The following is a 57,671-nucleotide window of genomic DNA, read 5'->3' on the forward strand; positions in this document are numbered from 1 at the left end:
AGGTTTTTATATGGATAATAAAAAGGGATCAGGCAATAAGCGAAATCCTAAACTGATTAGATTCTTAATCTACTATAGCTGTATTACACTAGTAACTATGTTTATATTTAATATTTTTCTAAATCCCCTTAGAACAAACAAGATTAGTTATAGTGAATTTGAGGAGATGGGTAGACAGCAAAAAATTCATGAAGTTCAAATTTCCAGTGAGAAGATTTACTTGACCGTTAAAGAAGAAGGAAAAAAAGAGACCATCTATGTAACAGAGAAAATCGAAGATCCGGATCTAATTAAAAAATTGAATCAATGGGGAGTTAAAACATATGGTGGTGTTCCAGAGACAAGAAGCCCCTTAGCAGAGTTTTTTGTATCGTGGGTACTTCCAATTATGTTCTTCATGTTTATAGGTAGATTGTTAACTGGTAGAATGCAGAAAAGTATGGGAGGCATGGGAAAGAGCACAGCTAAAGAATATAATATTGAAAATAATACCGGGATAACTTTTGGAGACGTTGCAGGCCAAGAAGAAGCGAAAAATTCACTACAGGAAATCGTAGATTATTTACATAACCCTAGAAAATACAAAGAAATTGGAGCAAAACTTCCAAAGGGAGAATTGCTAGTTGGACCTCCGGGAACGGGGAAAACTTTATTAGCTAAGGCCGTTGCAGGAGAAGCTAAGGTTCCATTCTTCTCAATTTCAGGGTCAGAATTTGTACAGATGTTTGTAGGTATGGGCGCAGCAAGGGTTAGAGATTTATTCAATCAAGCCAAGAAAAAAGCTCCCTGCATAATATTTATTGATGAGATTGATGCTATTGGAAAATCGAGGGATACAAGAATATCCGGTGGAAATGATGAAAGGGAACAAACCTTAAATCAGTTACTGACAGAGATGGATGGATTTGATTCTTCAGAGAATCCAGTTATAGTTTTAGCAGCAACCAATAGACCAGAGGTTTTAGATAAGGCTCTTTTAAGACCAGGAAGATTTGATAGAAGGGTTATAGTGAGCAAGCCAGACCTTATGGGAAGAAAGCGAATACTAGAAGTTCATATTAAAAATGTTAAGCTTGCAGAGGATGTTAATTTAGATTCGATAGCTAGAATTACCTCGGGATCATCGGGAGCAGATCTTGCAAATATCGTTAATGAAGCGGCATTAAGAGCTGTGAGAAATGGTAGAAAAGAGGTAACTCAAAGGGATTTAGAAGAGGCTATGGAAGTCGTTTTTGCTGGAGAAGCCAAAAAAGATAGGATAATGTCTCAAAAAGAAAGAGAACTTGTGGCTTATCATGAAGCAGGACATGCCCTTGCAGGAGCACTGCAGAAGAATACTGACCCTGTAGCTAAAATAACGATAGTTCCAACAACTATGGGTGCTTTAGGATATACGCTACAGCTTCCAGCTGAAGAAAAATACTTGGTTTCAAAAGAGGAAATAGAAGAAAGAATAGTTGTTATGCTTGCTGGTAGAGCCGCAGAAGAAGTTAAGTTTGACCAAATTACCACAGGAGCTTCTAATGATATTGAAAAGGCAACTCAGCTTGCGAGAAATATGGTAACAATCTATGGAATGAGTGATAAATTTGATATGATGGGATTAGAAACTGCATCTAATAGGTATATAGATGGTTCACCAATGAAAAATTATGGTACTGAAACCGGTAAGGAAATTGATGAAGAAGTACTATCGATAATCAAGAATTCTCACAAAAAAGCGAAGAAGCTTTTAGTTGATAATATGGCACTTTTAGAAAGAGTATCTGAGTTGCTTCTTGAAAAGGAAACTATCTCAGGCGAAGAGTTCTATAGGATTGTTAATGAAAATAGCTAAACACGGATTTTGTCCAAGGGGGAATATCAATTGATATATGACAAAAGCACAATCTATATTTTAGGGACCTCAAAGATAGGGAAAAGTGACCCTATTTCGGCGATGTATGATATCTTTTTCGTTGGAATTATTGTAGACAGAAATAACGGAAAAATAATTGATTCGACCTGTAATATGGTGAGAGATGTTACTACTGACTTTATTAGATCTATCCTTATTGGATACAATCTCATAGATGATATAGATGAAATTGTTGATGAGATAAAGGACAGATTTTATGGAATGGCTCAAAAGGCAGTGATTGCTGCAGTAAAGGATGCTAGAAATAAGTTTGATATGATTAGTAATAATTGAATTATTAACAGTAAAGTAGTATAATAGGTATATAAAATTAGATATTTAAAACTTAACACTATGTTTTGTTTGCTAGTATATGGATGACCTCTATATATAATTGTAGATAAGACCCAGTTAACTTTATGTTATGCTGGGTTTTTTTGTATTTTTGTATAGTTAATATTGTTGAAAATACTTACAACAATAATTTTAGATGATATAAGGAGTTGAGAGAAAATGAAGATAAAATATATTAGGGAAATTGAGAATATAATAAGAAAAAACTTAGATCAGAGGGGACTTGATAGGGCAAGACTAGTAAATGAGCTTGAAAAAGCTGCAATAGACCTTCTAAAGGGAACTACGGTTTTTATTGTAACGGGATTTGTTGTTAAAGACAGTCTTACAGGTGAAACCGATGGACCAATCGGAGCAATATCCTTAGCAGGTGCCTTAGAAATACTAGGGAAGAAAGTAGTGCTTATAACAGACAGATATACAGAAGGTATCTTATATAGCTGTTGTTCAGTAAAAGGCGTTAAAGCCCCAATCGAAGTTGTTTCTATAGAAAACACTGAAGAATCATGCTATGAGCTGCTAGAAAAATATAAACCATCACATGTAGTCGCTGTAGAAAGACCAGGAAGATCGAAGGATGGGCATTGTTATTCCATGAGAGGAGAAGATCTTAGTGACTTAGTTCCAAATACTGATTTGCTATTTGAAAGAGCTAAGGAGTTAGGAATGACAACCTTAGCTGTTGGAGATGGTGGTAATGAAGTTGGAATGGGCAAAGTTGCATCCTTTGTGGTCAATTTTGTAAACAATGGAGAGAAAATATGTGCTGATATCAGTACTGACTATTTAATACTAGCAGGAGTATCAAACTGGGGTGGTCATGCCTTATCAGCAGCACTCTCTATATTTACTAATACCATGTTGCTACATGACAATAAGACAGAGACACTTTTGCTAAAGAGTATGATAGATGCTGGGTCCGTAGATGGATGCACGAAAAAGACTACATTAACAGTAGACGGTTTAAGTCTGGAAGACAATTTATATATACTTGAAAGAATACGAAATACAGTAGAAGCCGCAATAGGTATTGAATCAAAGAATATAATAGCTTAAGAATGTACAGCAAAAATAGAATTAAACCTAGATTAGTCATAGAAGGTTTGAAAGGACGCAGCAAAGCTTTAAAAATTCTATGAATAACCTAGGTCTAACTAACTCTTTTAAAATAGTTAATTAATGAATGCTTTTTAATTCAAAACTTAAAAAACTAGTGAATTTGATAATTGGAATAGCTAATGTGACTATAAGACAATATTTCAAAAATCATACTACTAGTTAGATTTATATTTAAATCATTAGCATATGCCTTTAGTAACAGTCTTTTTGTTGTTAAAGGTAAATTTTCCCTATTAAGCTTGTTAACATAGTCTAGTATTGAGATTAATCTGTTTTGAAAAAGATCTAAAGTCATTAAAACTTCCCCCTTAAACTTAAATATATATGGTTCAGATTTTTCTTTGAATTTTGGCTTTGATATGAAAAATCTGGATTCATATATAGAATTCGCTTATTAATGAAAATTTAAGGTGCCATTATATATTGTAATATATGGTACGAAACCAATATTATGGTCTGAACTGACAATAAGCTGAAAGTTGAGCATATATAATGGTAATTATAATTAACTATTCCAAATAGTTTTTTAGTAGGCGTATTAATTTTGGGAAAAATATATAATACAAATGATACTAATATATTTGATATTTAGTGAAAAAAAATGTATAATTATATGGAATCGGTAACACATGATTGTTAAAATGGATTAATATAACTATTTTAGTTGAAGCCTTTCTAAGGCTTAGGGGGAAAACAAAATGGCTGTTACAATAAATGATATTGCAAAGGCTGCAGGAGTGTCTCGTACTACTGTTTCAAGAGTTTTAAATGATTCAGGCTATGTAAAGGAAGAAACAAGAGAGAAAATAGAAAAAGCAATAAAAGAGCTTAATTATACTCCAAGTGCTATAGCAAGGAGTTTATCAACAAATAAAACTAATACTATTGGTGTTATAGTGCCTGAGATTAATAACCCCTTTTTTGGAGAAATAATAAAGGGTATTAGTCAAGTGGCAGATGAACATAATTTAAACATTATTCTTTGTAATACTGATGATAGTAGAGAAAAAGAATTGAAGGCTTTAAAGCTCCTTAAGGGGCAAAGAATATTAGGGATAATTATTACTCCAACGTACCCTGAAGACAAATTTAATAGTGAATATTTAAATACCCTTGAAAATTTAGGTATTCCTGTTGTTTTGATAGATGGGCATGTTAAGTATTTTAACTTCAGTGGAGTTTTTATTGATCATATAAAGGGTTCATTTGATGGAACCACTGCATTAATAGAAGCAGGACATAGAAAAATAGCAATAATTACCGGAGATATGAATTCAAGACCGGCAAGGGATAGACTAGAGGGATATAAAAAGGCATTAGTTATGAATAATATTTCCGTCGATGAAAGATATATTTCTTATGGTGATTATAAGCATGAAAAAGCCTATGAAATAACTAAGGAATTACTTCGAATGGAGGATAGACCTACTGCTATTTTCGTTATGAGTAATATGATGATTCTGGGATGTATGAAGGCTTTGTATGAAGAAAACATTAGTGTACCAGAAGAAATGGCTATTATGGGCTTTGATAAAATTGATGCATTGAATATAGTTGGTATGAATATAAGTTTTATAAATGGGCCTACCATTGAAATGGGGAGAACCGGTATGGAACTTCTTATAGACAATTTAGAGAATAAATCAGATAGAAAAGAACTAAGAAGAATAACTCTTTTACCAGAACTTGTTTTAAAAGGATCAGAAAAGTATAAAAAATAAAAACCTAGGGGTATATAACCAACCCCTTGGATTCAATCTAAAATGTGGATATCATTATTCACATTTTAACACTTAATTTATATGGAACCGTTTACACATGTATGAAAAATTTTATATTTATAAATATTAATAATTAAAAGGAGAGGATAGAAATGAAGATACAAGAATATATCGATCACACTTTATTAAAGCCAGCATCAACTGAGGAGCAAGTAAAGAAAATTTGTGGTGAAGCTAAGGAATATGGATTTGCTTCAGTATGCGTTAATGCTTACTATACTGCATTAGTAAGAAAGGAACTAGAAGGTAGCAATGTAAAAACATGTGTGGTAGTAGGTTTCCCATTAGGAGCTACACTAAAGGAAGTAAAGGCATTTGAAACTAAGCAGGCAATTGAAAACGGTGCTCAGGAAATAGACATGGTAATTAACATTGGTGCACTAAAAGACAAAAAGTATGATGTTGTTAAAGAAGATATTAAGGCAGTAGTTGAGGCTGCTAAGGGAAAAGCTCTAGTAAAGGTTATACTAGAAACTTGTCTTTTAACTGATGAAGAAAAGGTAAAGGCTTGTGAGCTTTGTAAGGAAGCTGGAGCAGACTTTGTAAAGACTTCAACTGGATTTTCAACTGGTGGAGCAACTGTAGAAGATATCAAATTAATGAGAGAAACTGTAGGACCTGATATGGGTGTTAAGGCTTCTGGTGGAGTAAGAACTAAGGAAGATGCCGATGCAGTTATTGCAGCAGGTGCAAGTAGAATAGGAGCTAGTGCTTCTATAGCAATCGTAGAAGGAACTAAGGATACTAATGGTGGGTATTAATAAGATATAGTGTTAAAAACATAGTGTATATAAGATAAGCTGTTCCACATATATTCTAATTATAGAAACTACAGTAAATTTATAATTACAAAAATAAAGACAAATAGGAGGATCGTATGGACAAAAAATTACTTATCAGAAAGGCTCTAGAAGCTAAAGAAAAGGCCTATGCTCCATATTCGAAGTTTAATGTTGGAGCTGCGCTATTAACAAGCACTGGAAAAATATATACAGGTTGTAATATTGAGTGTGCATCATACACTCCGACTATTTGTGCAGAAAGAACGGCAATAGCAAAGGCAGTTTCTGAAGGCGAAAGAGAGATTGTGGCTATAGCAGTAACAGGTGATTCTCAGTGGACTTACCCATGTGGAGTTTGTAGGCAAGTGATAAGGGAATTTGGCAAGGATGTAATTGTTATTGTTGTTAATTCCGAAGACGAATATAGAGAATACACTCTTGAAGAATTGTTGCCCCATAGTTTTGGGCCAGAGGATTTAAAATAACTTAATTGCATGAGGTGAGAAGAATGAGAATGTACGATATAATCATGAAAAAGAGAAACGGAGAGGAACTCACAACTGAAGAAATAAATTTCTTCGTTGAAGAATATACCAATGGGAGTATTCCTGATTATCAAGTTTCTGCATTTATGATGGCAATTTACTTTCAAAAAATGAATAAAAGAGAAACGGCAGAACTTACTAAAGCAATGGTAGAAAGTGGAGAAATAATTGACTTATCTGCCATTGAAGGTATCAAGGTTGATAAGCATAGTACCGGTGGTGTTGGCGATACTACCACATTGATACTTGGACCAATAGTAGCTGCTGCTGGGGCTCCTGTTGCTAAAATGTCAGGAAGAGGTTTAGGCCATACAGGAGGAACAATAGATAAGCTAGAATCATTCAAAGGTTTTTCTGTAGATATGTCTATAGAAAAGTTTATTGAAAATGTAAATGAAACTAAAATTGCAATCGGTGGTCAAACGGCTAACCTAGCTCCAGCCGATAAAAAGCTTTATGCACTTCGTGATGTAACAGCTACAGTTGACAATATATCATTGATAGCTGGTAGCATCATGAGTAAAAAAATTGCTTCTGGAGCCGATGCCATAGTACTTGATGTAAAGACTGGAAGCGGAGCCTTCATGAAGGACGAAGACAGCTCCTTTGAACTTGCACAGGAAATGGTTGATATAGGAACTAACGTAGGAAGAAATACAATTGGTGTAATTACTGATATGGATCAGCCTTTAGGATATGCAATCGGAAATGCACTAGAAGTTATAGAAGCAATAGATACATTAAAGGGTGAAGGTCCTGCTGATCTTACTGAGCTTTGTTTAACTCTAGGTTCACATATGCTTGTTCTAGGTGAAAAGGCTGAAAATGCTAAAGAAGCTAGAAAAATGTTAGAAGACATAATTGCATCTGGAAAGGGTCTTGAAAAGTTAAAAGAACTTGTAAAGGCTCAAGGCGGAGATCCTGCTTATGTTGATGATGTATCTCTATTTGGTAAGGCAAGTATCATTGAGCCTGTTACGGTTTCAAAGGCTGGATTTGTAAAGGGAATAAAGGCAGACGATATGGGAAGAGCTGCCCTTGTACTTGGTGCAGGCCGTGAAACTAAAGAGAGCGAAATAGATTTAACAGTTGGAATAGTTCTTCATAAAAAAATCGGAGATTTTGTAAAGGCTGGAGAATCAATAGCGACTATATATGCAAATGATGCTGAAAAGCAAAAAACAGCTACTGAGATGATCTTAGAAGCCTATGAAATAACTGAAGAAGAAATTAAGCCAAGACAATTAATTAAAGGTATTGTTACAAAGGATGGAATAGAAAGATTCTAAAAATAAAAAACCTTAATCTACAGCCATGTAGATTAAGGTTTTTTATATTATATATTGGAAAAATTAAGAATCATATAGACTTAATATCTAAAAAGATTTTAATCTTTTTTTGTAAAAAATCTTAGAGATGCATTGATAGTGTCAGTCTCTAACTCTAAAATGATATAGGAAAACCATCGTTCCCTTCTTTTGCTAGTTGGCGATCCAGGGTTTAACATTAGAACATTACCCTTTGTTTTGATTATTGGCTGATGGCTGTGGCCAAATACAATGATATCTACATCGTCCTTTTCGAAGGCATCGTAGGCCCTATCAATGGTAGTTTTCTTAGTCCCATGTCCATGAAATACACCTATTCTGTAATTTGCAACTTCGATAATTTCCTTTTCAGCAACTAACCCTCGTACTTCCTCAACATCAACATTTCCCCATACCCCTAAAAACCTTCTGAAATCTTTTAAAGTATTGACCGCAGCAGCGGTTTTATAATCTCCAGCATGGATAATCATATCTATATTATTTAAATGCTGTTCTAAAAAATTATTTAATTTATTAAGGTTTTTACCTATATGTGTATCAGCAATAATTCCTATTTTCATCTTTATCACCTACATTATTTTATAGAATATATCTACAATAACTTTAATTTAATCCAAATTATTCACGAAAAGAGTGATACGTTTTTTTAGTCTATCCATGTAATAATTATCTATTCTATCTATACGATAATTCTCCTTTCTCAATCATTTATTTTTCTATAGTTCTCCTGTGAAGTAATAAACACTTTCCTTTAACTATTCATACAATAGAGTAGAAAGGACATTAGAAGATGGAGGTGATATCAAGAAGGATTATATAAAAGAGTTGTGTGAAAAAGTAAAAACTTTGTTCTAAATATATCTATCCCGGATTATTTATGAAAAGTTTGAAAGGATGCAAGTAGTTTTGATTTTTTCATGAATAATCCGGGGCTATATAAAGTATGGGCTTTTTTATGTATTTTAGAAGCTCATCAAATTACGCGAGGTGATATCAATGTCAGAAAAATGTACAAAGCAAATTTTCCAATGTGGTGAAATATTTGATCCTACACTTCCTAATCAATTAACTAGGCAAGAACCACCTATAAAACTAGCTACCCTTCATGTACAGAAGCAAAATAATGTAAAAACAAACGTTGAAGTGAATCTCTCATGTACCGTTGATACAATTTTTTGTGAACCAGAAACATTAGTAAGGCTAATATTCAGATTATTAAGAGTAAACAATAGAACAACAGAAATATTAGAAACATGGGAGTGGAGCACAAGTATAATAGCTGTAATATCTGAAGATGCTGCTGAAAGTAGTGGTTTTTCTTTAAGTACAGAAAATCGTGAACCCTTAGTTATTAATTTCTGTGATGAACTAGATCCTTATAAAAAAGGATGTTTTACTTATATTTTTCAATTAATAGAAGTGACCACATTACCTGGTTCTTATTATGATATAAGCGATAAGAGATTTGTGTCAACAACATTGGAACTTTAGAAAAGACCTTTAGTTATACAAATCGTACACTCAATGAAAACTCAAACTAAGATAATTTATAAACTTTCTAAGGAGGTACAAATTATAATGAAACAAGAAGTTGCTTTTATTAAATGTGGTAAGGTCTTTAACCCAAAATTACCCGATGAGTTAAATCCCATTCAGAAGCCGATTGAACTAGCCTCTGTTACAATTGATACAAGTCTTCTTAAGTCACCAATTGTTAATTTAACCTATACCAGTTTTACTGAAAGAATACAAACAGTAGTTGAGATAGGGGTAAACCCTTTACTAACATTAGTATATAGATTAGTTCGAAAGAATATAAAGACAGGTAAGATCAAAATATTAGATCAATGGATATTTCAGAGAGAGCTTCAATCGGGAACGCCACAAAAAGCAGAAATCAATGAACCTGTTGTATACAAGTTTTGTGACGAATTAAATCATCCTGATGGGGAAATATTTAATTATACAGTACAATTAATAAGGATAGTCACTGTAAATACGACCTTTGAAATAGTTAACCAAGGCATTACTGCCAAAGTTTATACAGGACGTCGCTTGGATGAGAATTCAAGTGATTTGCCAATTCTAAAATGCGGGAAGACATTTAATCCAGATTTAAATAGATGCATTACTAAAAATGATAGGCCAGTAAAGCTAGCTGAAGTAAAGATAGATCCAAATGATATTAAGAACCCATGTGTAGATATTACCTACTCCTCTTTTATCACGATTGATTTTTTTGGAATAGATGTGCTTACTAGGCTATTAAGAATCAAGTATAGATTAACAAGACAATGTAATAACTTTGATACCAAAAAAGTTTTAAATGAATGGGATTTTCTACTTGACTTGAGTTTTGAAGATGGATTGGAGTTCTTTAGATTTTTTGATAATTCTCCTACTGTTTTAGCACAATGTGATTGTGAGATTCCGTTAAATGATTCTGGTTGTATCTATACTATAGAAATAGTAGAATTAGAGATGTCTCAAGGTGTAGTTTTTGAAATACCATATAAGAGTATAACAGCTACTGCATTGAAAGAAAATAATACAAGACCTTGTCAATAAGAGTTTCTACCTGGCACTCTACCTTTAATAAAATGAAGGTGGAGTGCTTTATTATTTTTTCTATATAGAACGTATTTATAATCTAAATTTTGATTTCTGTAGTTTTATTACTAATTGGTAATTTTCTAGTAAGAGTAAGAATACCCTTTGTTATAGGGGCTTTTTTTATGCTTAAGTTTTGAAGATTCAATTAAGAATAAAAAAGTATTCCTACTAACTTAACGTAAACAAGGGGGCAAAGGGTTTGATTGAAAAAGCTATTATGACAAAGATAATTTTATCAATCATGGTTTTTACAAGTGTAGTCTCTCCAAAGGAGGGAGAAGTAAATCTTAATAGAAATTTAAAGAATGATCAAGTTTATCAGTTAATATTGGAGAATGATGAGTTTAAGAGCTTTAATGAGCTTGTGGACAAAGGTATTGCTAAGGAATTAGAAAAAGCAAGAGAGTCTAGAATAGAAAGGATACAGATAGCTTCAGTAGGAGATATAATGTGTCACTCACCGCAATATAGATCCGTATATAAAGATGAAAAATATGATTTCACATCTTGGTTTATAGATGTGAAACAATATATAGAAGGTGCTGATATAGCGATAGCAAATTTAGAAACTACATTTTCAGGCCCAGAAAAAAAATATAGTGGGTATCCACAATTTAATACGCCTAAGGCATTAGGAACAGCTTTAAAAGAAGCAGGCTTTGATATTATTACTACAGCCAATAATCACTCCTTAGATAGAAGAAATCATGGCATAGTTGCAACCTTAAATGAACTGGATAAACTACAACTAAGACATACCGGCACATACCGAAACGATAAAGAGCAGGAAGATATTCTGATTGAAGATGTGAAGGGCATTAAAATAGCGATTATGAACTACACATACGGTACCAATGGCATATCAATTCCAAAGGAAAATCCAAGTGCTGTCAATATAATAAATAGGGAAAAAATGCTTAGTGATATAAATAAAGCAATGGAACAAGAGGCAGATTTAATAATTTTTAGTCTTCATTTTGGACAAGAATACCAGAGAAAGCAGAATAAAAATCAAGAGGATCTAGTGGATTTTCTCTTTGAAAATGGAGTAGATATAGTTCTTGGAAGCCATCCACATGTTATACAACCAGTGGATTTTAAAGAGGTTAAAAGAGTAAATGGGGAAAACAAAAACTGTTTTGTGATTTATTCACAGGGTAATTTTATATCAAATCAAAGGAAAAGATACACCGATAGTGGTCTAATTACTATCCTAAATATTGAAAAGAACTTTGAAACAAAGGAAACCAATATCGAAGACTATTCGTTTGTACCTACCTGGGTAGACCGATCATACTACAAAAATAGATTGGATTATAGAATCCTTCCCGTAGAAAAGGGGATTTCTAATTACGAAGAAAGGCTAGATGGATTAATAAGCGAAGAGGACTATAGAAGACTTAATCAAGTCTTAGAAGAGACAAAGGAGCAAATAAAATAAGTGAAGTCTTAATGACCTTTTGAGTAGCATATTCTCAGAAGGTTTTTCTATTGCTAAAATAAACTATAATGATAACTTGAGAAGATAACTATGAAACTCTATTATATAATTAATAATTAAGAGGTACAAAAATTATATTATCAATCTGTCAATACATAGCACTATAAGACAGGAAGGAAATCTTCCTTAATGGTATTCTTTTATTAGAAAGGATGTTGGAGAATGAACTGGATTGCCAATATGAATAATGCCCTAGACTTCATAGAAGAAAATATTGAAAATGATATAAGCTCAGAAGATATTGCAAAGGTAGCGTATGCGTCTAAATTTCATTTTATTAGAACCTTTTATATGATTACTGGAATGACATTAAAAGAGTATATCAGGCAAAGAAGGCTTTCTCTTGCTGCAAAGGATATAATGTTAACTGATATGAAGGTTATTGATATTGCATTTAAGTATAGTTATGAAACTCCAGAGGCTTTCTCAAAGGCATTTAAAAAGCTTCACGGAATTTCTCCATCGACAGCACGGAAAAAAGGGAAAAGTCTCAAGGCAATTCCACCCTTATCCTTTCAAATAACTGTTAAGGGAGAGAATAGAATGAATTATAGGATAGTTGAGAAAGAAGGTTTTAAGATAGCTGGATTATCTAGAAGGATAACAACAAAAAATAGTGAAAACTTTAAGATAATACCAAAGTTTTGGCAGGAAGTAAATGAGAGTGGTGTATGTGGAAAACTATTCGAAGAATCTGGAAGCCTTGGAGTTATGGGAGTGTGCACTAATTATGATAGAGAACAAGAAGAATTCGATTATTTGATAGCAATTGAAGGTAGTAAAATCGAAGCAATAGACGACTACGTAGTAGCCGATGTGCCGAGCTGCACTTGGGCTATATTTGAAAGTATAGGGCCGATGCCCGATGCAATACAAAACGTTTGGCATAAAATATTTGCCGAGTGGTTTCCAGCAACAAAATATGAACATGCGGAGGCTCCAGAGCTAGAGGTTTATTTACCAGGAGATATCAATGCAGAAGATTATAAATGCGAGGTATGGATACCTATAATTAAAAAATAAATTGAAATTAATCAGGGTTTAATAAGCGAAAATCCACAATTTTAAGAAAATTCCACTAAGTCTGTGGATTTTTTCTTTTTTTTGAGAAGTTATCCACAAAAGCGATTAATAAATGAAAATGAATAGTAAAATTCCGTTTAAAAGAAAAGAATCTTTATAGCCCTTACATCATAGAATTATTATGGGAATAAATAGGATTATTTAATAGGGAGGACGCAAATGAATAAAAACTATTTGATGTACGGGCTAGGGGTTTTATTAATATGTCTATTAATGTACGGGTCTTGCGATTCCATAAAGGCCGATGATGTTGATTCTAAGAACATAAGCAATGGTGTAGAAGAAAAAGTCCATGAGGTTAGTACTGCAGAGGATGAAATCAACAATGAATCGGAAAGTCAAGATGAGAATAGTGAGAGAGAAGACATAGTAAATATTGAAGATAACGCTGCAGAAATAGAGGAGCCTAGGAAAAATATTAATGGGGAAGATGTGCTTGAGGAAGATGAAGCAATTGAGGAACAAGTTGTTGAAGAAGTTATGAAGGAAGATGGAAAATATGACATTGTAGAAGTATTCAATACAAAAAGCTCTTCTGATTTTCCTATAAATATCAAATATGAAAAATATCCCATAGATTTTAGCTATGTAGTGGTATCGGGTAAAAGTGCAAATATAAGAAAAGAGCCAACATTAGAGTCTATGGTTTTGAAAAAATCTAGAAGAAATGAAAAAATTAACTTAGGAAAAGCCGTTAAGGGTCAGTATATAGAGAAATTTGACAGTGATATATGGTATAAGGTCTATTGGGAAGACAAAGGTGAAATAGTACATGGATATATGATTGACAAGCTGGGAGAAGCAAGAAGCTTTAGAGTAAATGAAGTAGAGAGATTACTAGATAAATTAAAAGCAACGACCGATAAGAATCAAACTGCCTATATTTCCAACTATAAAAATAGAAGCGGTTCAGCTCCTTTATGCAAAGGAAAATCGGTAGATGATTATGGGACAAGGCGATATCAATCTGCTCCTGCATACATGACTCCAGATTATAAGTCTGTATTTAGATATATTCCGGATGGAACAATATTAAGTGTATTAGAAGAACGTGATAACTTTTTAAAGGTAAGTGGTTTAAACTTTGAAGGAAACTACTGGGTACCTAAGAAGTATGTATCCTTCAAGAATTCTATAGAAGAATTGAAAAAAGTTGTTGTGGTTGATAGGAAAAATCAAAATGAAACCGTTTTTGAATATAGTGACGGTAAGTGGAACCTAGTTTCCTACGGTTTAGCTACAACGGGAAAGAAAGGTAGATATAGATTAAAAACTCCTTTAGGTTATTATATGGCAATAGAAAAGAAACCTAGTTTTTTATATTATGGCGATGGAACGAAAAAAATCGCTGGATATGCTCCCTATGCGGTGCGGTTTACTGGAGGGATGTACATTCACGGCATACCTACAAATTTTAGATATGTGGACGGCAAAAGAATAAAGCCCCGTGCCAGTGAAACTTCAAGCACAATAGGTACGACTCCTTTATCCCATGGATGTGTGAGAAATAATACAAGTCATGCAAAATTCTTATATGAATGGCTGGGTGTAGGAGAAAGTGCTGTAATAGTAATTGACGAATTACCATCCGAAGAGTTTAATGGCCTTAAAGATAGAAATACAATATCAAACATATCTGCAAGAAAATGGTAAACAACATTTACACAGGCTTTTGAGAAATTCAAATTTATTGGGTTTTACTTAAATCAAGAACCTTTACGTATGTCTGTATACGCTGTGGGATCTTGCTTTCAGTGCAACTTGAATTTCAATTTTCTCAAAAGCCTGTTATCTTGTTGACTTAGTCAAAATCTGTGTAAAGAACATTTACAGGTGGAATTTTAATGGTAAAAAAACAAGTGACACAATATTGGAAAAATCGACAAAATTCTTCATAAAATATACAATTGCGTAAAAAAATAACTAATTATGTAAAAAAATATTGAAAGCGGCATTATTATGTAGTAATATATTTCTATATTATCTATTAATGGAATAATTAGCCAAAGTATTATTATAATAGATAAAATGGAAACTTCCTAAACAAGGAGGACATTATATGGCTAAACTACATTTAATAATCGCAGATATGGATGAGGCCTATGTTGAAAGTATAGCAAACTACATAACTAATAACCACTCCCAGAGATTTCAGGTTACATGCTTTACAAAGCAGGACTTTCTGTTTGACTACTTTTCTAAAAATAAGAAAAAGATTGATATTCTTCTTTTGTGCCCTGAATGGTATACTGATTCATTTCCAGATGAAATGGTTAATACACCAATAATATTGTCACGGGGAATATTTGATATGGAAATTAATGATTGGGATGTAATTAATAAATATCAAAAAGGAGATAGGCTAGTAAGCAATATAATAGATTGTTTTGCTGAAAGAAATCCAAATAAATACTGTATTGTAGATGGAGAAAAAGGGACTAAGGTTGTTGCTATTTATTCTCCTATAGGAGGCTGCGGAAAAACTAGTATTGCTATAGGCCTTGGTATCAAAGCTGCTGAGGGTGGGAAAACAGTATTTTATCTAAATTTAGAGGATATTCAATCTACACCATACTATTTTAATTGTGAAACAAGGCAGAACTTTTCAAATATGTTGTATTACATAAAAGAAAATAAAAAGAATATTACAATGAAAATTGAAGGAATCAGAAATACTGATTTTCAGTATAATATCCACTATTTTTCGCCTCCAGATAATATTATGGATTTGAATGAGACAAGTCCTGATGAAATTAAATCATTACTTTATGAGCTGAAGATATCCAATAATTATGATCTGATTGTTGTTGATATGTCATCGGATATAGATGAGAGGAACCTTTCTACATTAAAGTCTAGTGATCAGATTATATTGGTTAACCCCCATGACAGCTTAGCAATGATGAGGGTAGATTGTTTTATGAAGGAATTAGACATATTTTCAAAAAGAAATAAGGTAGATTTATTAGAAAAGATAACTATCGCGCTGAACAAGTATGGAGCAAACAATACGCCACGAGTAAAGACATTAAAGCTTAATGGAAAATCCAAAGAAGTAAAAATACCAATGGTACATGAGCCTATTACTGTTCACAACAGTAATTATAGCAAAGAATTAAAGAGTAAATATAGAGAAGGTATTGATAATTTATTAAGACAGGTAGAGGAAAATATTAAGGATAAAATGTAAAAGCTATATTGTTGAATTAAAATAGGGAATAAGGAGCAGGTCCATGGATGCACATATAAGAGATAAATTTATAAAAGATATAAAAATGATTGTTAGTGAGAATATTGATTTCAAAACTGATCCAACCGATGAAGACATTGAGAATACAATTACAGATGCCGTTTTTGAAAAGTCTAAAGAATATTATATGACTGTAACTGAGAAACAAGAAATAATAAGAATCATATTTAATTCAATGCGACGCTTAGATATATTACAACCCCTAATTGAGGATAAATCCATTACTGAAATTATGATAAATGGTCCTAAGAATATTTTCATTGAAAGAAAGGGTAGGGTTATAAAGCTTGATGCTGCCTTTGAAGATGAAAAAAAGCTGGAAAATATCATACAATCTATTGTTGCAAAGGTGAATAGGACAATAAATGAATCCTCACCAACTGCAGATGCCAGACTACCAGATGGATCAAGGGTTAACGCAGTTTTGCCACCAATAGCCCTTAACGGACCTATTTTGACAATAAGAAAATTTCCAGAAAAACCTATGACTATAGATGATTTAATTAGATATGAATCATTAAACGATGAAGCAGCAGAGATTCTACGACGTATGATAGTAGCAAAGTACAATGTTTTTATCTGTGGAGGAACAGGATCAGGGAAAACTACATTTTTAAATGCACTATCAAACTTTATTCCATCAGATGAGAGGATTATAACTATAGAGGATTCTGCAGAACTACAGATAGTAAATGTTCCTAATATTGTAAAGATGGAAACTAGAGATGCTAACACCGAAGGGAAGGGAGAAATAACTGTAAAGGATTTAATAAAGGCTTCTCTGAGGATGAGGCCCGATAGAATAGTAGTTGGAGAGGTTCGTGGAGCAGAAGCCTTGGACATGCTTCAAGCTATGAATACAGGTCACGACGGATCCCTTTCCACGGGACATGCCAATTCCACCAATGATATGCTTAGAAGGCTGGAAACAATGGTTTTAAGTGGTGCTTCAATACCATTAGATGCCATTAGACATCAAATTGCATCTGCCATTGATATCATAATACATTTAGGTAGATTAAGGGATAGATCAAGGAGAGTTCTAGAAATATCTGAGGTATTAGAATATAAAGATGGTGAAGTACAGGTTAATCCACTTTTCAAATTTGAAGAAGATGGAGAGACAGAGGATAAGAAAATAATTGGGGCATTAAGAAGAACCAATAACAAAATGCAAAACACTCTAAAGTTTAAGATGGCAGGTATTTTTTTAGAAGTATGAGGTGAGAGAAATGTTAGTAGCTTTAATAGTAGTTATGGCACCCTTGTTAGCTCTGGGTATATTTTTTCTTATTGAGAAAAATAGAAAAGCTCAAGTAAGCAAAGAAAAGCATGCCAAAGGTAAGGAAGTAGAATATAGGAATGACGGTCCTATTGATTACGATATTTATATTATGACTATAAAAGAGAGGATATTCTATATAGTGATTGCTGCCACAGCCATCTATATAGTTGGATTCATCTTTTATAGAAGTTACATCATTTCGGCTTTACTAACACCCTTAGCAATATTATATCCAAAGCTTAGAACTAGAGAAATTATCAGAAAAAGAAAGAATGAACTCAACCTCCAATTTAAAGAGGCTTTATATGCACTATCATCATCTCTATCGGCAGGTAAGTCAATAGAGATGGCTTTTAAAGATTGTTTAAAGGACCTGATTATACTTTATCCTGTGCCAGATACATATATAATTAGAGAATTTCAGTACATCATTATAAAACTTGATATGAATGAAACCGTAGAAGATGCCCTTATGGATTTTGCTAGTAGAGCCCATATGGAGGATGTAAGCAACTTTGTAGATGTTTTTGCCACAAGTAAAAGAACCGGTGGAAATATTGTAGAGATTATAAAAAATACTTCGAAGGTAATCGCCGATAAAATACATATTAAAAATGATATTGAAACTATGCTTGCAGAGAAAAAATTTGAACAGAAGCTCTTAAATATCATTCCAATAGGACTTATTTTAATCTTATCATCGAATGCTTCTGATTATATGGAGCCTGTTTTTAATACAACATTTGGACGAGCTATGATGACAGTTTCCATAATCCTTTTAGGAACAGCCTATGTGATATCAAAAAAGATAATGGATATTGAGGTGTAAATATGATATTTGCTTTTATAGTTCCTTTGCTGATATTTCTAGCTTTATATCTATTATCAAAGGGAAAATACGACGATTTTATTGAGCCATTAGATAAAAAGGAATATCCATTAAAGAGTTTTATACCAATGGGGCTCTACTTAATGGAGGCTGTAGATTATAAATACAACACAAAGTATGATAGAAGACTTTATGCCAGTATATCTCAATTGTATGGGATAAAGAACGCGAAATACTATATAGAAATTCACTGGGGAAATAAAATAGGATACTCATTAGTAGGCCTATTGGTAATAGGACTATTTGGTGCAGGAATAGGGGAATTTAGCTCTGGCTTTATCTTCATGAGTATAGCAATACTTGGAGCTGTTATATATGGCCCAGATAGAGATTTGCATGAAAAAATAAAGAAGAAATATAGAATGATACGAATAGACTTCCCAGATTTTTTAAACAAGCTCACACTCTTAATTGATGCTGGGATGACTGTTGAAAGGGCATGGGAGAAAATTGTTACCACTAATAAAAGCGATAGACCCCTATATGATGACCTTGAAAGGGTTTGGCTTGACATGAAGGGTGGAAAATCACAGTCCGAGGCATACGAAGACTTCGCAAGAAGATGTAGAACACCAGAGATATCTAAGTTTGTTTCAATAGTTCTTCAAAATCTTAGAAAGGGTAATGCTGAGCTTGTAATGATACTCAGAGTTCAAGGAAGTGACTGTTGGGAGATGCGTAAAAATGAAGCAAAAAAGCTAGGGGAAGAAGCCAGTTCAAAGCTGCTTTTTCCAATGATGGTTATGTTTGTTGCAATTTTGATTATTGTGTTAACACCGGCGATTTTACAGTTGAGGGGATTGTAGAAGGACATATGCTTGAAAGGGGGTGAAGTAAATGATGAAAATACTAAGAGACTTTTTGAAGGAAGAGGATGGTCTTGGGACAGTTGAGATAGTTTTGCTTATTGCTGTATTAGTAGGTTTGGCATTACTTTTCAAAACAAACATAGTAAATTTTGTTAAAAATATATTTAAAAAAATAGATGGAAATGAGATTAATCCAAGCGATGTAGATGAGACAATAATCAAAGAAAATTAAGAGAGCAAAGAATTGTTTTATGAGTATTACTAGATAGATAAGAAGAAGCATATAACATTGTTTATATGCTTCTCTTTAAAGGATTGGAGCTGTATGAAGAAAATATATAAATGCTTAAGAAATAACTCAGGAAGTCTAACCGTTGAAGCCTCACTAATATTTCCAATAATAATTTTAGCAATCGTAACAGTTGTATATATATGTATTTTACTATATCAACATGCCTATCTCAATTCTATTGCAAACAATGTTGCTGAAAGAGGTGCAGCATGTTGGAGCAATATATCTAAAATGAATGAAAACTCTGATATTCATAGGTTAGAAACTGGTGAACTGCAAAGGTCGGAAGAATTGCTAGATACTGATCTATATTGGAGAATTTTTAGAACTAAGGAAAAGGATAAAATTGAAATTTTAAAAAGATATGCTTTAGATAAACTGAAGAAAAACAACATTTTAGAAGGAGAAATATCTGAAATAAGTGATAATGATATAGAAAATAACAAGGATAATATAGATATTTGGCTCAAGGATTATATTGTATATAAGGAACTAAATGTAGTAATCAGCAATTCATATAAGATTCCATTAGGAGATAATTTAAAAATTTTTGGTTTAGGTGATACCTATAATATAAGTGTCCATTCTAAAGCTGTAATAAACGATCCAATGGAATTTATTCGAAACACAGATTTTATAACGGATACATTAAGTGAATTTGAAAAGACAGAAAAGGTTTTAGATAGATTTAAGGAAACAATGGAGAAAATTAATGAAAACATTGAAAAGTTTTTTGAAAAAATAGGGGGGAATACGAATTGAGAAGAAGGGGGCAGGATGGTGCAATAACTGTTTTTCTAAGTATCATATTACTGATTATGATTACCTTAGCTGGAGTAATAGTAGATGCAGCTAGAATAAATATTGCAGGTCCTCAAATAGAAAGAGCTGTAGAAACCTCAGTTCGTTCTTCCCTTGCTGGATATTACACGCCCTTAAAGGAACAATATGGGCTGTTTGCTTTGAATGAAAATGACGAGGAAGAGCTTAAGGAGACAATAGTAGAGTATATAAATAAGAATTTGATGATTAATGAAGAAAGTTTAGAGGAAGAAGAATACCTGGACTTATACGATTATGAAATAGAGAGTATATCGGTAGAACCGATTTTTAACTTAACAGAAAATCCAGTTACAAGACAGCAGGTTCTAGAATATATGAAATACAGAGCACCTAAAGGATTTGTAGAGGATTTTATTAATAAATTAGAGATGTTTAAAAAGGCTGGGGCAACATCGGCTGTATATGAAGAAAAAATTAGTTTGGAAAAGGGGCTAAAAAAGGTAGAAAATATACAGAGAGATATATACAAAAAAATATATGGAGAGTATGAAACCTATGAACCCTACAAATTTTTGTTTTGGACATTTAAAAAGGACGATGTGGACTATTTTGTAAGGGGCTTGGATAAAGGTAAGTATACTACAAAAATAAGTGATTATGTAGGATTGATAGAGCATTACAAAGACTTGAAAGAGCAATTAAAAAATACGACTGATCCAGAGAAGAAAGAGAGAATAGAAAAAAGAATTAGTGGTACTATGAAAGACATGAGAGAGGAGTATAATGAACTAATTAGTGAGATTGGAGGATATTCTAAAGTTAATGAAGAAGCAAGAGCAAGAATTGATGATCTTGTTAATAATAGTGATTCCGTAAAAACAGACTTAGAAGGATTCAAAGGGAGATTAGAAGAAAATAAAGAAAATATTATGAGCGAAGCCTATGATCAGCTTAGTGCTGAAGTAGAAAGTCATGGGAACCTTCTTGGCATTGTGAAGGAAGGTAAGGACGGAGACAAAATAAATGGCTTTGGAAAGATAATAAGGGAGTTAGAAGATAATAAAAAAGACCTAGATGATGCAGTAGATCTACTCAAGAAGATTAGCCCAAGTAAAGCTCAGAGTTTGGCTGAAATTAATTTGGGTGCAGATAAGATTGATGAGGTTGAAGATATTAAAGAAGATATTTGCAAAAAATTGAAGGAATATAATAGTGAAGTTCAATACGATTATAAGATTGAGAAGGAAGGCGAAGAAGACGATAAGAAATACGATGTTCGTGAAAAAAGTGAAAATAATGCTAACGAAAAAATTAAGCCTAATGTCATTTTGAATTTTTTCAAAGAATCTAAGAAGATAGATAATAAGGATTATAATTCACTTCCTTCTACAGTAAAGCTACAAAAAGATAAGGAAAATAGAGAGAGTAGTCTTGGGTTTCTTTGGAGAAAGAATACTGGTGAAGAAATTGAAAAAGTGGAGTTTTACAAGCAAGAAGATTTCGGATTTAGTGAATCAGCACTATCTTTTCTTGGAGATATAACGAAGAACTTAAACCCTAAAAACATTAGAGACGAAATCTATATCAATGAGTACATTATGGGAATGTTTAAGAATTATGTAACAGAAGTTGATGAAGACGAAAAGTATAATCTGAGGCATAAAGAAAAATCTAGCCAAGTATCATTCTTCGAAAGATCTGAAGTGGAATATATTTTGAACGGAAGCAGGAGTGAGAAGACGAACCAAACTCTGATGGACTCTAAAATATTAGTAACTAGGTTTGCTTTAAATTCAATACATGTATTTTTATGCCAAGAAAAAAATCAAATTGCTGGAACAACAGCCACAGTCGTTGCAGGAGTATTTACAGGTGGAGCAGGGATTCCAATTATTAAGACCCTTATACTATTAGGGTGGTCTATGGCTGAAGCAACCTATGATTTGGAAGAATTAAAGGACGGTAGAGAGGTAGCACTATATAAAACTGAAGATGACTGGGCTACAGATTTGAAGGGTGGAGCGAAAGAGTCATCTAAGGTAAATTTAAACAAAGATGATAGTGACAAGACCTCTTCCCAGAAAAAAAATCTTATGGATACATCATATCAAGATTATTTAAGATTTTTCCTATTAATTCAGGATGATGATCTGACTATGACAAGACTACAGGATCTAATTCAGCTTAATATGCGAAATTCTACGGGAAATGAAGAGTTAAGGCTAGATGAACTTAATACATATGTTAGGATAGAGGCTGTGGTATCAATTAAATATCTGTTCTTAACCCAAAGCTTTATTCCTGAGGAATTTAAAACCAAAGACAATAGACACAAATTTAAGGTAGAAATATATCAGGGCTATTAGAGGGGATACTATGAAATCTTTTATTAATAAAGGTCAAAGAGGTTCTTTGACGGTAGAGGCTGCAATAGTCTTACCTATATTCATTTGTGCAGTATTAACCATTGGATTTTTCACAAAAATTGTATATACCCATGAAATAATCCAACATGCTATTACAGAGGCCGTAAATGAGATGGCCTCATCAAGCTATCTTTACTATACAAGTGGTGTTCAGAATATAGATAATACTATTGATAGTGAGCTTGAAGAAAAGAAGCAAAAATCCCAGGAACATTTGGATAGTATAACCGATTGCTATAATGAGTTAAATGATTCTGTAGGTCAGTTAAAGAGTGATTCAAAGAATGTATATGAAGGTGTAGGAAGAGGAGATGTTAAAGGGATATCGGAATCAATAAGTGGGATAAGCTCCGATGGGCAGAATATCAAAGAAAATGTAGGGGAAATTCAATCAGTGATTGAGGATATTGCAGAGGATCCAAAGGGAGAAATGATAAGTATAGCGGCCCTGATAGCTAAGATAGGATATGACAAGGGAAAGACTGCAATAGGGAATCAATTGATAGGATACTATGTAAAAAAGCATGGGTTAACTGATGAGAGGCTGAAAAGTCTGGATATAGATAAATTAGATTTTAGTAAATCCTCTTATTTTAAAAGTAATGAAGATATAGATGTAGTAGTTAAATATAATGTGGACATTCCACTACCCATAAAATTTACTAGTAACATTCCAATAGTTCAAAGAGCCACTGCTAGGGCATGGATGGGAGGGGATGATGGTTATTCTGGAGAAGGTGAGGATGAAAATGATGGTGAAGAGGAAGATAATGATGAAAATGTTTACGTTACCTTACTAAGTTTGGATAGAGATTCAAGTGAATCTGAAAAAAGATATCATATTAATGCATCATGCGATGCATTAAATAATCCAGCAGACGCTTTGTATTTAGATGATGCAAAAAGTAAGGGTTTAAAACAATGCAATTGGTTTATACCTGGAGAAGGTAAGGCGAATTATTTAGTCTATAAAACAAGAGGAAACACGAAGGTTTACCATCATATGACTTGTAAACATATAGATATAAAAGTTGTAACAAAGAGTAAAAAAGAGGCACTTGAAGAGGGGTATACCCTATGCCAAATATGTAAAAAGAAAAGTCAGTAGAGGAGTAATAGAATGATATATCTACTTATATTTATAGAGGCAATTATAGTATCTATTATTGTAAAAATGTATTTATATCCTATAAAAAGTGAAGAAAGTATTTCGAAGTGGTTTTCATATTTGAAATTTAGAGAAAATCCTATGATATTGATTGATATTTTTTTAGTGCTAACACATGTCTTTCTTTTTAAAAAATATAGTTTTTCTATTTCTTTTTTTACATATATAGCTCTTAGTTCCATTCTATTAACGGTTTCAATAGTTGATATAAGAGCTAAAATCATACCAGATAAAGTGATGATTTTAGGAATTGCATTAGGTACTGTTATTATGTTTTTAAACGATAATATTTCATTTATAAATGCATTACTAGGGCTTGTAGTCTGTGGAGGAATAATAGCAATAATTTCTACTATTACAAAGGGTGCAGTAGGAATGGGAGATGCAAAGCTATTTGCATGTATAGGTCTATTCTTAGGACTTCAAAATACACTAGGGGTAATGGTTATGGCCACAATGCTTAGTGGATTAACAGGACTTATTCTTTTAACCTTTAAAGTTGCCAATAGAAAAACAACTATTCCATTTGCACCATTTATATCGGCAGCCGCAATATTCATAATGGTTTTTAATTAGTAACAAAGGAGGACTCGACAATGAAGGATATGATCTGTAAAAGGTTTAAATTTGATTACGAAAATGATTCTACAGCAAGCTACATAGTATTAAATATGAGTTCTAGTGAAAATATCTTAGAATACCAGATTGAGATGTTAAATAATAATTCCTGTGAAGGTATTCTTAGGCTTGATACTAGACAAAAGAACGATGAAGTTAGACTATACTACAACATCACCTCAACATTAACATTATCTCAGTTTTTACAAAGAAAGAATCTCAAAGAAGAAGAGTTTATCAATATACTCAAGGGAATCACAAAAACTTTATTAAGTAGTAAAGAGTATTTTTTATATGACAATAGCTTCATTGTTGATGAAGAATATATATATATCAATCCTAGCAACCTTGAGATAAGCATGTTGTACATACCTTTAACCTTAGATACTGACATCAACAACAGTTTCAAGAGCTTTCTTGTTGATCTGATTATTTCATCGGCTAAGATTGATGAAAATTCAACGGGAAATTACATGCAAAGAATCTTAAACTATTTGAAAAACGATATCTTTAATATCTTCGATTTTCATAACTTTTTAAAGGATCTAGAAAAGGATAAACCTAAAAAGAGTGAGAACCGGATGTCACAACCGAAACAATCAAATATTAAAGCAACAAATCCTCAGAGAAATATAGTTAATAGCAATAGAGAGCCTAAGAAAAACTATGAGAAGAAGGAAATAACACCAATAAAGCATCAAAAGTCAAGAGCAAAATCAGCTCCAATAGAGATAGTAGAGGAGGAAGAAGAAGTCATTGCAAAAACAAAATATGAAACTAAATACATACTAATAGCCGTTTTATCCCAAATCATAATAGCCATAACCATAGTATTTGGATTGGATACAATAAAGAGCATGGCTGGAGATGATATCAGTGCCTATGGTGGTATTACCATAATTGTTACGGCTATAGATATTTTACTCTTTAAAAACCTCTTCAAGAAAGAGAATATGAAGGAAGTTAAGGTAACTAAGAAAATTAAAAAAGAGAAAGTAAGAAAGAAAAACATAGGTAAATCAGGTGGGAGGGGGAAATCAAAAACTGAGCCTACTACATATAAGAAAAAAGAAAGTCTCAACATGTCTAAAAGAGAAATATACAATGTTAACGAGCTTAGCAACATCAATGGATCATATAGAGAAATAGCGGCTTCAGAGGATTTAAGTATAGTTTCTGTAAGCATGAATGAAACGGAGATATTAGATGATGAAAAGCAAGGCATAGCATATCTTCAAAGAATGAACAACGGAATGATGGACAAAGTCACGATAACTAAGTCCAACTTTATCATCGGAAGACTTCCAAACTACGTGGACTACCTATTAGAAAATAACTCCATAGGTAGAACACATGCAGAGATTATAGAAATAGAAGGACAGTACTTTATAAAGGATTTAAACTCTAAAAACGGAACCTTCGTAAACGGGGCAAAAATCGACAGTAACAAGGAATATCAGATAGGAAATGGGGATAAAGTTAAATTTGCTAATATTGAATACACCTTTATTGAGGCATGATTTAAAACTTAAGAAGTGTCATTTGATGTTTGAAATATTGATTTGAAAATAATATTTTATAAGGGGTTGAAGTTATGAAAAATAGACTAATAAAATTATTCAAAGTTACATTAATTATGATGTTTATATTTAATATAGCTCTTTTTTCAGTAGAGGCTGAGAATGTCGATCTTAAGGTTATGGTTAATAATAAGCTTGTTAACTTTCCAGACGCAAAACCATTCATTAATGAAGATGATAGAACTTTGGTTCCAGTAAGATTTATTGCTGAGAATTTAGGCTGTCAGGTAGAGTGGAATGGAGAAATTAGACAAGTAGGTATTGTAGGTATAGGTAAGGAAATAAAACTCAATATTGGAGAAAATAAAGCCCTTGTGGGTGGTAAAAAAATAGAATTTGACACTAAGTCAATTATTAAAGATGATAGAACCTTTGTACCACTTAGGTTTGTAAGTGAAGCACTAGGGGCAAAGGTTGAATGGAATGGAGAGTCTAGGAGTATAAAAATAAGTACCAATGAAATTAAAGGTGAAGAACTGGAAAGGCCAGATCGGGTAGAAGTAAGGAATATATTCAAGGAACTTAGGGAGACGACTATTGATGAAAACAATAAGAAGGAGTTTGTAGAGCCAGTATTTGCGATAGATACCAAAGAATCGTATATAGACTATTATCTTCTAATAGTGAAAAATATGTCTGAATATAAGGCTACAGGAGACGAATACAAAATTAGATTTATAGTTTTGGATGAAAGAGGAAACAATCACCCGATATTAAACTCATATTATGACGAAACTGATGAATGGTTTGAACAAGACATGACGATATGGAAGAGCATTAACAAGGGTAATGCATGGTGGGGGGTTAGAAAGTTTTATTTAAAAGAAAAGGATTGGGATAAAGAGCTCAAGATAGAGGAAGGTGCAAAGTTTAATCTTAAAATAATAATAAGAAATGAAACAAGAAAAATAGAAAAGGAATACTTCGTAGAGCTTGTAGCTGGAAAAGGAGGAGAATAATAGTATATGAAAAAGAAGATAACAACAGCAATGATAATAATATTCATAATGATTATTGGAGCAGTTGTATCGCAGGCTACAGGTAGTATTATAGATTATAGAAGACAGCGACCGAATGACATTTTAAAACCAAATGCAGGAATGAGAATAATAATAGACCACAAAGACGGTTCACATGACGATATATTGGAAACTGCTAGTAGTGCATACCCAGAAGGACATGCTAAAGTTGGAGATACCATAGACATACGTGATATTAGTGATATAAGTAACAACGGAACTCGACTATTAAAATGGGACTTTCAATATGTCACGCCATCGGGAAGAGAAGTGGTGAGGGAAATGAGTGCCAGTCAGTATGGACAAATTGATTCTTTAACCCTTGATGAAGCTGGAACGTATGAATTTTATTTGATGGTGATGGACGATGCAAAGACGGAAGATCCTAATTTTAAGGACTGGTGGAAAAACTGGTCGGATAATGGCATTCATAGGGCAAAGAAAGAACTAGAAAATGGAAACGAGTATTGGTGTTATTTTGTTTCGATAAGTATAGAAGTAGAAGAATTACCATCACCCCCTCCAAGTGATGAAACCCTGACAATCAACTACTATGAAGTGGGAACAACAAAAGATTTAAAATCATCCAAAACAAAATCTGTGACAATGGGTACTAATGAAATTGATTTTCCAGATGAAATTAGTTTTGAGGGCGATGATTACGAATTTGTAAATTGGGTGTTTAATTCAGAATCAAGTAAAACTGATAATCCTGCTAGTATCGATGTAGACTCATCATCGAATATATTAAATATTTATTATAAAAAAAGTACTCCACCACCCGAGGAAGGTGATGCATATTTAGATTTTAGGCTTGCCGATGAAATAGAAAAAAGAGGTGGAATAGTTCTAGGAGGAACCTATGATTCGGGTTTTAACATTGTACAAGAATACATAGAGGATTATGAAGATGATCCTCCATATTATGGTATAGAGGAATGGGAAGTTGAATTAGAAATAGAAAATAGCATAATAAGAACCTTTAGATATGTTGTAAATAATTTTGAATCGGAGAGTATGACACCACAAGAAAAAATACTTAGGGATTTAGATGAGGCTATAACCGATTGGGCAGATGGAAAACCTGTAGGAGAATATGAACTTGATGTTGATATGTTTATATATGGAGAGGGCGAATTTGCACATGATCGAGAAGAATCAGTACTTAAAATAGAAAGTGACGATGGGAACACTGGAGGAAGTGGCGAAGCTCAATTAATAATAGCATATACCGATAAAAAAACAGGGGAACCATTATGGATTTATCTAGCTGATAATGATGTAGGTCAGCACTCAGAATTAGACCATGTAGACTATGACGTAAAATTATTAAATTCAGGGCCACCAATAAGAAGACTATATGCAGAAAAAGGTGGAACACTACCTGTAAAAAAACATTATCTATCAGAGAAAATCAAAGTAGAAGGTGAATTTGGAATTGAAACGACTTGGAAACATCTAGTAGTAAGAACGGAAAATGAGACACTCATAGATAAAAGACCCGGTGTGGGAGAGTTCGTTTTTAAAACGCCAATGAATGATGGAGATTTTATCGTTTATGAAGTTCCCCTTCCAAGCTATGGAGTAGCAGGAGCATATGCATATACAGAGGATGGAGAATATTTAGGCTTTTTAGAGTATTTAGGAGAAAGTCATCGTAACAATAGAATTGACGCTCCAACTTATACAAACAATGTGGTAGATAGAATGTATAAAACCATTGAAGAGGATGGAAAAAACTATTACATAAGTGATAAAAAACCAAAAATTTTGAAGGTTGTTGAAGATACAAGTCCTTTTGGAAAACACTCACATGGTGGTGGTTCTAATACGTGGATATATGAAGAAGATACAGAGTACTCAACTTCTAGGGTGAAATATAGCACATGGGAAATAGATATAGACTTAACAAGGGACTATCCTATCTTTTATGTAGAAGTCTACTACGCAGAAGAAGAAAAAGAACTGCCTGAGGATGGAGATAAGGGAACGATAAATATCATATGTAAAGATGAAAGCGATACAACTATACAAACATCAAAAATGAGAGATCAAGACCTAGACAAAGATATTACGGTCGATGCCCCGACTGTAAGCGGTTATGAACTTGATACAAGTAAATCAAACACCTCACAGATAGTAAGGTTGTCTGATAGCGAAAAAGAGAAAACCGTAACATTCTACTATAAAAAAACTGGTACAACTCCACCCGATCCACCGGGACCAAATGGTGGAAATGGGACTATTGTATTTAATCCTAATAGTTCCTTTGACATAAGTGGAAACAGAGAAGGATGGGTAAATCAAAATATTACTGTAAATGTTTCAATATCAGGAGACAAAACAGCAGAGAGAAGCGACACAGCTTCAAGAGCCTATGAATATGAAGAAGAAGTAGTAATAGGGCAGGACGGTGATGGAAATGACATTACCGAAACTCAAACTAAATCAGATTCAGCCCCATGTACCTTTACGGAGACTTGGGAAGTTGGAACCATATCGGTTACAGGGTCAGCTACAGGGACAGTAAGTGGGATGAATGGTGGAGACGTAACAATCACTACCGAAGGCGATAATCTACAACTTTCAGGAACGTTAAATGAATGGATATCTAAACAAAAGGTATGGGGTAGTGATTCAGCTCCAAATGGAGGAAGTTGGACAGATAATGGAACTCCTTCGGGAAGTACAACACCACCTGATCTTTACACTGGTACTAGTGGAATATATAAGCTTGATAAGACGATACCAGAATCAAGCTCAAGTATATCTAGTAGAGACTGGACAAACATACCGTATTCTGTGAATATTACAGTAACAGATAATTTATCAGGATTTTGGAATATGACAAGCTATTACAATATAACCGATAGAAGTCACTATAATAGATTTCAAGCAAATCAATACTTTACAAAGGGAAGTAAAAACGAAACAAAAACATTCAATGTCAACCAAAATGGGGTATATAGTATTCATGTAGGTTTAGAAGATATAGCAAAAAATATTATGAGTACTATAACCTATGGAGAATTTAAGTTCGATAATATAAAACCCGATGTAGCTATATTTGATATAAATGGATTCACTGATGTTGTACAGAGAAATATTCCGAATGTTGGAAATGGATATCAGTATATGGCCGACTACAACAACAGAATAGGGGTAACCATTGGTGACGAGTTATCAGGCGTGATTGAATCAAGATTCTTAATAACTAAAACAACTAGTTTCCCTTCTGTATCGTCTATGAAGAATTTGAATGAAGGCACAGCAGAAGCAATCGCAGGGCCATTAACTAATAGATTTGAAGTAAATCTGAACTGTGGGTCAACTAAGGAAAGCGTAGCAGCAACAGAGTTTGATGATCTGAAGGAAGGGCTTTGGTATGTACATATTTATCAACGAGATAGAGCCGGAAACGTAACCATGACCACATCGCCGCCAATATTCATAAACAAGATAAAAAACCTAAGAGCCACGGGAGTAGCCGACTACAACTGGAAGAAGTATTTCCTAGATGAAGACAATAATCCTACTGACCTAGCAAAAACAGGAATACCAATAAGTGATATGCCAGTATATAAAACAAAGGAAGAAAAGGCTATAAAGCTGGGATACAAGGTATACTTCCAAATAGACACAATAGGCTTCGACGAAGATGATGACACACTAGAGATAAAGCCACAGTTCTGGGCAATAGATGAAAACAATAAAATAAAGGAAGTACATCTCTATGTAGAGGACGATAACTCAGGAGACTATAAGAAAATAGAGAATAGCGGATATAGACCATTGGCCTATTATATAACCCTAGATAGCAGCTACAGAAAGCAGAAAGAAAGTACAGCCCTTAATGAAAAATGGCATATATGGGAATTCGACTACTATCTACCGCCATGGACAAAGGCAGTACCGGTAGGAGAAGAACTAGACCTTATAAATGAAAACTATGAAAAGCAAAACCTCCTTATCATATTTGAAATAACCGGAAACAAAACCTATGGAGCAAAATTTTTCTATACATATATGGACGACACATGGGGGAAAATCAATGAGAATACAAGCTTTAATGGTGTTGAAAAGGAAAGAACAGAATATGGAAGAAAGAGATCGACCTATCTAGATCTGCTGTATCTAAATGATGTAAATAGGAAAAATCATGGAGAAGTATTCTGGTATAACCTATACGAGAGTGCTATAGATGACTTAAAACTATATAGGGAATGGTAAAAAAATATGAGAAAACGAGGTTTTTCTATTGGGGCCTTAAGTGAAATAGGATATGTAAAAAAGACAAATCAAGACAGAATACTTATAAAAATCGGAGAAGAAGCCCATGGAGAGTTTGGCCTTTTTGTAGTGGCTGATGGTATGGGGGGTCTTGCTGCTGGAGATAAAGCAAGTGAAATAGTCATAGGGGAGTTTAAAAACTGGTGGAACACTAGGTTATCAATAATTCTCAACAATGGCAAAAAAAACAGTATAAGCATCATTGATAAAGAGCTTGATAACCTAGTTTTCAAAATAAATGAGAAGATAATCAAATTTAGCCAAGAAATAAATTGTAGAGTTGGGACAACCCTATCTATGCTATTCATATTCAAAAATAAATTCATTATTAAGCATGTAGGTGATAGTAGAATATATAAAATAAATAAAAAAATGATTAAGCTTACTGAAGATCACTCATGGGTTGCAGAGCAGGTTAGACAAGGAATAATGAGTGAAAGGGATGCAGTAAATCATCCTAAGAGCCACGTTTTACTCCAATGTATAGGAGTAAAAGAAAGGATAGAGTTATTTCGCAGAACAGGAGAAGTCCTTGAGGAGGATGTATTCCTATTATGTAGTGATGGCTTCTATAATCTTTTATTAAAGAATGAAATATTAGATGCTGTTGAGGAATATAAAGAAAATGATGAAGATATTCAAAACAAAGTCGAAAAACTTATGGAAAAAGTGAAGACGAGGGGAGCTGTAGATAACGCTTCAGCAATACTTGTATATCAGAATTATGATGAAACAAAAATAGGGGTTTTGGAGAAATTAAAGGATTTAATAGGCTAAGGTGGAGATAAATATGAAAAAATATGAACTCTTCGATGGAAGATATCAGATACTTAAAGTTCTAGGAGAAGGAGGCATGAGCACAGTTTATCTTGCTGAAAACGTAAATCTTGGAACTCTATGGGCCATTAAGGAAATTAATAAAGTATCGAATTCAAGGGTAGATCTATTGGTTGAGCCAAATATATTGAAAAAACTAAAACATCCTGCCTTGCCAAGGATATTTGATATTATTGAAGACGACAGAAGCATTTATATTATTGAGGATTACATAGAAGGTATTCCCTTAGATAAAAAATTATTAAGATGCGGTAAGGTCCAAGAACAGACGGTTATTATGTGGGCAAGACAAATATGTGATGTTTTTCTCTATCTTCATAACTTAAGGCCAAACCCAATAATTTATAGAGATATGAAGCCTTCAAATATTATCTTAACAAAGGATGAAAAGATTAAACTCATAGATTTCGGAATTGCAAGAGAATATAAATCCGAGGCAGAAAATGATACTGCCTATATTGGTACAAGAGGATATGCAGCACCTGAACAATATGGGACAGCGCAAACCGATGAAAGAACCGATATATACAGTTTAGGAGTAACGCTATACCATCTACTAACTGGAAAAAGTCCAAAGGAAGCTCCCTATGAAATAAGACCTATTAGGGAATTGGATGAAAGCTTATCAATAGGTATGGAATACATAATAGAAAAGTGTACAAAGACTAATCCTAATCAGAGATATCAGTCGGTAGAGGAACTAGTTAGAGACTTAGAAAATGTAGATGCAATTAGTCAAGAACATGGAAAAAAAGGTATAAGTATCAAGTTTAAAATAGCAATAATGATATTTCTACTTTCCACTTTTTCATACATAACCTATAGGGGTTTTATTGAGACTATAAGTTTTTTCAATAAATAGATATAGGGGGAGACTATGCTTTTAAAAGGAATTTTAATGATTTTTATTGGCTTGACTGGAATTTTTGGTACCATAATGTGGTTTGTTAAATCTATTAGAAAACCAGATAGAACCAATATAAAGTCATCCTATAAAGGAAAAACAGCAATGTCATACACTAATAGAAGAACCGGTTCTGATATTAATGAACAGATTACATTGGATAATAATAGTAATTTTTTAGAATTTAATTTTAGCAATGAAGAATCAACAGTATTGTTAGACGAATTTGAGCAAAGGAGCGTAATCGAAGAAACAGTATTATTAGAGGATGATGAAGAATATTAGGAGGCAGTAGAAGCCTATACCTCAGGCTGTTGATAAACCTGAATTTCTTCGTTGTTGCTTCAATCAAGAATGTAAGGCATATTAGATTCATATAAAGAGGTGATTTCAATTATATTAAAATATGTTGAACTAGCGTTACTACTTATATTAGCTTTAATAAGTGATATAAAAACATACAAGATAAAAAACAATATAGTATATCCCTTTATTCTAATTGGACTTATAACAAATATGTATTTAGAGGGTCTAGATGGATTGGTATTTGCAATTAAAGGTATGATAATTCCTATTGTAATACTAATAATCTTCTTTGCTTTAAGAATGTTAGGAGCGGGAGATATAAAGCTTTTTAGTGCAATTGGAGCCATAATGGGAATAGACTTTGCCTTAAAGGCAATTATATATTCTTTCCTTGCAGGAGGGGCTATTGCTCTATTATTGATTATCCTAAGAAGAAATGGTGTAGAGAGACTTAAGCATTTATTTATTTATCTAAAAAACTGCCTTATTACCTTTTCTCTTTTACCATATACAGACTTTAATGATAAAAGTGATGGTGGAAAATTTAGGTTTGCCTTTGCTATAGTTTGTGGAGTTGGAATTAATTTGTTTCTTCACATCACGTAAGCTCTTCCTCCTTTATTCTTAATTTGAAGGAAATATACCAACTGTAAACTGTGTGAAAATTCAAAATAATATATTGCATTATCAAAATAAGTATGTTAAAATTAAATAAAATATGGGATTTGCACAACGGAGTGCGATATTAAAAGCAATGAAGCTTGCAGGGAAACGGTTTTATTTTCCTTGACAAGCTTTTTTTGGTTAAATTCACATTTTAAAATCGAATTGAACACTCTGAAAGGTTGATGTTATGGGGAAAGATGAAAAACAAAGAGTTATACAGGAATATGTGCCGGGAAAACAGGTTACTCTGGCCCATTTAATAGCAAATCCTCAAAGAAGCGTATATAAGAAACTTGGGATATCTGATGAATACAATGAAGCTATAGGTATTTTAACAATCACCCCTAGTGAGGCTGCAATAATAGCAGCGGATGTTGCTACAAAAGCAGCTGGAGTAGAGATAGGATTTTTAGATAGATTTAGCGGTTCTCTTGTTGTAGTGGGGGATGTGTCCAGTGTAGAAGCTGCCTTAAGGGAAGTATTAAATCTATTGAAAAATGTCTTGGCCTTTACTCCTACGAAGCTGACAAAGTCTTAGTCTTGGGAGTGGTAAAAATGAAAAAAATAATTCTAATAGGCCGAACAGGGAGTGGAAAGACAACCTTAACACAGGCTTTGAATAACTACTCTATAGAATATAAAAAAACTCAAGCAATAGAATATTATAGGAGCATTTTAGATACACCGGGAGAATATATTGAGAACAAGAGATTTTATAATGCTCTGATAACTTCTTCTTTTGACTGTGATGTTATTGGCCTAGTTCAAGACTGTAATGATGAGGCTTGTATTTTTCCTCCAAGCTTTGCATCGGTCTTTAATAAGCTGGTGATAGGGGTAGTGACTAAGATAGATTGTGAGGAAGGAAATATCAGATATGCTCAGGAGTGCTTGTACAATGCTGGTGCAAGTAAGATATTTAAAGTCAGCTCACTTGAAGGAAGTGGACTGGAGGATATAAAAATGTTTTTGTCATAAAACTGTGGTTATTAACATATTAAAAATAAACATTGAAAATATTCCTTTGACCTGGGGAGGGGAAAGAATGAAAAAAAGAATAGTAATAGCCGACGATGAGCCTATTACTAGAATGGACTTTTCTGAGTTATTAAAGGAGGCTGGCTACGATGTTGTAGGAGAAGCTTCCGATGGATTTGATGCAGTAGAGCTTTGTCGTAAACAAAAACCAGATCTAGTTCTCATGGACGTCAAAATGCCTTTGCTTGATGGCTTAAAGGCATCAAAAATCATAGGACAAGAAAACCTAGCCGGTAGTGTAGTTTTGATAACGGCCTATAGTGGAAAGGAATTCATAGACCAAGCAAAGGAAGCTGGGGTTATGGGGTACATTGTTAAACCCGTTGATGAAAAATCACTACTACCTACAATAGAGGTAGCAATATCTAAGGGGTACGAGTTTAGAAAGATAAAGGAAAAGGTTGCCCAGACACAGGATCAATTAAAGACGAGAAAGGCTGTTGAAAAAGCGAAGGGTATCTTGATGAGCAAATATGGTTTGACAGAGGAAAAAGCATACAACAAAATTAGAAAGTTAAGTATGGATAAACGCTGTGCTATGAAGGATATAGCCAATGCAATTATAATTAATGAATAATCTTAAATCATTTCACAGGGTTGAACTTGATTAAAAACGATGAGGTTGTACCAAAAAAACTTTATACGGGAGTAAATTTTATGATATATAAACTGTGTAAAATCCATACTTATTTATCCGACGAAGAGATTAGCAAGCTCGAAAAAATAGCTCAAAATCTACCTTTAATCGCTGATTTATTAGAAGCTGATATATTTATAGACTGTATGTCTAAGGATCCTAATACAGCTATAGTAGTTGCAGAGGCTAAACCATCAAACTGTCCTTCGATGTATCAACACTCTGTTGTTGGCGAGTTTGCACTTAGGAAGAATGAACCAGCTGTTCTAAGAACCTTGGAAATAGGAATGGCGACCAGGGATTTAAGAGCCATTACACAAGAAAATAAGTCGGTAAAGCAAAATGTAGTTCCGATTAAAAATAATTCAGGTGATGTGATAGGTACATTAATAGCTGAGATTGATATAACAAAAAGTGTTAATGAGAAAAAGAATATGGAGCTTTTAACTGAGACTACAGAACAGCTTACGGAAGCACTTCTTACATTTATTGATAATGGAAATCCCATACATTATCATATAACCGATGGAATTATCATATTTAATAGTCATGGGATATCTACATATGCAAACCCAGTTGCAGAAAACTTATATAAGAAGCTGGGATATATAGACAATGTAATTGGTATAAACTTTAATAATTTAGTTTTAGATGGAAAGAGCTTTAGCGAAATAAAAGCTAAAGGTTTTACGAGTAGTTCAGAGGTAGACATAGGGGAACTGACACTGCAAGTGAAGTATGCCGTTATGAAGCAGCGAAATATAGACGTAGTAGGGATGATTATGGTCATAAGAGATATTTCAGACGTAAAAGCTAAAGAAAAGGAATTAATATTGAAGTCAGTAGCCATAAGGGAGATTCACCATAGGGTGAAGAATAATCTTCAAACAATAGCTAGTTTACTTAGACTTCAATCTAGACGTATAGATAATGCGTCGGTGAAGGTAGCATTTAATGAAAGTATAAGTAGGATATTGAGTATAGCCGTAACCCATGAAATACTAGCTCAGAAGGGTCTAGATGATGTAGATATAAAAACAATTCTTTCAAGGATCAAAAATAGTGTTATAGACTATAGTATGCTGAAAAATAAAAATATTAAGATTGAAATAAGTGGCGACAGCTTAAAGATTGATTCAGATAAGGCCACTTCAATAGCACTTGTAGTAAATGAACTTATACAAAATTCAGTTCAATATGCCTTTGTAGGTAGGGAAAGTGGGTTAATCGAAATAAATATTCAAAGAGGAAGCATGTACTCAAATATTTCTATCATTGATGATGGGGTAGGCTTTGATATGGAGTCAGCCAGACCAGGAAGTTTAGGCTTTACTATTGTAAAAAGTATCGTAAAAGATAAATTACAAGGGCAAATAAATATCCATTCAAGTTCAAAAGGAACAAAGATAATGTTTGATTTTAAAAATAAAAAATAGATATAAACACAACGAAGTGTTTAAAAGGCAAAGAGGCCAAGAAGATATTTTATGTAAATATCTCTTTGGCCTCTTTTCTTTTTGCTTAAAAGGAGAGATTAAAATGAGGGAGCACATTTTGAGTGTTGGAATAGACATAGGTACCTCAACTACTCAACTGGTTTTCAGCCGGATAACAGTTGAAAATACTGCATCTATAGCCTCGGTACCCAGAATAAAGATCGTTGACAAAGAGGTTACCTATAGAAGTGATATATACTTTACTCCACTTATTTCTTTGACATCAATAGATGGAAAAAGGGTTAGGAGCATTATAGAAGATGAATATGAAAGGGCAGATATTAGGCCAGAGGATGTAGACACGGGAGCAGTTATCATTACGGGAGAAACAGCAAGGAAAGAGAATGCAAGGGAAGTTTTAAATACACTAAGTGGATTAGCTGGAGATTTTGTAGTAGCCACGGCAGGGCCTGATTTGGAAGGAATCATTGCAGGCAAGGGCGCAAATGCTGAAAAGATCTCAAAAGAAAAGAGTTGTACCGTTGTAAACCTAGATATAGGTGGAGGAACAACAAATATAGCGGTATTCAAGAATGGAGAGGTAATAGATACAGCCTGCCTTGACATAGGAGGAAGGCTTATCAAATTGAATCAGGATACCTTAGAGGTGACCTATATATCGCCAAAGCTAAAGAAATTAGGAGAATGTATAAATCTAAAAATCTCTGAAGGCAAAAGACTGACCTTAGATGCTTTAAATAAGCTAACAGCTAGAATGGCAGAAATTCTCGAAGAAATTCTAGGGGTTAAGCCTAAATCCCCGGAGCTTGATTTGATGCTTACAGGCCATGACCTGAGACGGGATTACGACATAAACTATGTATCCTTTTCTGGAGGCGTTGCTGATTTTATATATGGTGAAGAGCAGTCTGGTTTATTTGAATATGGAGACATTGGAATCATACTAGGGCAAAGAATAAAGGATTCAAAAATAACCAGAGAAAAGGAAATCGTAGAATCAGCTGAAACCATTAGAGCCACAGTAGTTGGAGCAGGTACACATACAACGGATATTAGTGGTAGTACTATAACCTTTGATGAAGAGGTTTTACCACTTAAAAACATCCCCATACTTAAGCTTACTAAGGAGGATGAAAGGCAGTCTCTAAGCAAGTTATCTAGCACAATTTCAAATAAATTAAAGTGGTTTAGATTAGAAGATGATAAACAGCAGGTAGCCTTAGCTATTAAGGGGGTGAAGAACGCCAGTTTTGAAACAATACAGGAATTATCCAATTGCATAATAAGGGGAATGAAGGAAATCCTTGAGCTTAATCTACCGCTAGTTATCATCGTCGAGCATGATATTGCTAAGGCCCTCGGGCAAAGCCTAAAGGCAGGGCTAAATTACAAGAAGAATGTAGTATGTATAGACTCTGTAATGGTTGAAAATGGGGACTATGTGGATATTGGTAATTCAATAGCCAATGGAAAGGTGGTTCCTGTAATAGTAAAGACTTTATTATTCAGTTATTAGTATAGAAAGGGGAGAGAAAATGAGACTTAAAACTAAGCTTTTTGGAGCAGTTTATCAGTTCAAGGATGTAAAAGAAGTTTTAGCAAAGGCAAATGAAGAAAAATCTGGAGACAAATTAGCAGGTATAGCAGCTGAATCAGTAACTGAAATGATCGCTGCTAAAGAGGTTCTAAGTAATCTTACATTAGGAGATTTAAGAAACAATCCAGTAGTACCCTATGACGTGGATGAAGTAACTAGAATTATTCAAGATAGTGTAAATGAAAGGATTTATGGTGAAATAAAGAACTGGACTGTTTCAGAGTTAAGAGAATGGATACTAGACAACGAGACTACAGGAGCTGATATCAGAAGGGTTAGTAGAGGTTTAACCAGTGAGATGGTTGCTGCTGTGGCTAAGATAATGTCAAACCTAGATTTAATCTATGGAGCTAGCAAAATACGCGTTACGGCCCATTGCAATACTACTATTGGTCTACCAGGGACTTTATCCGTAAGACTACAGCCAAACCATACAACCGATGACCTAGATGGAATAATGGTTTCTCTAATGGAAGGTTTAAGCTATGGTGCAGGTGATGCCGTTGTAGGTCTTAACCCAGTAAATGATACCGTTGATAACGTAGCTAATGTTTTAAAAATGTTTGAGGAGTTTAAAAGAAAGTGGGAAATACCTACACAAAACTGTGTTTTAGCCCATGTGACAACTCAAATGGATGCCATAAAGCAAGGTGCACCGTCGGATATGATATTCCAGAGTATTGCTGGAACTGAGAAGGGGAATGAAGCCTTTGGTGTTACAGGAAAGCTATTAGAAGAAGCTAGAGAATTAGTGCTTAAGGAAGGTACATCAACAGGTCCAAACGTAATGTATTTTGAAACAGGTCAGGGCTCGGAATTATCATCAGAAGCCCATCATGGAGTAGACCAATTGACCCTCGAGGCTAGATGCTATGGCTTTGCGAAGAAGTTTAAGCCATTCCTAGTAAATACCGTTGTTGGATTCATAGGGCCAGAATACCTCTATGATAGCAAGCAGGTTATTAGAGCGGGCTTAGAAGATCACTTTATGGGTAAGCTTACAGGTATTCCTATGGGATGTGATGCTTGTTATACAAACCATATGAAGGCTGATCAAAACGATGTTGAGAACCTAGCAGTACTATTGACTACCGCTGGCTGTAACTACTTTATGGGTATTCCGGCTGGTGATGATATAATGCTCAATTACCAATGTACAGGATACCATGAAGCACCATCATTAAGACAATTGACAAATCTGAAACCAATCAAAGAGTTTGAGGACTGGTTGGAGAAGATGGGAATTTATGAAAATGGCAGATTAAGTAAAAGAGCTGGAGATGCATCAATATTTATGAAATAGATTAAGGGGGGAAGAATGTGATTTCTGAAAAAGACATTAAGAGTATTATCGAGCAAGTGTTAAGTGAAATGAGTTCAAAGGGTGATAACAAAGCAAATGACTCTTGTAGTGTTGAATGTAGCGATGTTGATTGTATACACGAAGATATACCTGATATTACTGCGATTGAAATTAAAGAACAGTTATTAGTTCCAGAACCTGAAAATCGGGATAGATATTTGGCATTAAAGGAAACTACACCGGCTAGAGTAGGGATATGGAGAGCTGGACCAAGATATAAGACAGAGACCCTATTGAGATTTAGGGCTGACCATGCAGTTGCACAGGATGCAGTATTTAATTATGTTTCAGAAGATGTTCTAGAAGAAATGGATTTGTTTGAAGTTAGTACAATGTGTAGAGATAAGGATGAGTACTTAACAAGACCAGATCTCGGAAGAAGATTTGATGAAGAAGCTCAAAAACTAATTAAAGAAAAGTGTCAGAAGAATCCTAAGGTGCAGATATATTTATCTGACGGATTAAGCTCAACGGCTATTGATGCAAATGCAAAGGATGCTTATTCGTCTATTATTCAGGGGCTAAAGGGCTATGGGATAAGTGTTGGAACACCTTTCTTTGTAAAGCATGGTAGAGTTCCTGCAATGGATGCTATTTCTGAAATGTTGGATGCTGAGGTAACGGTAGTTCTTATTGGAGAAAGACCAGGACTTGCAACTGGAGAAAGTATGAGCTGCTACATGGCTTATAATGCAAAGGTTGGAATGCCAGAGTCCAATAGAACAGTGGTATCAAATATACACAGTGGAGGAACTCCAGCAGTAGAAGCAGGGGCTCATATTGCAGATGTTATAAAGAAGATACTTGAGCAGAAGGCAAGCGGACTAGATCTTAAATTATAAAAATGGAGGGAAGTTAAATGAAAAATGATCCATTACGTACAACTGTATTGAGTGTAAAGCTTATACCAAATATAGATCGTGATATGGCTAAAAAGCTAGAGTTACCAGAAGGCCATAGAAGTGTAGGAATGATAACAACTGATTGTGATGATGTTGGATATACAGCTATAGATGAGGCTACAAAAAAGGCAGATGTTAAGGTTGCCTATGCAAAGTCATTTTATGGTGGAGCAGCCAATGCCAACACTAAGCTGGCAGGTGAGTTCATAGGAATATTGTCAGGACCAAACCCAGCAGAAGTAAGAAGTGGAGTAAATGCGGCTATAGACTTTATAGAGAACGATGCATGCTTTTATAGTGCAAATGATGATGACTCTATAGCATATTATGCTCATTGTATCTCAAGAACGGGAACCTTCTTGTCTGACTTAGCAGGAATTCCAGAGGGTAGAGCAATAGCCTATCTTATTGCACCTCCAATTGAATCTATGTACGCCTTAGATGCTGCCTTAAAGGCTGCTGATGTAGAAATGGCTGAATTCTTTGGACCGCCTTCAGAAACAAACTTTGGTGGAGGATTATTAACGGGAAGTCAGTCAGCATGCAAGGCTGCTTGTGATGCATTTGCAGAGGCTGTGAAATTCGTCGCAGATAATCCAACTAAGTATTAAGATGTGTTGGTGAGAATATGAATGGAAAAGCCTTGGGCTTATTAGAAACCTATGGATATATTGGAGCAATCGAAGCGGCGGATGCATGTTTAAAGGCGGCTAATGTAGAACTGATTGGGCTTGAGCTTGTAAGAGGCGGACTTGTTACCTTAAAAATCGGTGGAAATGTCAGTGCAGTAAAGGCATCTATAGATGCAGGTGCAACAGCAGCAGACAGGGTAGGGACGGTTGTCTCCATAGATGTTATAGCCCGAATGGGAGAAGGTTTAGAAAAAATCGTCTTTAATCCAAAGAAGAATGAGGAAATAGAGCAAGATGTTAAAAAGGAAATAGTTGAAGCTAAGACAGATGATAGGCAAGAAGAAAAGGATGATTTTCTTGAGAGCAAAGACCTTAATAGGAGAGATGAAACTCATTCTTTCGAAGGTAGAGAGATAGATACAAGTGATTTAGAAAAAAGTAAGGTTAAGGCTAAAGATATTATCAAATATAATGGCAAATTAATTAGAATTAGTGATCCAAATGAACTAATTAATATTAAGGTAGTTGACCTTAGAAGAATAGCTAGAGGTATAGATGGAATTTCAATAGAGAAGGGCTTGATAAAGTTTGCTAAGAAAAATGAACTAATAGAGGCATTAACTAGCTATTTTAATAGGGAGGTGGAATAAATGGAGATAAAAGATAAAGATCTGCAATCTATACAGGAAGTAAGATGTTTAGTTAAGGCAGCTAAGAAGGCTCAGAAGGAGTTTGCTAAATTCAGTACTGGTCTAATAGATGAGATTGTAAAGCAACTGTCTATAGCGGCCTTAGCGGAATCTGAAAGTTTAGCAAAGATGGCGGTAGAAGAAACGGGCTTTGGAATATGGCAGGATAAGCTGACAAAGAACGTTATTGCCAGTGAAAAGCTATATGAGCATATCAAGGATATGAAGACCATTGGAATAATCAATGAGGATAAAGAAAAGAAAATAGTTGAGATTGGAACACCTGTAGGAGTAATTGGGGCATTAATACCATCAACCAATCCTACATCAACAGCTATATATAAAGCTATCATTGCATTAAAGTCAGGAAATGCTATTGTATTTAGTCCACATCCAAGTGCACTAAAATGTATTTTGAAAACAACCGAGGTGCTTAGCAAGACAGCAACTAGAATGGGTGCGCCTAAGGGGTTAATAAGCTGTATATCAATACCAACCCTAGAGGGAACAAATGAATTAATGAAGCATGACGATGTCTCTCTGATATTGGCAACTGGGGGAACAGGAATGGTCAAAGCAGCATACAGTTCAGGAACTCCAGCATTAGGTGTTGGGCCCGGAAATGTTCCAGCATTCATCGAGAGAAGTTCAGATGTTAAAAGGGCTGTAAGTAAGATTTTAGCAAGTAAAACCTTTGACAATGGAACTGTGTGTGCGTCTGAACAGGCTATCGTTACAGAGGCATGTATAGTGGACTATGTTAAGAGTGAACTTAGAAATCAGGGAGGATACTTCATAACAGGTGAAGATGTAGATAAGGTTGTTAGGATAATGGAGAGAGCAGATGGAGGTATGAATCCTAAGATAGTTGGAAAATCTGCTCAGGACATTGCAGTTATGGCAGGGATAAATATTCCTGAGGGTACTAGGGTTCTAATTTGTGAGGAAAAGGGTGTTGGTAAAAACTATCCATTTTCTAAGGAAAAACTAACTCAATTACTCGCATTCTACACTGTAGAGGATTGGGTAGAAGCCTGTGAACTCTGCTATGCACTCCTAGAAAATGGAGGAATAGGCCATACGATGGTTATACATTCAAACAATGAAGAGGTTATAAGGGAATTTGCTCTAAAGAAGCCTGTATCAAGACTTTTAGTAAATACCCCTTCTACCCATGGAGCCATAGGGCTTAGTACTGGATTGGCACCGGCATTAACCCTTGGTTGCGGAGCCGTTGGAGGAAGTGCCACATCCGACAATGTTGGACCAGAACATTTAATTAATATTAGAAGGATGGCTTATGAGGTAGATGATTTAGGCATAAAGCCAAAGGAAAATGAAATTGTAGAGAAACTTGATATAGAAGCAATCTGTAGGTTAGTTATGGCAGAGTTAAAAAAATATTAGAAAATAGGGAGGATATATAAATGGCTAATATGAATGCACTTGGAATGATTGAAACTAAGGGATTAGTAGGTTCTATCGAGGCAGCAGATGCAATGGTAAAGGCTGCAAATGTAACCCTTATCGGAAAGGTTCATGTAGGTGGAGGTCTAGTTACAGTAATGGTTAGAGGAGACGTAGGAGCAGTTAAGGCAGCTACAGATGCCGGAGCAGCAGCTGCCGACAGAGTTGGAGAATTAGTTTCTGTTCATGTAATCCCAAGACCACATAGCGAAGTCGAATTAGTACTTCCGAAGATAGAGTTATAGGTATAGTTCAAGGTGTTAAGTTCAAAGTTCTAGGGTGATGGTCATTCTATGAAGACTGTATTTACTATAAGTGTGCGTTCAGTTTTTTTCATTAAGAGAATGCCAAAAACCTTAGAGCTTACCACTTAGAACTTAGAACCACAAATGCCAAGATAAAGGCATTTGAAAAGGAGTGAGCTGATGAAGGTTTTAACGGAAGCAACCCTTCGGTCAGAACTTAAAAATAAATCGCCTAAGAAGTATATTGTAAATACTAAAGTACTGGTTACTCCTTCGGCTAGACAATTTTTAAGGGATAAGAATATTGAACTGGTAATTGAAGAAAAGAAGGTTAAAGAGGACGAGAAAAAAGATTGCAGCCAAAATGGAAATAAATATAAAGAATTAGAAACTTCAAATGAAAAAATAGCACCTAAGTATACTTCATATTACTTAGGAGGAGCATTGGAAAATAAGCCGGAGCATATGACTCAAATCCATGGAAATAAACTGGTGTTTAAGGATGATCCCAGAATGATTTTCAGAGGAAAGCTTGATAGTCTTCAATCTAAGATTATGGAGCTTCAGCTGCTCACGGATTCTAAAAAGATTACGAGTCTAGTAGAAGAACTTGATAAGGCTTTAATCTACACGAGGGAGATTTTAAAGGCTGAAGTGTTAGAAGAAGAGTTAAATCTAGGAACGTTAATTGGATTGAGGGAAGATCAGCTAAGGGAAATGTCCCATCATCCAAAAAAACACTTTGGAATAGATCATATACTACCCAATTATCAAATGGGGGAGATACTAATAGGTCTTAACTCCTTAAGGAGCAGCGTAAGGGAAGTGGAACTTACGGCAATAAAGGCCTTTAGAAGGGATTTTGAAATTAGTAGAATTGACATAATAAAGGCCTTAAATAGACTAAGCAGCTGCATCTATATAATGATGTGCAAGTATAAAGCAGGTTTATATAAGTAGTGGGGTGGTATTGTGAATGAGGCATTGATAAAGGAAATCGTAAGAAAAGTAATGGATACCATTGGTGAGAACAATACAATACCAGTTGAAGCATCGGCAAGGCATGTTCACCTAAGTGAGGATCATATAGAAAAACTGTTTGGCAAGGAGTATGAAATGTCAAAGAAGAAGGAACTATCACAGCCTGGGCAGTTTCAGTATGAAGAGAGGGTAACTCTGATAGGACCAAGGGGAGTATTAAAGGGAGTAGCTATATTAGGCCCAGCCAGAAATAGAACTCAGGTTGAGATCTCTAAAACCGATGCAAGAACCCTTGGGATTGATGCACCAGTAAGGGAATCAGGAAGATTAGATGGAAGTGGAAAAATATATATTGCTACAGATAGGGCAGTGGTAGAAGCTAAGGAATCGGTAATTATTGCAAAGAGACATATTCATATGACTCCTGAAGATGCCAAAAGATTTGGTGTTGATGACAAGCAATTGGTAAGTGTAAGGGTTAAGGGTGACAGATCCATAGTTTTTGAAGACGTCGTTGTAAGGGTGAATAGCAAATATAAGCTAAGTATGCATATAGACTTCGATGAGGCAAATGCATCGGGATATAAAGACGGGGGAGTAGGGGAAATCATCATTTAAGAGAATAAAGGAGATTTTGCACTATGGACTTTACAAGGGCAAATAGGCTTATATCAAAGGTTGAAAATGGCTTAAAGAAAACCGGAGAATTCAAAAGGACTGAAGATTTACTTGTTGGAGTTGATCTGGGAACTGCATATATAGTTTTAGTTGTGTTAGATAAAGATTTGAATCCAATTGCCACTGAGATGCAGTTTGCCCAAGTCCTTAAGGATGGATTAGTAGTTGACTATATAGGAGCATCAAGAATTGTTAGGGAGCTTAAGGCTAAGCTTGAGGAAAGACTGGGAGTGGAGTTGCTAAAGGCTGCTATAGCCGTACCTCCGGGAACCGGAGAAAGAGATAGCAAAACCCATAGATATGTAGTTGAAGGGTCTGGGATGGAAGTCATAGCAATTTTAGATGAACCAACCGCAGCAAATGCTGTTCTAGAAATAGAAAATGGAGTAATCGTTGATATAGGTGGAGGCACTACGGGACTTTCCATACTTAAGGAAGGTAATGTAATATATACAGCCGACGAAGCCACCGGCGGAACACACTTATCTTTAGTTATTGCAGGGAATTATAGAATCGATTTTGAAGAGGCTGAGAAAATCAAGAAAGATAAAAAGAGACAAAGAGAGATCATAACAATTGTCAGACCGGTGATTCAAAAAATGGCTACAATAGTAAAGAATCATATTGAAGGATATGAGGTTGAGGATATTTACTTAGTTGGGGGAACATGCTGTTTGGAAGGAATAGAAGATGTTTTTGAAAATGAAACTGGAATAAAGACCAGGAAGCCTAGTAATCCATTTTTGGTTACTCCCCTAGGAATAGCCATGAATTGCAAGGTGTAAGGAAGTGATATAGGTGAATACCGACAGTTTAATAAAGATTATAACTGAAGAAGTCATTAAGAGATTGAGTATTTTGAATCAGGAAAGGCATCAAGAAAAGGCTGAGAGCATTTTAATCTTAGATAGAGTGTCAGAGAAAAAACAAGATAACTATGAAATTATTAAATCGAAATGGAGCAAAACTAAATTTTTGGATGACTATCTTCGTGAGGATGGCATAGATTTATTTGATTATATAATTGTCCCGAATCTATCAAATAAGGATTTAGCCAGTATAGCTGTGGGAAATCCTCAAAGTGAAATTTCACAGATTATAATAGAATCTATTTTTCTGGGAAAGACGGTAATAGTCTTAGAAGAAGGAATATGCTATAGAGAGTTTGAGAGCACTGCTAACAAAAACTTTTTCAATATGTTTAAGGCCTATGAAGAAAAGATAGTTGGTTTTGGTGTAGATGTTGTTAGAGAGGAAGAACTTATGGCGTATCTAGATAAAGGGGCCTGTAAGGAAGAGGTAAAGGATGAATCTAAGCCAGAAGCGATTAAAGCTCAGAAACAAGAAGGGGCAGAAGTAACTCAGAAAGCGACAATTAGCAGAAAGTTGATTTCAGAAAGAGATATTGAGAAGTTATGGAATAGAGGATATAAAACTATTTCTACCGATAAAAGATCAATTATTACACCCCTTGCGATAGATTTTATCAGAAGGAATGAAATCAATATCATAAGGAAGTAGTTAGACCCGGAAACATTCACAAGGAAGGAAGATACCTATGATTATTGGTAAGGTTGTGGGAAATGTTTGGGCCACTAGAAAAGAGGAAGCCCTTAGTGGACTTAAATTACTTGTAATAAAGCCAGTAGACTATTATAGCCAAAAAGAATTTCAAACCTTTGTGGCAACTGATTGTATAGGGGCTGGAGTCGGTGAAACGGTTTTAGTTGTAAAGGGAAGCTCAGCTAGAAAGGCTATTGATAAAAGCGATGCTCCTGTTGATGCCACAGTAGTTGGGATTATTGATGAGGTGGAAGTGAATAAGAGCGTATTTTAATAGATAGGGGTGAGAAAATGGATTTAATAGAAAAAATATTTGATGCGGGAGTTGTCGGAGCAGGTGGTGCTGGATTTCCTACCCACATTAAGCTTAACTGTAGTGTAGAGTATCTAATTATTAATGGAGCAGAATGTGAACCCCTATTGGAAACGGATAAATACTTAATGAGAACAAATAGCTTTAAGATGGTTAAGGCAATGGAAGAAGTAGGTAAGAACATTCAGGCAAAGAGGTTGATAATAGGATTAAAGGCAAAATATAAAGATGAAATCAAAGAGCTGAGAAAGACCATAGCAGAATTAAACTCAAATGTTGAACTATTTTTACTGGATAATTTCTATCCTGCAGGAGATGAGCAAGTATTAGTTTACGAGATTACAAAGAGATCTATACCTGCAGGTGGAATTCCTTTGGACGTCGGTGTTGTCGTATCTAATGTAGGCACCATGGTGAACACCTTTGAAGCTTTGAATGGAAATCCTGTAATAGAGAAATATGTTACCGTAATCGGAGAAGTTAACACCCCTTGCATATTGAAGGTACCAATAGGTATTAGTGTAGGCAAGTGTATAGAAGCTGCAGGTGGCTCACTTCTAAATGATTACGCTGTTATTCTCGGTGGACCTATGATGGGAAGGCTTATATATAAAGAAGAAATACACAAAGAGTTCATAACAAAGACGATTGGAGCACTTATTCTCATACCCCGAGACCACTACATTGTAGATAGAAAAGAATTACCAATCAAGCATATAATCAATCGGGCGAAGACCACATGTATTCAATGCTCCATGTGCACTGACATGTGCCCTAGATATCTAATAGGTCACAAGCTCAGACCACATAGAATAATGAGAAGCATTGGAATGTCTGAAGGTAATGAAAAAATCCTAATGGAGGCTTTAATCTGTTGTGAATGTGGCATATGTGAATTGTATGCCTGCCCAATGGGGTTATCGCCTAAGACTATGAACGTTTATGTAAAAAATAAATTGAGAAATGAAGGGATCAGATATAAGAAGGAGCAGAGGCAGACTATTGCCAATGAAATGAGGGAATATAGAAGGATTCCAGTGGATCGATTGATTTCTAGACTTGGCCTTAGAAAATATAAAGGGATTGATATTGCAGGTCCATTTGAAGTAAATGTACCCTGTGTTCACGTTTCCTTAAGGCAACATATAGGCAAACCAGCAAAGCCAATAGTATCGGTCGGAGATAGGGTTTCGAAGGGAGAAATAATCGGAAAAGTCAAAATTGATGAGCTTGGGGCCAATATACATTCCAGCATAGATGGAAAAGTATGTGAGGTATCTGATTGCATAGTCATTAAAAGTGTGAATGATGAGGTGATTCTATGATAAGAACGATAGGATTATTAGAGCTAAACAGCATAGCAAAGGGCATTGAAACGGCTGATTTTATGATAAAGGCAGCAGAAGTAAATCTACTTAGAGCCAATTCGATATGCCCCGGGAAATATATTGTTCTTATCTCAGGGGATGTAGGAGCGGTTAAGGCGTCAATTGAGGTAGGTTTAGAGATTGGCGGAGAATATGTAGTAGATAGACTTGTACTTCCAAGTGTTCACCCGCAATTGATAAATGCAATTAATGGGACTACGGAGATAGATGAATTTAGAGCTCTAGGAGTATTAGAATTTTTTAGTATTGCAGCATCCATCGTATCTGCTGATACCGCTGCCAAGGCTGCATTAGTAGACCTAATTGAGATAAGACTTGGATTTGCTATAGGAGGAAAAGCATTTGTTACATTGACCGGCGATGTAAGTGCCGTAAGAGAAGCAGTTGAGGCAGGAGCTAGGGTTGGGGCAGATACGGGAATGTTAGTTAATAAAGTAGTAATTCCTTCTCCAAGAAAAGAGTTGTTCAATGAGTTGTTATAGGAAGGGAGGGATAATGTGAAAAAACTTGTAACCAAAAGGAATGTTCATGACTTTCTAATAGAGGGTGAAGATAAGTTTTATGTCGATAGTTCAACGATTATAGCTCCGGGAGCTAAAGATATTCTTAGAAATAAGGGAATTGTCATCGTTTATGGAGAGCGTGAAGAAGCTAAAACAAATGAACCTCAAAAGTGTGATGAGGTTAGTAATCTAGATGATGACAAACAGGATGAAAAAGAGTTAAAGATAATAAAGATCATCACAAATCTACTGGCAGATGAATTTAACATTTCTGATGTAGATGAGATTAAAGAAGTGACTTCAAAGGTTTTAAAGAGAATTAATGAATAATTGAATTGCATAATTCTGACTTGGCACAATTGCATAATAAATGTGGTAAAGATCGAAGGCCTTTAAGACTATATGTAGTAGTAGTTTTTTTTAGATGGTAATTATGCAATTTGCTCAAATAATTAAGGAGGAGATATATATGGCAGTTATGAAGGCATTGGGAATGATAGAAACGAAGGGATTGGTAGGTGCTATAGAGGCAGCTGATGCAATGGTTAAGGCAGCAAATGTTACCTTAGTAGGAAAAGAACAGATAGGTGGAGGCTATGTAACAGTAATGGTAAGAGGCGATGTAGGAGCAGTAAAAGCGGCAACAGATGCTGGTGCAGCAGCGGCCGACAGAGTAGGAGAATTAGTATCTATACATGTTATTCCACGGCCTCATATGGAAGTTGAGGGAGTCTTACCGAAAAGCGAGTAAAGATAAGTTATTAGTAAAAAAATAATTGAATTAAGGGGGAGAATTTATGAGCATTAATGAAATTATTGTCTATATTATGGTATTTTTTATGGCTCTTGGTGCCATTGATAAAATATTAGGAAACAAGTATGGTTTAGGTGAGCAGTTTGATGAAGGTATCATGGCAATGGGTTCCCTTGCAGTTGCAATGGTAGGGGTTGTATCTTTAGCACCGGTACTTGCAAATATATTGAAACCAGTTGTAGTACCTCTTTATACGGCTTTAGGAGCTGACCCAGCAATGTTTGCAACAACTCTTTTAGCAAACGATATGGGTGGATATCCCTTAGCTATGGAATTGGCACAAAGCCGTGAAGCAGGACTTTTTGCAGGTTTAATACTGGGTGGTATGATGGGGCCAACTATTGTTTTTACAATTCCTGTAGCCCTTGGAATAATCAAAAAAGAAGATCACCGATTCTTAGCAACTGGTATATTGGCAGGTTTAATAACTATTCCTATTGGATGTTTAGCAGGCGGAATCGCAGCTGGATTCGAACTATCAATGATATTTAGTAATCTGGTACCAATCATCATAGTTTCATTGTTATTAGCATTTGGATTATGGAAAATACCTGAAAAGATGATAAAGGGATTTACTGTATTCGGTAAAGGTGTTGTTGCTGTAATTACTATCGGTTTAGCTGCAATTATTATTGAAACCTTAACGGGAATAGTTGTAATACCAGGTATGGCTCCAGTTTCCGACGGTATAGAGATCGTAGGTTCTATAGCACTAATGTTGGCAGGAGCATTCCCAATGGTGCATTTTATTACAAAGGTATTTAAAAAGCCCCTACTTAAAATGGGTAGATTGCTAGGTATGGGGGATGTTGCAGCTGCAGGTATGGTTGCATCCTTAGCAAATAATATACCTATGTTTGGTTTGATGAAGGATATGGATGACAGAGGAAAGATCATTAATGTTGCCTTTGCAGTAAGTGCTTCATTTGTATTTGGAGATCACCTTGGTTTTACTGCAGGTGTTGCAAAGGATATGATATTCCCAATGGTTGTTGGTAAGTTAATTGCAGGTGTTACAGCAGTAGTTTTGGCAATATTTATAGCTAATAAGTCACTAAAAAATACATCAGAAAGTCATGCAAAATAGAATTAAAATTCTATGGACATGGATATTAGCTGTAAAGGAGGGGGATCAATACTAATGAGCGAGATGAATAAGGAAATTCTAGAAGAAATAATCAAGAGAGTTATCTCAGAACATATAAATCAGAAACAAGACGAGTTTGTTAAGCACGTAGATGAAAGCGGAGTTATTTCAATAAAGACAGATACAGTAAAGCCCGAAAAGTTTGATACGGGTAAAGAGGGAGATGAAGTATATCTAAAGGATGTATTATCATTAGAGGAAAGTCCAAGACTCGGATGTGGAGTAATGGAAATGAAGGAATCATCCTTTGACTGGACACTTAAGTATGATGAGATAGATTACGTTATAGATGGAACCTTGGAAATAATAATAGGAGATAGAAAAGTTGTTGGTAAAAAGGGCGATATACTACTAATTCCTAAAAATACAGCTATTAAATTTAGTACACCTGATTTTTGTAGATTTATCTATGTAGTTTATCCAGCCAACTGGCAGGAACAGTAATTAGTTTGTGAGGATACCGTGTTTATTATGAATATGGTATCTTTTTTTTTGAAAGGAGAAACTTCTAATATAGTACAAAAATAAATTAATTCAGGTTAATCTTATAGGCCTAAATACATGTTGAAAATACCGTAAATATGTAGTAATATAAATCTTAGTAAATAGTGATTTAAAATAGTATGTAGTATATATAAAACTTAATAATGATTACCACGATAATGGCAAACCTATCGAAAGATAGGGACGCAAAGTTATGTGTCTAAGGGGGTAACCCTATGATTGACAGACTGCCCAATGGAAATTAGCATAAATGAGTCTTAGATTAAGTAATTATGATATAACTCATTAATTGTTAGATTACAAGAGGCATCTATGAAATCAATCATAGATGCCTTTAATTATAAAATAAGCATGGATTAAGGTGATTTTATGAGAATTGTATCGTCAAAGCATTTAAAAGTTGGAATGGAATTAGGAAAACAAGTATATGATTCAGATGGAAATATTTTATTACATAGAGGAGTAAAATTAACCGGTGGCTATATAAAAAATCTACTTAAAAAAAATATACCGGCAGTTTACATTGATGATGAAATATCGGCTGGAATTGAGATTGAAGATGCCATTGATCCTGAAGTTAAGATTCAAGCCATTGAAAAAATTAAAAATTTATTCAATACAATGACCCCTAAAAAGCATGAAAAGAATAAAAATGCTTATGTTTCCGATGAGTCATATACTGATGTAAAGGGTATTATAAATCAGATTATGAATAATTTAAGGAAGAATAGCGGTAGTTTATTCAATATGGTAGAAATAATGAGTACTGATTTAGCAACTTATAATCATAGTGTTAACGTTGCGGTATTGTCAATAATGACTGGAAGAGCCATGGGACTTAATGAAAATCAGTTGATAGATCTAGGCATAGCAGGTCTAATGCATGATATAGGATACTCCCATATCCCTTCTGAAATAATAAATAAACCTGGGAAATTGTCAGATGAAGAGTATGAAACTATCAAAAAACATACCGTATATGGATATGGAATGGTTAAAGAGAATATGAATATTTCCGCTATAGTAAAGGCAATAATACTAATGCATCATGAGAGGTTAGATGGAAGTGGATATCCTTTAGGAGTAGAAGGGCGCAAACTTAATAAATTTATTAGAATAGCATCGATATGTGATATGTTTGAAGCATTGACCTCTGATAGAGCCCATAGAGAAAGAATGCAAACCTATAAGGCACTAGAGCTTTTGTCAGCAGAGACAACGGTAAAATTAGATCTAGAAATATATAAACATTTTATAAATAATATTGCAATATTTCCTCAAGGGACAGGTGTAATTCTAAATACTGGTGAGAAGGGAATAGTAGTAGATAATAATAAGGATAATCCAACAAGACCTAAAATCAGGCTTGTATTCAATAAAGAAGGAAGTCTGCATCCCGATGATAAGGTTATAGATCTAATGAAGGAGCTTACTAAATTCGTTGAAGATACATGTGAATTAAGATAATTTTTATATTTGAAAAGTTAAATTATATCAAGAAGGTAGAGCAGTGTTGCTCTACCTTTTATTTATATAAATTTTTGTTAGAAAAAAAATGTATATATAAAGTATTTTTAAAGATCCTATGAATAATAAGAATTATATGATATAATAATAGCATCATATATTAGTACCAGGTAATAATATTAAGCACTAAAAATGTGTAGGAGGATATTTATGAACGTTAAAGATATAAAGGAATTGATATTAACAATTGATAGAACATCTATACAAAATGTAGAAATAGAAGAGAATAGCTTTAAAATAAAAATCTCAAAGTCAGTTATTAAGGAAGACAGAATTTATGAGGTAAAGGAAAAGCCAGAAGTTATAGAAAGACCAGTACAAGAGGAAGTATATGAAAGTAAGGAAGTAGAAACTGAGGATTTATACATAGTAAAATCTCCTATAGTTGGAGTTTTTTATGCTTCACCTAGTCCAGATGCAGATCCATTTGCAAAGGTAGGAGCTCATGTTAAGAAGGATCAGGCACTGTGCATTATTGAAGCCATGAAGATAATGAATGAAATTCAAAGTGAGGTAGATGGTGAGGTTGTAGAAATCCTAGTAGAAAATGAAGATATAGTGGAATATGGTCAGCCATTAATGAAGATCAGGAGGTAACGAAGCATAATGTTTAAGAAAATACTTGTTGCAAATAGAGGAGAAATTGCAGTAAGAATTATTAGAGCCTGTAAGGAGTTAGGGGTTGAGACCGTTGCCATATACTCTGAGATGGATAAGGATTCCTTACACGTTCACCTAGCCGATGAAGCAATATGTATTGGACCTGCAATTTCGTCTAAAAGTTATTTAAATATAAACAATATTATTAGTGCTGCTCAAATTACTAAGGCGGAAGCTATCCATCCTGGATATGGCTTTCTATCTGAAAATACAAAGTTTGCAAATATGTGTGAAACAAATGGTATCAAGCTAATTGGTCCAAGGGAAGAGCATATAAGCAGAATGGGTAATAAATCAGAAGCTAGAAGAACAATGATTGAAGCAGGAGTACCTGTTGTTCCAGGATCCGAGTATGCTACTAATAAGGCTGAAGATGCTATCAAAATTGCAGAAGAAATTGGATTTCCAGTTATGATAAAAGCCGCCAGCGGTGGAGGCGGAAGAGGTATGAGGCTTGTCTATGAAAGAGATGAGTTCATTAATATGTTCAATATGGCAAAGGCTGAAGCATCAGCGGCCTTTGATGATGATTCAATGTATATAGAAAAGTATATTGAGGGACCGAGACATATTGAATTTCAAATATTAGCCGATGAGCACGGAAATGTCATTCACCTAGGAGAGAGAGATTGTTCTCTTCAAAGACGTAATCAAAAAGTATTAGAGGAAGCCCCTTGTACCATAATAAGTGATTCCGTGAGAGAAGAAATGGGTGAAATGGCAGTAAGGGCTGCAAAGGCTGTTAACTATGTGAGTGCAGGAACCATAGAGTTTTTACTTGATAAGCACGGAAACTACTATTTTATTGAGATGAATACAAGAATCCAGGTTGAGCATCCTGTTACAGAGCTAATTACCGGTTTGGATTTAATAAAGTGGCAGATAAGGATTGCTTGTGGCGAGAAGCTTGAATTCAAACAAGAAGATATAAAAATTAATGGTCATGCCATTGAATGTAGAATAAATGCAGAGGATATAAATAATAATTTTGCTCCTTCACCGGGTACTATTAATGATTATTTAGTACCAGGAGGAAATGGTATTCGTATCGACACACATATATACGCTGGATATAAAATACCATCAACCTATGATTCGATGATAGGTAAGCTTATTGCATGGGGAAGAGATCGTGAGGAAGCAATTGCAAGATTACAGAGGGCATTAGATGAATTGATAATAACAGGAATTAATACGAATATAGATTTTCATAGTCAAATACTATGCAATGATAAATTTATAGAAAATCAAATCGATACCTCCTTTATAGAAAAGGAAATGATGAGATAATATTATTTTAAACTAGATTAATCTTATGAGTTTTTTAATCTTATATTAACAATCTGAGTTTAAGAAGGGAGAACCAAGGTGATAAAAGAACTATTCCGTAAAAAAAAGTATGGAACAATAAATATAAATAGTACAGAAAAAAATGATAAAAAAGGATATCCTGAGTATCCTAAAAATATAAAAAAGCAAGAAAATAAAGATGTAGATAATGATCATTCAATGAAATGCAAAGGTTGTGGAGAAGTCTTTTTAAAAGAAGATTTAATAAATAATTTTAATGTTTGCATTAAATGTGATCAACATCTCCGAATAGGAGCAAGGGATAGGGTAGATCTAGTTTTAGATGAAAACAGCTTCATAGAATATGACAAAGACATGAAAACTCTAGATCCCTTAAACTTTCCTGGATATGGTGAGAAGATAGACCGAGCTAAGGAAAAATCAGGAGAGCATGAGGGTGTTGTTACAGGAGAAGGAAGGATTAATGAAATACCAGTTGTTGTATGTGCCATGAATCCAGAGTTTATGATGGGAAGCATGGGGTCAGTTGTGGGAGAAAAAATCACTCGAGCAATCGAAAGAGCTATAGAGAAGGAATTGCCGGTAATAATATTCTCCGCTTCAGGTGGTGCAAGAATGCAGGAAGGAATATTATCCTTAATGCAGATGGGAAAGACCTCTGCAGCCCTTAGCAGATTGGCAGACAAAGGATTACTATATATATCGGTTTTAACTGACCCTACAACCGGTGGGGTTACGGCAAGTTTTGCCATGCTTGGAGACATTATTTTAGCGGAGCCAAAGGCTTTAATTGGTTTTGCTGGACCAAGGGTTATAGAACAAACAATAAGACAAAGACTTCCAGAGGGATTCCAAAGATCAGAATTTCTGAAGGAAAAAGGGTTTGTTGATAAGATTGTTCACAGAAAGGATTTAAAGCACATGCTTTATAGAATATTAGACATCCATGTGACAGGGGGTGGGAAAAATGAATAACTCCCTAGAATTTGAAAAGCCGGTAATCGAACTGGAAGGGAAAATTAGTGAGCTAGAGAGATTTGCGAAGTCAAGTGGAGTTGATTTAACAAGTGAGATAAATAATCTAAAAGAAAAGCTAGAAAAAATTAAAGAGGAAGTATATTCTAGCTTGGCACCATGGCAGATAGTCAAAGTCGCAAGGCTACAGGAAAGACCAACTACCTTGGAATATATCAACAGTATCATACCAGATTTTATAGAGCTTCATGGAGATAGATTCTATGGAGACGATAGCGCAATTGTTGGGGGAATCGGAACCCTCGATGGAATGCCTGTTACCGTTATAGGACAACAAAAAGGAAAGAACACTAAGGAAAATATTAAGAGAAACTTCGGTATGCCTCATCCAGAAGGATATAGAAAAGCCCTTAGACTTATGAAGCAGGCTGAAAAATTCAAAAGACCAGTTATTATGTTTGTTGATACACCTGGAGCCTATTGTGGTTTAGAGGCTGAAGAAAGAGGTCAAGGAGAGGCAATAGCCGTTAATCTTTTAGAAATGAGTAGACTAAAAACCCCTATAATTGTTGTAGTAATAGGAGAAGGGGGAAGTGGTGGAGCTTTAGCCCTAGGAATAGGTGACAGGGTTTGTATGCTTCAAAATTCAATCTACTCAGTAATTTCTCCAGAGGGACTTTCAAGTATTCTTTGGAAGGATGCATCATTAGCTGAAAAGGCCGCTGAGATTATGAAATTGACTGCTAAGGATTTATTTGAGCTAGGGGTAATAGATAAAGTAATTGAGGAACCCCTAGGAGGAGCCCATAAGGATATTGAATTTGTTGCAGATAGGATTAAAAATTATCTATTAGAGGAATTAATGGGATTAAGAGAATTAAACGATGATACCTTATTGGATAATAGATACAAAAAAATAAGAGCCATAGGATCGTGGGAATAGATATATAACTGTAAAAGGAGAATCACCGCCGATAAATTAAAAATATTTATTTAATCACGGATAAATAACCAATTATTACAAAAAATAATAGCACAGATTGTTGACTAAGTTAACAAGATGGCAGGCTGTTGACAAATCTGAAATCTAATATTTGTCATCAGCCTAATTTTTTAGAAGGTCTAAGGAGAATAATTGGAGGTGGCGGTGTGATG

58 protein-coding genes and 1 riboswitch (1 of these 59 only partly in view) are annotated in these 57,671 nt (G+C 34.5%); of the genes, 56 read left to right on the top strand and 2 right to left on the bottom strand.

Annotated features, from left to right (window positions below):
- The first annotated feature begins 10 nt into the window (after nt 1-10).
- The 3 genes from ftsH (at nt 11) to R9X47_RS21900 (ending at nt 3,307) form a co-directional block, all read left to right on the top strand.
- Complete coding sequence (ftsH, locus tag R9X47_RS21890; RefSeq protein WP_432663205.1) at nt 11-1,837, top strand: ATP-dependent zinc metalloprotease FtsH; 1,827 nt, start codon at nt 11-13, stop codon at nt 1,835-1,837.
- Between the two features lie 30 nt (nt 1,838-1,867).
- Nucleotides 1,868-2,191, top strand: a complete 324-nt coding sequence (locus tag R9X47_RS21895; RefSeq protein ID WP_432663206.1) for a DUF3870 domain-containing protein — start codon at nt 1,868-1,870, stop codon at nt 2,189-2,191.
- A 219-nt stretch (nt 2,192-2,410) separates the two neighbouring features.
- Nucleotides 2,411-3,307, top strand: a complete 897-nt coding sequence (locus R9X47_RS21900; RefSeq protein WP_432663207.1) for a DUF4392 domain-containing protein — start codon at nt 2,411-2,413, stop codon at nt 3,305-3,307.
- 154 nt (nt 3,308-3,461) lie between these two features.
- On the opposite strand, the gene R9X47_RS21905 is transcribed toward R9X47_RS21900, so the two are convergent.
- Nucleotides 3,462-3,665, bottom strand: coding sequence for a hypothetical protein (locus tag R9X47_RS21905; protein ID WP_432663208.1), 204 nt, complete (start codon nt 3,663-3,665; stop codon nt 3,462-3,464).
- Nucleotides 3,666-4,068: 403 nt separating this feature from the next.
- Between R9X47_RS21905 and R9X47_RS21910 the strand changes: the two genes are divergently transcribed.
- The 4 genes from R9X47_RS21910 (at nt 4,069) to R9X47_RS21925 (ending at nt 7,767) form a co-directional block, all read left to right on the top strand.
- A complete protein-coding gene (locus tag R9X47_RS21910) occupies nt 4,069-5,091 on the top strand; it encodes a LacI family DNA-binding transcriptional regulator (RefSeq protein WP_432663209.1) in 1,023 nt (340 codons plus the stop codon).
- Nucleotides 5,092-5,243: 152 nt separating this feature from the next.
- A complete protein-coding gene (gene deoC / locus R9X47_RS21915) occupies nt 5,244-5,912 on the top strand; it encodes a deoxyribose-phosphate aldolase (protein WP_432663210.1) in 669 nt (222 codons plus the stop codon).
- 116 nt (nt 5,913-6,028) lie between these two features.
- On the top strand, nt 6,029-6,418 hold the full coding sequence (locus R9X47_RS21920; protein ID WP_432663211.1) for a cytidine deaminase: 390 nt from the start codon (nt 6,029-6,031) through the stop codon (nt 6,416-6,418).
- 23 nt (nt 6,419-6,441) lie between these two features.
- Nucleotides 6,442-7,767, top strand: a complete 1,326-nt coding sequence (locus R9X47_RS21925) for a pyrimidine-nucleoside phosphorylase (protein WP_432663212.1) — start codon at nt 6,442-6,444, stop codon at nt 7,765-7,767.
- A gap of 98 nt (nt 7,768-7,865) precedes the next feature.
- Here R9X47_RS21925 and R9X47_RS21930 read toward each other — a convergent pair whose 3' ends face one another.
- On the bottom strand, nt 7,866-8,366 hold the full coding sequence (locus R9X47_RS21930; protein WP_432663213.1) for a metallophosphoesterase family protein: 501 nt from the start codon (nt 8,364-8,366) through the stop codon (nt 7,866-7,868).
- A gap of 436 nt (nt 8,367-8,802) precedes the next feature.
- Between R9X47_RS21930 and R9X47_RS21935 the strand changes: the two genes are divergently transcribed.
- The 49 genes from R9X47_RS21935 to R9X47_RS22175 form a co-directional block, all read left to right on the top strand.
- Nucleotides 8,803-9,297 carry a hypothetical protein gene (locus tag R9X47_RS21935; protein WP_432663214.1) on the top strand — a complete coding sequence of 165 codons (495 nt, stop codon included), beginning with the start codon at nt 8,803-8,805 and terminating at the stop codon, nt 9,295-9,297.
- Nucleotides 9,298-9,384: 87 nt separating this feature from the next.
- Nucleotides 9,385-10,374: a DUF4489 domain-containing protein gene (locus R9X47_RS21940; RefSeq protein ID WP_432663215.1), complete on the top strand. Its 990-nt coding sequence runs from the start codon at nt 9,385-9,387 to the stop codon at nt 10,372-10,374.
- A 244-nt stretch (nt 10,375-10,618) separates the two neighbouring features.
- Nucleotides 10,619-11,860, top strand: coding sequence for a CapA family protein (locus R9X47_RS21945; RefSeq protein ID WP_432663216.1), 1,242 nt, complete (start codon nt 10,619-10,621; stop codon nt 11,858-11,860).
- Nucleotides 11,861-12,082: 222 nt separating this feature from the next.
- Nucleotides 12,083-12,943, top strand: coding sequence for an AraC family transcriptional regulator (locus R9X47_RS21950; RefSeq protein WP_432663217.1), 861 nt, complete (start codon nt 12,083-12,085; stop codon nt 12,941-12,943).
- A gap of 219 nt (nt 12,944-13,162) precedes the next feature.
- Entirely contained in the window at nt 13,163-14,656 is a 1,494-nt protein-coding gene (locus tag R9X47_RS21955) for a L,D-transpeptidase family protein (RefSeq protein ID WP_432663218.1), read from the top strand.
- Nucleotides 14,657-15,062: 406 nt separating this feature from the next.
- Nucleotides 15,063-16,193, top strand: coding sequence for an AAA family ATPase (locus tag R9X47_RS21960; RefSeq protein WP_432663219.1), 1,131 nt, complete (start codon nt 15,063-15,065; stop codon nt 16,191-16,193).
- 43 nt (nt 16,194-16,236) lie between these two features.
- Nucleotides 16,237-17,475, top strand: a complete 1,239-nt coding sequence (locus R9X47_RS21965) for a CpaF family protein (protein ID WP_432663220.1) — start codon at nt 16,237-16,239, stop codon at nt 17,473-17,475.
- 10 nt (nt 17,476-17,485) lie between these two features.
- Complete coding sequence (locus R9X47_RS21970) at nt 17,486-18,367, top strand: type II secretion system F family protein (protein WP_432663221.1); 882 nt, start codon at nt 17,486-17,488, stop codon at nt 18,365-18,367.
- Nucleotides 18,368-18,369: 2 nt separating this feature from the next.
- Nucleotides 18,370-19,233, top strand: coding sequence for a type II secretion system F family protein (locus R9X47_RS21975; RefSeq protein WP_432663222.1), 864 nt, complete (start codon nt 18,370-18,372; stop codon nt 19,231-19,233).
- 31 nt (nt 19,234-19,264) lie between these two features.
- A complete protein-coding gene (locus tag R9X47_RS21980) occupies nt 19,265-19,468 on the top strand; it encodes a Flp1 family type IVb pilin (RefSeq protein ID WP_432663223.1) in 204 nt (67 codons plus the stop codon).
- Between the two features lie 93 nt (nt 19,469-19,561).
- Nucleotides 19,562-20,290 (top strand): TadE/TadG family type IV pilus assembly protein, encoded by a 729-nt coding sequence (locus R9X47_RS21985; protein WP_432663224.1) that lies wholly within the window; start codon nt 19,562-19,564, stop codon nt 20,288-20,290.
- Nucleotides 20,287-22,677, top strand: a complete 2,391-nt coding sequence (locus tag R9X47_RS21990; protein WP_432663225.1) for a DUF5702 domain-containing protein — start codon at nt 20,287-20,289, stop codon at nt 22,675-22,677. The genes R9X47_RS21985 and R9X47_RS21990 overlap by 4 nt, the downstream gene beginning before the upstream one ends.
- 10 nt (nt 22,678-22,687) lie before the next feature.
- Nucleotides 22,688-23,845, top strand: coding sequence for a TadE/TadG family type IV pilus assembly protein (locus R9X47_RS21995; RefSeq protein ID WP_432663226.1), 1,158 nt, complete (start codon nt 22,688-22,690; stop codon nt 23,843-23,845).
- Nucleotides 23,846-23,857: 12 nt separating this feature from the next.
- Nucleotides 23,858-24,481 (top strand): prepilin peptidase, encoded by a 624-nt coding sequence (locus R9X47_RS22000; RefSeq protein WP_432663227.1) that lies wholly within the window; start codon nt 23,858-23,860, stop codon nt 24,479-24,481.
- Nucleotides 24,482-24,501: 20 nt separating this feature from the next.
- Nucleotides 24,502-26,043, top strand: coding sequence for a DUF6382 domain-containing protein (locus tag R9X47_RS22005; RefSeq protein ID WP_432663228.1), 1,542 nt, complete (start codon nt 24,502-24,504; stop codon nt 26,041-26,043).
- 74 nt (nt 26,044-26,117) lie between these two features.
- Nucleotides 26,118-27,062, top strand: a complete 945-nt coding sequence (locus R9X47_RS22010) for a copper amine oxidase N-terminal domain-containing protein (protein WP_432663229.1) — start codon at nt 26,118-26,120, stop codon at nt 27,060-27,062.
- 6 nt (nt 27,063-27,068) lie between these two features.
- Nucleotides 27,069-31,352: a hypothetical protein gene (locus R9X47_RS22015; protein ID WP_432663230.1), complete on the top strand. Its 4,284-nt coding sequence runs from the start codon at nt 27,069-27,071 to the stop codon at nt 31,350-31,352.
- A 6-nt stretch (nt 31,353-31,358) separates the two neighbouring features.
- Nucleotides 31,359-32,189, top strand: a complete 831-nt coding sequence (locus R9X47_RS22020) for a PP2C family protein-serine/threonine phosphatase (RefSeq protein ID WP_432663231.1) — start codon at nt 31,359-31,361, stop codon at nt 32,187-32,189.
- A gap of 13 nt (nt 32,190-32,202) precedes the next feature.
- Nucleotides 32,203-33,111 (top strand): serine/threonine-protein kinase, encoded by a 909-nt coding sequence (locus R9X47_RS22025; RefSeq protein ID WP_432663232.1) that lies wholly within the window; start codon nt 32,203-32,205, stop codon nt 33,109-33,111.
- Between the two features lie 15 nt (nt 33,112-33,126).
- Nucleotides 33,127-33,438 (top strand): hypothetical protein, encoded by a 312-nt coding sequence (locus R9X47_RS22030; protein ID WP_432663233.1) that lies wholly within the window; start codon nt 33,127-33,129, stop codon nt 33,436-33,438.
- 99 nt (nt 33,439-33,537) lie between these two features.
- Entirely contained in the window at nt 33,538-34,065 is a 528-nt protein-coding gene (locus tag R9X47_RS22035; protein ID WP_432663234.1) for an A24 family peptidase, read from the top strand.
- A 247-nt stretch (nt 34,066-34,312) separates the two neighbouring features.
- Nucleotides 34,313-34,663 (top strand): ethanolamine utilization microcompartment protein EutS, encoded by a 351-nt coding sequence (gene eutS / locus R9X47_RS22040; protein ID WP_432663235.1) that lies wholly within the window; start codon nt 34,313-34,315, stop codon nt 34,661-34,663.
- A 17-nt stretch (nt 34,664-34,680) separates the two neighbouring features.
- Nucleotides 34,681-35,103, top strand: coding sequence for a EutP/PduV family microcompartment system protein (locus R9X47_RS22045; protein WP_432663236.1), 423 nt, complete (start codon nt 34,681-34,683; stop codon nt 35,101-35,103).
- A 67-nt stretch (nt 35,104-35,170) separates the two neighbouring features.
- Nucleotides 35,171-35,740, top strand: a complete 570-nt coding sequence (locus tag R9X47_RS22050) for an ANTAR domain-containing response regulator (protein WP_432663237.1) — start codon at nt 35,171-35,173, stop codon at nt 35,738-35,740.
- Nucleotides 35,741-35,820: 80 nt separating this feature from the next.
- Nucleotides 35,821-37,236: a sensor histidine kinase gene (locus R9X47_RS22055; RefSeq protein WP_432663238.1), complete on the top strand. Its 1,416-nt coding sequence runs from the start codon at nt 35,821-35,823 to the stop codon at nt 37,234-37,236.
- Nucleotides 37,237-37,339: 103 nt separating this feature from the next.
- Nucleotides 37,340-38,773 (top strand): ethanolamine ammonia-lyase reactivating factor EutA, encoded by a 1,434-nt coding sequence (gene eutA / locus R9X47_RS22060; RefSeq protein WP_432663239.1) that lies wholly within the window; start codon nt 37,340-37,342, stop codon nt 38,771-38,773.
- A 19-nt stretch (nt 38,774-38,792) separates the two neighbouring features.
- A complete protein-coding gene (locus R9X47_RS22065; protein WP_432663240.1) occupies nt 38,793-40,157 on the top strand; it encodes an ethanolamine ammonia-lyase subunit EutB in 1,365 nt (454 codons plus the stop codon).
- Nucleotides 40,158-40,177: 20 nt separating this feature from the next.
- The gene (gene eutC, locus R9X47_RS22070) at nt 40,178-41,059 is read left to right on the top strand and encodes an ethanolamine ammonia-lyase subunit EutC (RefSeq protein ID WP_432667682.1); all 882 of its coding nucleotides are present in this window, start codon (nt 40,178-40,180) and stop codon (nt 41,057-41,059) included.
- Between the two features lie 17 nt (nt 41,060-41,076).
- Nucleotides 41,077-41,730: an ethanolamine utilization microcompartment protein EutL gene (gene eutL / locus R9X47_RS22075; RefSeq protein ID WP_432663241.1), complete on the top strand. Its 654-nt coding sequence runs from the start codon at nt 41,077-41,079 to the stop codon at nt 41,728-41,730.
- A gap of 17 nt (nt 41,731-41,747) precedes the next feature.
- A complete protein-coding gene (locus tag R9X47_RS22080) occupies nt 41,748-42,401 on the top strand; it encodes a BMC domain-containing protein (RefSeq protein ID WP_432663242.1) in 654 nt (217 codons plus the stop codon).
- Nucleotides 42,402-43,847 (top strand): acetaldehyde dehydrogenase (acetylating), encoded by a 1,446-nt coding sequence (locus tag R9X47_RS22085; protein ID WP_432663243.1) that lies wholly within the window; start codon nt 42,402-42,404, stop codon nt 43,845-43,847. It abuts the gene before it with no gap.
- Nucleotides 43,848-43,867: 20 nt separating this feature from the next.
- A complete protein-coding gene (eutM, locus tag R9X47_RS22090; protein WP_432663244.1) occupies nt 43,868-44,152 on the top strand; it encodes an ethanolamine utilization microcompartment protein EutM in 285 nt (94 codons plus the stop codon).
- Between the two features lie 180 nt (nt 44,153-44,332).
- Nucleotides 44,333-45,112 carry a cobalamin adenosyltransferase gene (locus R9X47_RS22095; protein WP_432663245.1) on the top strand — a complete coding sequence of 260 codons (780 nt, stop codon included), beginning with the start codon at nt 44,333-44,335 and terminating at the stop codon, nt 45,110-45,112.
- 12 nt (nt 45,113-45,124) lie between these two features.
- Nucleotides 45,125-45,751 carry a phosphate propanoyltransferase gene (gene pduL, locus R9X47_RS22100; RefSeq protein ID WP_432663246.1) on the top strand — a complete coding sequence of 209 codons (627 nt, stop codon included), beginning with the start codon at nt 45,125-45,127 and terminating at the stop codon, nt 45,749-45,751.
- A gap of 23 nt (nt 45,752-45,774) precedes the next feature.
- Complete coding sequence (eutJ, locus tag R9X47_RS22105) at nt 45,775-46,596, top strand: ethanolamine utilization protein EutJ (protein WP_432663247.1); 822 nt, start codon at nt 45,775-45,777, stop codon at nt 46,594-46,596.
- A 13-nt stretch (nt 46,597-46,609) separates the two neighbouring features.
- Nucleotides 46,610-47,332, top strand: coding sequence for a hypothetical protein (locus R9X47_RS22110; protein WP_432663248.1), 723 nt, complete (start codon nt 46,610-46,612; stop codon nt 47,330-47,332).
- A gap of 37 nt (nt 47,333-47,369) precedes the next feature.
- On the top strand, nt 47,370-47,648 hold the full coding sequence (locus tag R9X47_RS22115; RefSeq protein ID WP_432663249.1) for a EutN/CcmL family microcompartment protein: 279 nt from the start codon (nt 47,370-47,372) through the stop codon (nt 47,646-47,648).
- Between the two features lie 17 nt (nt 47,649-47,665).
- Entirely contained in the window at nt 47,666-49,012 is a 1,347-nt protein-coding gene (locus R9X47_RS22120; RefSeq protein ID WP_432663250.1) for a 4Fe-4S dicluster domain-containing protein, read from the top strand.
- The gene (locus tag R9X47_RS22125) at nt 49,009-49,557 is read left to right on the top strand and encodes a BMC domain-containing protein (protein ID WP_432663251.1); all 549 of its coding nucleotides are present in this window, start codon (nt 49,009-49,011) and stop codon (nt 49,555-49,557) included. The genes R9X47_RS22120 and R9X47_RS22125 overlap by 4 nt, the downstream gene beginning before the upstream one ends.
- A gap of 15 nt (nt 49,558-49,572) precedes the next feature.
- Nucleotides 49,573-49,908 carry a hypothetical protein gene (locus R9X47_RS22130; protein WP_432663252.1) on the top strand — a complete coding sequence of 112 codons (336 nt, stop codon included), beginning with the start codon at nt 49,573-49,575 and terminating at the stop codon, nt 49,906-49,908.
- Nucleotides 49,909-50,047: 139 nt separating this feature from the next.
- Entirely contained in the window at nt 50,048-50,329 is a 282-nt protein-coding gene (eutM, locus tag R9X47_RS22135) for an ethanolamine utilization microcompartment protein EutM (protein ID WP_432663253.1), read from the top strand.
- Between the two features lie 46 nt (nt 50,330-50,375).
- Entirely contained in the window at nt 50,376-51,479 is a 1,104-nt protein-coding gene (gene eutH, locus R9X47_RS22140; protein WP_432663254.1) for an ethanolamine utilization protein EutH, read from the top strand.
- Between the two features lie 54 nt (nt 51,480-51,533).
- Nucleotides 51,534-51,983 carry a cupin domain-containing protein gene (locus R9X47_RS22145; protein ID WP_432663255.1) on the top strand — a complete coding sequence of 150 codons (450 nt, stop codon included), beginning with the start codon at nt 51,534-51,536 and terminating at the stop codon, nt 51,981-51,983.
- Between the two features lie 210 nt (nt 51,984-52,193).
- A riboswitch (cyclic di-GMP riboswitch) is annotated at nt 52,194-52,278 on the top strand.
- Between the two features lie 134 nt (nt 52,279-52,412).
- On the top strand, nt 52,413-53,510 hold the full coding sequence (locus R9X47_RS22150; RefSeq protein WP_432663256.1) for an HD-GYP domain-containing protein: 1,098 nt from the start codon (nt 52,413-52,415) through the stop codon (nt 53,508-53,510).
- A gap of 210 nt (nt 53,511-53,720) precedes the next feature.
- On the top strand, nt 53,721-54,167 hold the full coding sequence (gene accB, locus R9X47_RS22155; protein WP_432663257.1) for an acetyl-CoA carboxylase biotin carboxyl carrier protein: 447 nt from the start codon (nt 53,721-53,723) through the stop codon (nt 54,165-54,167).
- Between the two features lie 9 nt (nt 54,168-54,176).
- Entirely contained in the window at nt 54,177-55,520 is a 1,344-nt protein-coding gene (locus R9X47_RS22160) for an acetyl-CoA carboxylase biotin carboxylase subunit (RefSeq protein ID WP_432663258.1), read from the top strand.
- Between the two features lie 78 nt (nt 55,521-55,598).
- Entirely contained in the window at nt 55,599-56,516 is a 918-nt protein-coding gene (accD, locus tag R9X47_RS22165) for an acetyl-CoA carboxylase, carboxyltransferase subunit beta (protein WP_432663259.1), read from the top strand.
- Nucleotides 56,509-57,459 carry an acetyl-CoA carboxylase carboxyltransferase subunit alpha gene (locus R9X47_RS22170; protein WP_432663260.1) on the top strand — a complete coding sequence of 317 codons (951 nt, stop codon included), beginning with the start codon at nt 56,509-56,511 and terminating at the stop codon, nt 57,457-57,459. Before accD ends, R9X47_RS22170 begins: the two co-directional genes overlap by 8 nt.
- A gap of 209 nt (nt 57,460-57,668) precedes the next feature.
- A protein-coding gene (locus R9X47_RS22175; RefSeq protein ID WP_432663261.1) for a DUF892 family protein crosses the window boundary here: on the top strand, nt 57,669-57,671 show its 5' portion. Its footprint extends 471 nt past the window's final position; 3 of the gene's 474 nt are visible here — the first part of the coding sequence; its start codon is at nt 57,669-57,671; its stop codon lies off the right edge, out of view.

This window comes from Wukongibacter baidiensis, from assembly GCF_050888315.1.
GTDB lineage: Bacteria > Bacillota > Clostridia > Peptostreptococcales > Caminicellaceae > Wukongibacter > Wukongibacter baidiensis.

Coding starts and splice junctions, on each gene's coding strand:
- R9X47_RS21960 (WP_432663219.1), top strand. CDS start 15,063: ATGGCTAAACTACATTTAATAATCGCAGATATGGATGAGGCCTATGTT.
- R9X47_RS22080 (WP_432663242.1), top strand. CDS start 41,748: ATGAATGGAAAAGCCTTGGGCTTATTAGAAACCTATGGATATATTGGA.
- eutS (WP_432663235.1), top strand. CDS start 34,313: ATGGGGAAAGATGAAAAACAAAGAGTTATACAGGAATATGTGCCGGGA.
- R9X47_RS21910 (WP_432663209.1), top strand. CDS start 4,069: ATGGCTGTTACAATAAATGATATTGCAAAGGCTGCAGGAGTGTCTCGT.
- R9X47_RS22160 (WP_432663258.1), top strand. CDS start 54,177: ATGTTTAAGAAAATACTTGTTGCAAATAGAGGAGAAATTGCAGTAAGA.
- eutA (WP_432663239.1), top strand. CDS start 37,340: ATGAGGGAGCACATTTTGAGTGTTGGAATAGACATAGGTACCTCAACT.
- R9X47_RS21930 (WP_432663213.1), bottom strand. CDS start 8,366: ATGAAAATAGGAATTATTGCTGATACACATATAGGTAAAAACCTTAAT.
- R9X47_RS22150 (WP_432663256.1), top strand. CDS start 52,413: ATGAGAATTGTATCGTCAAAGCATTTAAAAGTTGGAATGGAATTAGGA.
- eutH (WP_432663254.1), top strand. CDS start 50,376: ATGAGCATTAATGAAATTATTGTCTATATTATGGTATTTTTTATGGCT.
- R9X47_RS21940 (WP_432663215.1), top strand. CDS start 9,385: ATGAAACAAGAAGTTGCTTTTATTAAATGTGGTAAGGTCTTTAACCCA.
- eutJ (WP_432663247.1), top strand. CDS start 45,775: ATGGACTTTACAAGGGCAAATAGGCTTATATCAAAGGTTGAAAATGGC.
- R9X47_RS22030 (WP_432663233.1), top strand. CDS start 33,127: ATGCTTTTAAAAGGAATTTTAATGATTTTTATTGGCTTGACTGGAATT.
- R9X47_RS22005 (WP_432663228.1), top strand. CDS start 24,502: ATGAAGGATATGATCTGTAAAAGGTTTAAATTTGATTACGAAAATGAT.
- R9X47_RS21950 (WP_432663217.1), top strand. CDS start 12,083: ATGAACTGGATTGCCAATATGAATAATGCCCTAGACTTCATAGAAGAA.
- R9X47_RS22115 (WP_432663249.1), top strand. CDS start 47,370: ATGATTATTGGTAAGGTTGTGGGAAATGTTTGGGCCACTAGAAAAGAG.
- R9X47_RS22125 (WP_432663251.1), top strand. CDS start 49,009: ATGATAAGAACGATAGGATTATTAGAGCTAAACAGCATAGCAAAGGGC.
- R9X47_RS21970 (WP_432663221.1), top strand. CDS start 17,486: ATGTTAGTAGCTTTAATAGTAGTTATGGCACCCTTGTTAGCTCTGGGT.
- R9X47_RS21965 (WP_432663220.1), top strand. CDS start 16,237: ATGGATGCACATATAAGAGATAAATTTATAAAAGATATAAAAATGATT.
- R9X47_RS21920 (WP_432663211.1), top strand. CDS start 6,029: ATGGACAAAAAATTACTTATCAGAAAGGCTCTAGAAGCTAAAGAAAAG.
- R9X47_RS21925 (WP_432663212.1), top strand. CDS start 6,442: ATGAGAATGTACGATATAATCATGAAAAAGAGAAACGGAGAGGAACTC.
- R9X47_RS22095 (WP_432663245.1), top strand. CDS start 44,333: ATGAAGGTTTTAACGGAAGCAACCCTTCGGTCAGAACTTAAAAATAAA.
- eutM (WP_432663244.1), top strand. CDS start 43,868: ATGGCTAATATGAATGCACTTGGAATGATTGAAACTAAGGGATTAGTA.
- R9X47_RS22065 (WP_432663240.1), top strand. CDS start 38,793: ATGAGACTTAAAACTAAGCTTTTTGGAGCAGTTTATCAGTTCAAGGAT.
- R9X47_RS21980 (WP_432663223.1), top strand. CDS start 19,265: ATGATGAAAATACTAAGAGACTTTTTGAAGGAAGAGGATGGTCTTGGG.
- R9X47_RS22120 (WP_432663250.1), top strand. CDS start 47,666: ATGGATTTAATAGAAAAAATATTTGATGCGGGAGTTGTCGGAGCAGGT.
- R9X47_RS22170 (WP_432663260.1), top strand. CDS start 56,509: ATGAATAACTCCCTAGAATTTGAAAAGCCGGTAATCGAACTGGAAGGG.
- R9X47_RS22055 (WP_432663238.1), top strand. CDS start 35,821: ATGATATATAAACTGTGTAAAATCCATACTTATTTATCCGACGAAGAG.
- R9X47_RS21995 (WP_432663226.1), top strand. CDS start 22,688: ATGAAATCTTTTATTAATAAAGGTCAAAGAGGTTCTTTGACGGTAGAG.
- accB (WP_432663257.1), top strand. CDS start 53,721: ATGAACGTTAAAGATATAAAGGAATTGATATTAACAATTGATAGAACA.
- R9X47_RS22000 (WP_432663227.1), top strand. CDS start 23,858: ATGATATATCTACTTATATTTATAGAGGCAATTATAGTATCTATTATT.
- R9X47_RS22045 (WP_432663236.1), top strand. CDS start 34,681: ATGAAAAAAATAATTCTAATAGGCCGAACAGGGAGTGGAAAGACAACC.
- R9X47_RS22015 (WP_432663230.1), top strand. CDS start 27,069: ATGAAAAAGAAGATAACAACAGCAATGATAATAATATTCATAATGATT.
- R9X47_RS22010 (WP_432663229.1), top strand. CDS start 26,118: ATGAAAAATAGACTAATAAAATTATTCAAAGTTACATTAATTATGATG.
- R9X47_RS22025 (WP_432663232.1), top strand. CDS start 32,203: ATGAAAAAATATGAACTCTTCGATGGAAGATATCAGATACTTAAAGTT.
- eutM (WP_432663253.1), top strand. CDS start 50,048: ATGGCAGTTATGAAGGCATTGGGAATGATAGAAACGAAGGGATTGGTA.
- R9X47_RS22085 (WP_432663243.1), top strand. CDS start 42,402: ATGGAGATAAAAGATAAAGATCTGCAATCTATACAGGAAGTAAGATGT.
- R9X47_RS22050 (WP_432663237.1), top strand. CDS start 35,171: ATGAAAAAAAGAATAGTAATAGCCGACGATGAGCCTATTACTAGAATG.
- R9X47_RS21975 (WP_432663222.1), top strand. CDS start 18,370: ATGATATTTGCTTTTATAGTTCCTTTGCTGATATTTCTAGCTTTATAT.
- R9X47_RS22145 (WP_432663255.1), top strand. CDS start 51,534: ATGAGCGAGATGAATAAGGAAATTCTAGAAGAAATAATCAAGAGAGTT.
- R9X47_RS21905 (WP_432663208.1), bottom strand. CDS start 3,665: ATGACTTTAGATCTTTTTCAAAACAGATTAATCTCAATACTAGACTAT.
- R9X47_RS21955 (WP_432663218.1), top strand. CDS start 13,163: ATGAATAAAAACTATTTGATGTACGGGCTAGGGGTTTTATTAATATGT.
- eutL (WP_432663241.1), top strand. CDS start 41,077: ATGAAAAATGATCCATTACGTACAACTGTATTGAGTGTAAAGCTTATA.
- R9X47_RS21900 (WP_432663207.1), top strand. CDS start 2,411: ATGAAGATAAAATATATTAGGGAAATTGAGAATATAATAAGAAAAAAC.
- deoC (WP_432663210.1), top strand. CDS start 5,244: ATGAAGATACAAGAATATATCGATCACACTTTATTAAAGCCAGCATCA.
- R9X47_RS22020 (WP_432663231.1), top strand. CDS start 31,359: ATGAGAAAACGAGGTTTTTCTATTGGGGCCTTAAGTGAAATAGGATAT.
- R9X47_RS21985 (WP_432663224.1), top strand. CDS start 19,562: ATGAAGAAAATATATAAATGCTTAAGAAATAACTCAGGAAGTCTAACC.
- ftsH (WP_432663205.1), top strand. CDS start 11: ATGGATAATAAAAAGGGATCAGGCAATAAGCGAAATCCTAAACTGATT.
- R9X47_RS21935 (WP_432663214.1), top strand. CDS start 8,803: ATGTCAGAAAAATGTACAAAGCAAATTTTCCAATGTGGTGAAATATTT.